The organism is Kitasatospora sp. NPDC059146 (genome assembly GCF_042786665.1).
GTDB lineage: Bacteria > Actinomycetota > Actinomycetes > Streptomycetales > Streptomycetaceae > Kitasatospora.
Map to the genome: position 1 here is coordinate 1 of NZ_JBHZCY010000063.1, position 51,967 is coordinate 51,967.

The 51,967-nt window shown below is 73.5% G+C and carries 42 protein-coding genes, 2 tRNA genes and 1 pseudogene; 12 read left to right on the forward strand and 33 right to left on the reverse strand.

The features are described from left to right. Nucleotides 1-768: pseudogene (locus ACFXPX_RS24910) on the reverse strand (hypothetical protein); the annotation flags it as partial. 63 nt (nt 769-831) lie between these two features. Then, nucleotides 832-1,833, reverse strand: coding sequence for an SMI1/KNR4 family protein (locus ACFXPX_RS24915; protein ID WP_375892692.1), 1,002 nt, complete (start codon nt 1,831-1,833; stop codon nt 832-834). A 527-nt stretch (nt 1,834-2,360) separates the two neighbouring features. Here ACFXPX_RS24915 and ACFXPX_RS24920 point away from each other — a divergent pair. Both ACFXPX_RS24920 and ACFXPX_RS24925 read left to right on the forward strand, forming a co-directional pair. After that, nucleotides 2,361-2,822 carry a YwqJ-related putative deaminase gene (locus ACFXPX_RS24920; protein ID WP_375892694.1) on the forward strand — a complete coding sequence of 154 codons (462 nt, stop codon included), beginning with the start codon at nt 2,361-2,363 and terminating at the stop codon, nt 2,820-2,822. Between the two features lie 83 nt (nt 2,823-2,905). After that, the gene (locus tag ACFXPX_RS24925; protein WP_375892820.1) at nt 2,906-3,508 is read left to right on the forward strand and encodes an SUKH-3 domain-containing protein; all 603 of its coding nucleotides are present in this window, start codon (nt 2,906-2,908) and stop codon (nt 3,506-3,508) included. A gap of 15 nt (nt 3,509-3,523) precedes the next feature. Here the strand turns inward: ACFXPX_RS24925 and ACFXPX_RS24930 are convergent, their stop codons facing one another. Further along, nucleotides 3,524-4,819, reverse strand: a complete 1,296-nt coding sequence (locus ACFXPX_RS24930) for a sensor histidine kinase (RefSeq protein ID WP_380643361.1) — start codon at nt 4,817-4,819, stop codon at nt 3,524-3,526. A 260-nt stretch (nt 4,820-5,079) separates the two neighbouring features. On the opposite strand from ACFXPX_RS24930, the gene ppc reads away from it, so the two are divergent. Continuing rightward, nucleotides 5,080-7,890 carry a phosphoenolpyruvate carboxylase gene (gene ppc / locus ACFXPX_RS24935; protein WP_380643363.1) on the forward strand — a complete coding sequence of 937 codons (2,811 nt, stop codon included), beginning with the start codon at nt 5,080-5,082 and terminating at the stop codon, nt 7,888-7,890. 67 nt (nt 7,891-7,957) lie between these two features. Here ppc and ACFXPX_RS24940 read toward each other — a convergent pair whose 3' ends face one another. The 6 genes from ACFXPX_RS24940 to ACFXPX_RS24965 form a co-directional block, all read right to left on the reverse strand. Next, nucleotides 7,958-8,281 (reverse strand): hypothetical protein, encoded by a 324-nt coding sequence (locus ACFXPX_RS24940; RefSeq protein WP_380531671.1) that lies wholly within the window; start codon nt 8,279-8,281, stop codon nt 7,958-7,960. A gap of 154 nt (nt 8,282-8,435) precedes the next feature. Continuing rightward, the gene (gene pth / locus ACFXPX_RS24945) at nt 8,436-9,014 is read right to left on the reverse strand and encodes an aminoacyl-tRNA hydrolase (protein WP_375892700.1); all 579 of its coding nucleotides are present in this window, start codon (nt 9,012-9,014) and stop codon (nt 8,436-8,438) included. A gap of 142 nt (nt 9,015-9,156) precedes the next feature. Beyond that, complete coding sequence (locus ACFXPX_RS24950) at nt 9,157-9,750, reverse strand: 50S ribosomal protein L25/general stress protein Ctc (RefSeq protein WP_375892701.1); 594 nt, start codon at nt 9,748-9,750, stop codon at nt 9,157-9,159. A 327-nt stretch (nt 9,751-10,077) separates the two neighbouring features. Beyond that, nucleotides 10,078-11,055: a ribose-phosphate diphosphokinase gene (locus tag ACFXPX_RS24955; protein ID WP_375892703.1), complete on the reverse strand. Its 978-nt coding sequence runs from the start codon at nt 11,053-11,055 to the stop codon at nt 10,078-10,080. A 202-nt stretch (nt 11,056-11,257) separates the two neighbouring features. Further along, nucleotides 11,258-12,712, reverse strand: coding sequence for a bifunctional UDP-N-acetylglucosamine diphosphorylase/glucosamine-1-phosphate N-acetyltransferase GlmU (gene glmU, locus ACFXPX_RS24960; protein ID WP_375892705.1), 1,455 nt, complete (start codon nt 12,710-12,712; stop codon nt 11,258-11,260). Between the two features lie 153 nt (nt 12,713-12,865). After that, nucleotides 12,866-12,936: transfer RNA gene (locus ACFXPX_RS24965), tRNA-Gln, on the reverse strand. Between the two features lie 267 nt (nt 12,937-13,203). On the opposite strand from ACFXPX_RS24965, the gene ACFXPX_RS24970 reads away from it, so the two are divergent. Then, nucleotides 13,204-14,196: an acyl-CoA desaturase gene (locus tag ACFXPX_RS24970; protein ID WP_375892707.1), complete on the forward strand. Its 993-nt coding sequence runs from the start codon at nt 13,204-13,206 to the stop codon at nt 14,194-14,196. Nucleotides 14,197-14,423: 227 nt separating this feature from the next. Beyond that, entirely contained in the window at nt 14,424-15,026 is a 603-nt protein-coding gene (locus tag ACFXPX_RS24975; RefSeq protein WP_375892821.1) for a TetR/AcrR family transcriptional regulator, read from the forward strand. Nucleotides 15,027-15,077: 51 nt separating this feature from the next. Here the strand turns inward: ACFXPX_RS24975 and ACFXPX_RS24980 are convergent, their stop codons facing one another. Then, a complete protein-coding gene (locus ACFXPX_RS24980) occupies nt 15,078-15,869 on the reverse strand; it encodes a methyltransferase domain-containing protein (RefSeq protein WP_380523994.1) in 792 nt (263 codons plus the stop codon). A gap of 111 nt (nt 15,870-15,980) precedes the next feature. On the opposite strand from ACFXPX_RS24980, the gene ACFXPX_RS24985 reads away from it, so the two are divergent. Then, nucleotides 15,981-16,478 carry a MarR family transcriptional regulator gene (locus tag ACFXPX_RS24985; RefSeq protein WP_360231165.1) on the forward strand — a complete coding sequence of 166 codons (498 nt, stop codon included), beginning with the start codon at nt 15,981-15,983 and terminating at the stop codon, nt 16,476-16,478. Nucleotides 16,479-16,526: 48 nt separating this feature from the next. On the opposite strand, the gene ACFXPX_RS24990 is transcribed toward ACFXPX_RS24985, so the two are convergent. The 5 genes from ACFXPX_RS24990 to ACFXPX_RS25010 form a co-directional block, all read right to left on the reverse strand. Continuing rightward, nucleotides 16,527-17,426: a LuxR C-terminal-related transcriptional regulator gene (locus ACFXPX_RS24990; protein ID WP_380523996.1), complete on the reverse strand. Its 900-nt coding sequence runs from the start codon at nt 17,424-17,426 to the stop codon at nt 16,527-16,529. Between the two features lie 365 nt (nt 17,427-17,791). Continuing rightward, nucleotides 17,792-18,754: a UDP-glucose 4-epimerase GalE gene (gene galE, locus ACFXPX_RS24995; protein ID WP_375892711.1), complete on the reverse strand. Its 963-nt coding sequence runs from the start codon at nt 18,752-18,754 to the stop codon at nt 17,792-17,794. 206 nt (nt 18,755-18,960) lie between these two features. After that, nucleotides 18,961-19,647, reverse strand: coding sequence for a LuxR C-terminal-related transcriptional regulator (locus ACFXPX_RS25000; protein ID WP_380643365.1), 687 nt, complete (start codon nt 19,645-19,647; stop codon nt 18,961-18,963). A 188-nt stretch (nt 19,648-19,835) separates the two neighbouring features. Further along, nucleotides 19,836-19,911: transfer RNA gene (locus ACFXPX_RS25005), tRNA-Thr, on the reverse strand. A 98-nt stretch (nt 19,912-20,009) separates the two neighbouring features. Next, the gene (locus tag ACFXPX_RS25010; protein ID WP_380643367.1) at nt 20,010-20,525 is read right to left on the reverse strand and encodes a winged helix-turn-helix transcriptional regulator; all 516 of its coding nucleotides are present in this window, start codon (nt 20,523-20,525) and stop codon (nt 20,010-20,012) included. A 133-nt stretch (nt 20,526-20,658) separates the two neighbouring features. Between ACFXPX_RS25010 and ACFXPX_RS25015 the strand changes: the two genes are divergently transcribed. Then, the gene (locus ACFXPX_RS25015; RefSeq protein ID WP_360231180.1) at nt 20,659-21,255 is read left to right on the forward strand and encodes a flavodoxin family protein; all 597 of its coding nucleotides are present in this window, start codon (nt 20,659-20,661) and stop codon (nt 21,253-21,255) included. 80 nt (nt 21,256-21,335) lie between these two features. Here ACFXPX_RS25015 and ACFXPX_RS25020 read toward each other — a convergent pair whose 3' ends face one another. From ACFXPX_RS25020 to ACFXPX_RS25035, 4 genes are all read right to left on the reverse strand, one after another. Beyond that, the gene (locus ACFXPX_RS25020; protein WP_380643370.1) at nt 21,336-22,670 is read right to left on the reverse strand and encodes an MFS transporter; all 1,335 of its coding nucleotides are present in this window, start codon (nt 22,668-22,670) and stop codon (nt 21,336-21,338) included. A gap of 137 nt (nt 22,671-22,807) precedes the next feature. Further along, a complete protein-coding gene (locus ACFXPX_RS25025; protein ID WP_380643372.1) occupies nt 22,808-24,109 on the reverse strand; it encodes a S8 family serine peptidase in 1,302 nt (433 codons plus the stop codon). Nucleotides 24,110-24,209: 100 nt separating this feature from the next. Further along, nucleotides 24,210-25,880: a WXG100 family type VII secretion target gene (locus ACFXPX_RS25030; RefSeq protein ID WP_380643374.1), complete on the reverse strand. Its 1,671-nt coding sequence runs from the start codon at nt 25,878-25,880 to the stop codon at nt 24,210-24,212. Between the two features lie 43 nt (nt 25,881-25,923). Continuing rightward, nucleotides 25,924-26,517: a hypothetical protein gene (locus tag ACFXPX_RS25035; protein WP_375892723.1), complete on the reverse strand. Its 594-nt coding sequence runs from the start codon at nt 26,515-26,517 to the stop codon at nt 25,924-25,926. Nucleotides 26,518-26,838: 321 nt separating this feature from the next. Here ACFXPX_RS25035 and ACFXPX_RS25040 point away from each other — a divergent pair, with 321 nt between their 5' ends. Further along, complete coding sequence (locus ACFXPX_RS25040; RefSeq protein ID WP_380588731.1) at nt 26,839-28,695, forward strand: FUSC family protein; 1,857 nt, start codon at nt 26,839-26,841, stop codon at nt 28,693-28,695. 115 nt (nt 28,696-28,810) lie between these two features. Here the strand turns inward: ACFXPX_RS25040 and ACFXPX_RS25045 are convergent, their stop codons facing one another. From ACFXPX_RS25045 to rsmI, 8 genes are all read right to left on the reverse strand, one after another. Beyond that, entirely contained in the window at nt 28,811-30,625 is a 1,815-nt protein-coding gene (locus ACFXPX_RS25045; RefSeq protein WP_380643376.1) for an ABC-F family ATP-binding cassette domain-containing protein, read from the reverse strand. Between the two features lie 206 nt (nt 30,626-30,831). Further along, entirely contained in the window at nt 30,832-31,746 is a 915-nt protein-coding gene (locus tag ACFXPX_RS25050) for a 4-(cytidine 5'-diphospho)-2-C-methyl-D-erythritol kinase (protein WP_380643377.1), read from the reverse strand. Further along, on the reverse strand, nt 31,743-32,687 hold the full coding sequence (gene rsmA / locus ACFXPX_RS25055; protein ID WP_380524013.1) for a 16S rRNA (adenine(1518)-N(6)/adenine(1519)-N(6))-dimethyltransferase RsmA: 945 nt from the start codon (nt 32,685-32,687) through the stop codon (nt 31,743-31,745). The genes ACFXPX_RS25050 and rsmA overlap by 4 nt, the downstream gene beginning before the upstream one ends. 28 nt (nt 32,688-32,715) lie before the next feature. Beyond that, a complete protein-coding gene (locus ACFXPX_RS25060; protein ID WP_375892729.1) occupies nt 32,716-33,315 on the reverse strand; it encodes a Uma2 family endonuclease in 600 nt (199 codons plus the stop codon). A gap of 94 nt (nt 33,316-33,409) precedes the next feature. Further along, nucleotides 33,410-34,288, reverse strand: a complete 879-nt coding sequence (locus ACFXPX_RS25065; protein WP_380524016.1) for a TatD family hydrolase — start codon at nt 34,286-34,288, stop codon at nt 33,410-33,412. Next, on the reverse strand, nt 34,288-35,907 hold the full coding sequence (gene metG / locus ACFXPX_RS25070) for a methionine--tRNA ligase (protein ID WP_380643379.1): 1,620 nt from the start codon (nt 35,905-35,907) through the stop codon (nt 34,288-34,290). The genes ACFXPX_RS25065 and metG overlap by 1 nt, the downstream gene beginning before the upstream one ends. A gap of 153 nt (nt 35,908-36,060) precedes the next feature. Beyond that, nucleotides 36,061-36,492, reverse strand: coding sequence for a hypothetical protein (locus tag ACFXPX_RS25075; RefSeq protein ID WP_380524021.1), 432 nt, complete (start codon nt 36,490-36,492; stop codon nt 36,061-36,063). 229 nt (nt 36,493-36,721) lie between these two features. Continuing rightward, a complete protein-coding gene (rsmI, locus tag ACFXPX_RS25080; RefSeq protein WP_375892733.1) occupies nt 36,722-37,591 on the reverse strand; it encodes a 16S rRNA (cytidine(1402)-2'-O)-methyltransferase in 870 nt (289 codons plus the stop codon). A gap of 105 nt (nt 37,592-37,696) precedes the next feature. On the opposite strand from rsmI, the gene ACFXPX_RS25085 reads away from it, so the two are divergent. After that, nucleotides 37,697-39,502, forward strand: a complete 1,806-nt coding sequence (locus tag ACFXPX_RS25085) for a dolichyl-phosphate-mannose--protein mannosyltransferase (RefSeq protein ID WP_380643381.1) — start codon at nt 37,697-37,699, stop codon at nt 39,500-39,502. Between the two features lie 212 nt (nt 39,503-39,714). Next, nucleotides 39,715-41,481 (forward strand): penicillin-binding transpeptidase domain-containing protein, encoded by a 1,767-nt coding sequence (locus tag ACFXPX_RS25090; RefSeq protein ID WP_380588740.1) that lies wholly within the window; start codon nt 39,715-39,717, stop codon nt 41,479-41,481. Between the two features lie 69 nt (nt 41,482-41,550). Here ACFXPX_RS25090 and ACFXPX_RS25095 read toward each other — a convergent pair whose 3' ends face one another. The 6 genes from ACFXPX_RS25095 to ACFXPX_RS25120 all read right to left on the reverse strand — a co-directional run bounded on the left by ACFXPX_RS25095 (nt 41,551) and on the right by ACFXPX_RS25120 (nt 49,462). Next, nucleotides 41,551-42,975 (reverse strand): glycosyltransferase 87 family protein, encoded by a 1,425-nt coding sequence (locus tag ACFXPX_RS25095; RefSeq protein WP_375892736.1) that lies wholly within the window; start codon nt 42,973-42,975, stop codon nt 41,551-41,553. Nucleotides 42,976-43,118: 143 nt separating this feature from the next. Continuing rightward, on the reverse strand, nt 43,119-44,606 hold the full coding sequence (locus ACFXPX_RS25100) for an amino acid permease (RefSeq protein ID WP_380524027.1): 1,488 nt from the start codon (nt 44,604-44,606) through the stop codon (nt 43,119-43,121). A 247-nt stretch (nt 44,607-44,853) separates the two neighbouring features. Next, the gene (locus ACFXPX_RS25105) at nt 44,854-46,362 is read right to left on the reverse strand and encodes a penicillin-binding transpeptidase domain-containing protein (RefSeq protein ID WP_380643383.1); all 1,509 of its coding nucleotides are present in this window, start codon (nt 46,360-46,362) and stop codon (nt 44,854-44,856) included. After that, nucleotides 46,362-47,771, reverse strand: coding sequence for an FtsW/RodA/SpoVE family cell cycle protein (locus ACFXPX_RS25110; protein WP_380643385.1), 1,410 nt, complete (start codon nt 47,769-47,771; stop codon nt 46,362-46,364). The genes ACFXPX_RS25105 and ACFXPX_RS25110 overlap by 1 nt, the downstream gene beginning before the upstream one ends. A 165-nt stretch (nt 47,772-47,936) precedes the next feature. Further along, nucleotides 47,937-48,620 (reverse strand): ABC transporter, encoded by a 684-nt coding sequence (locus tag ACFXPX_RS25115; RefSeq protein WP_380397567.1) that lies wholly within the window; start codon nt 48,618-48,620, stop codon nt 47,937-47,939. Next, nucleotides 48,620-49,462: an ATP-binding cassette domain-containing protein gene (locus tag ACFXPX_RS25120; RefSeq protein WP_380643387.1), complete on the reverse strand. Its 843-nt coding sequence runs from the start codon at nt 49,460-49,462 to the stop codon at nt 48,620-48,622. The genes ACFXPX_RS25115 and ACFXPX_RS25120 overlap by 1 nt, the downstream gene beginning before the upstream one ends. A 173-nt stretch (nt 49,463-49,635) precedes the next feature. Here ACFXPX_RS25120 and ACFXPX_RS25125 point away from each other — a divergent pair, with 173 nt between their 5' ends. Next, nucleotides 49,636-50,958 carry a VWA domain-containing protein gene (locus ACFXPX_RS25125; RefSeq protein WP_380643389.1) on the forward strand — a complete coding sequence of 441 codons (1,323 nt, stop codon included), beginning with the start codon at nt 49,636-49,638 and terminating at the stop codon, nt 50,956-50,958. Nucleotides 50,959-50,960: 2 nt separating this feature from the next. Continuing rightward, entirely contained in the window at nt 50,961-51,830 is an 870-nt protein-coding gene (locus ACFXPX_RS25130) for a peptidase (protein ID WP_375892745.1), read from the forward strand. The last annotated feature ends 137 nt before the right edge of the window (nt 51,831-51,967 follow it).

Here is a 51,967-nt window from a genome sequence, read left to right on the forward strand (position 1 = left end):
CATCAGCATCGTCGCGGCCTCGGCCCCGGCCGGGGCGGGCGCCTCGGGCAGGTCCGAACCGGAGGTACGCAGGCCCTCCGGCATCAGCACGGTCGCCGCCTCGGCCGCGACCGGCGCGGGCGGCGGCGTCGAGGCGCTCGGCGGCAGCGGGGCGGCGAACGGGTCCTCGCCCGGCGGCGGCGCGAGCATGGTCGGCGCGTCCCCGGCGGGCCGCGCGGAGACCGGCGGCTCGGTCAGCACGGCGGGCGCCACCGGTACGGGCGCGGGCGGCAGCGGCGCGGGCGGCACGTCGGCAGGCGCGGGCGCGGCAGCCGGGGCCGGGGTCGGAGCCGGGGCCGCGGCACCGGCCAGCTTCTCGGCCTCCGCCGCGATCGCCGCCGCCCCCGCCTCCTGCAGCCACTGCGGCGGGCTGAGCAGGAAGGAGGTCGCCTCCACCGGCCCCGGTGCGGGCTTCGCCGCCCCGGCCGGGTTGGCCGCGACCGGCCGCCCGTACACCTCCTCGAACTGCCGGACCACCTCGTTGACGGGCAGCGCGGGCCACAGCGTGCTGGCGCCCGAGTCGCGGGCGATCACCAGCCGCGCCCCGCCCGCACCCGCGCCGCCGTCGGCACCGGCACCGGGCCCACCCGCCGTGTCCGCGGACGAGACCGCCCAGCAGACGAAGCCGAGGTCGAACTCCCGGACCCGCACCTCGCGCTGCTGCCCGTGCGGCACCCCGCCGTTGACCCACTCCTCGGCGAGCTCCTGCGCCTGCGCGTACGTCACCACGCCCGGTTCACCCCTGTCCCCGTCGTCCCCACTCGTTCCCTCAACGCCGTTCCCGCGCTCACGTCAGTCCACCGGGACGGCCCGGGCGAACCCGCCGTCCACCATCAGCTCCGCGACCGTCTCCAGCTCCGGCGGGCTGCCGGCCAGCCGCAGCAGGAAGGCGTCGAAGTCGTCCCCGCAGGGCAGCAGCAGCCGGGCGCAGCGCTCCTCGGGGGCCTCCGGCCCGCCGGAGTCCCGGGCGTCGTCGTACAGGTGGAACCAGACCGAGCCGATCCGGTCGCCGCGCACCTTGAGCGCGATCAGGCCGCCCTGCGCGTAGGCGATGCCCAGGTAGTCCTTGGTGAGGTGGTCGCGCAGGCACTTGTTGGCGTAGACGACGTCCTCGGTGCCGTACTCCTCGGTGAGGGTGAGGAACGGCTGGTCGAGCAGCATGCCGAGCTCGGTGTCCAGCGCGACGCCGACCGGGCCGCGGCCGCCGCCGAGCTTGAGGAAGGTGCGGTAGGCACCGGGCAGCTGGTAGCCGAGGCGCTCCTCGGCGCGCTGCACCAGGTCCTCGGGGACGCCGATCGGGTCGCCGCCGTCCTTGGCCAGCGAGAAGTGGACGGGCCGGCGCTCCTGCAGCGGGCGGGTGCCCCGGCGGGTGTGGTCGGCGGGCGAGGTGGCCAGGCCGCCGTGGTGGCGCAGCAGGGACTTGACCTCGACCGGGACGAGCTCCATCCGGCGCCAGCCGGGGGCGGCCCGGCCGACCGCGTGGTGCCAGGTCCAGCCGGGCGGGGTGGCCACCGCGGTCTCCAGGTCGGCCCAGAGCGGGTGGCCCTGGGTGAACAGGGCGGCGTTGGCCGAGACGTAGTCGGTCAGCCGCAGTTCGTCCACGCCGAAGCCCTGCGGCGGGTCGGCGACCTCGGCCGCCGCGGCGGCGTACGGACCGAAGTCCGGGTAGCCGGCCTCGTCCACCCGGACCCCGGCCGGGTGCCGCTCGGCACGGACCGGGTCCGGGAACTGCACCACCTGACCTGCGTACGCCGCGTTCGGTGCGGCGGTGACGCCGGGCCGACCTGTCGTCATCTGGGAGCCCCCACTGGCTGCTGCAAAATGCTCGGTGCGCTTGCTGGGCACCAGCCTATTGGGTCACCCGCCCGGCCGACCCCTCGCACCCGGGGCCCGCCGCAACACCTCCACGACCCCTACCTGCCGGGCCCGTGTGACTCGTCGCGGGCGCCGTGGCCGCCGATCGGCCGTACGGGGGCGGCGAGTTCGTCGTCGTCGGTGAGCACCGCCCCGGCGTCGCCGTTGCCACCGGGGCCCGCCCGGGGCCCTCCCGGGGCTCGCTGCCGGAACCGTACCGGGCGGGGTCCGGACCGGGGGCGGTTTCGGTAAATCGACGGACAAGTCATGACGATGCTGTGCGGGTCCGGCCGGTGGGCGGCCAGGATGCGGGTGGGACGGGTGCCCGGCCGGCCGGTGGCCGTACGGGTGTTCGGTCCGCCCCGCACCCCGGTTGTGCGGTTGTCGGTACCGAATGACAGGCTTGCCCCGGGACCGACCGGAGCCAACGGGAACCGGACCGCCAGGAACGAGGAGGAGGACACCGCATGACCACCGGTGAGCCGGCGGGCCCGCCCGTGCTGCGCCACCACCGCGACAGCCTGCTGCCCGCCGTCGCCGCCGCGCTGTCGCCCAAGGGCGGCGAGGTGCACACCCTGGCGGGCGACAAGGACGACCGGCGCCCGGTCCTGCACCCGCTGGTCGGCGAGTTCCTGGACACCCTGCCGGTCGAGGCCCGCGAACGGTTCACCGGCCGCTGCCCGGAGGCCGTCCTGCTCTCCCAGTACCTGACCACGGTCGACGGGAAGCGCTCCAAGCGCGCCGCCCGCAAGCCGATGAGCCTGCAGGAAGCCCGCAAGGCGCTCAAGGGCTCCCGGATGACGACGCTCCGGATCCGCGAGGAAGGCGACCCGGCACACGGCACCCACGCCCCGCCGTGCCGCTCCTGCGCACCGATGCTGGAGCACTTCACGGTGCAGAGCGTCGCCGTCGGACCGCCGGCGCGCTGAGCGTCCGCACGCCGGACGCCCACGCCCGCCCGCCTCCCGTACGCCTCTCGTACGCCCCCTGTCCCCGAGCCCCGGAGCACGCCCTGAACCCGCCCAGCCCGCCCCCGCCCCCGCCGGCCACCCTCGCCCCGGGCACCCCGCCCCCGGCCGGCCCCACCGGGCGGACCCGCCCGCGCTTCCCCGCCGACGTCGCCGCCGAGCTCAAGGCGGCCGGCTGGCACCCCGGCCGCTGGCAGATCCGGCAGGCCGAGGAGTGGGCCGACGCCCTGGTCGGGCACGGCGGTCCCGGCGGCGTCCCGCACGCGGTGTTCCCGGCGGCCGTCGAGGCCTGGGCGGAGTTCGGCGGCCTCGCCTTCGACCTCTCCGGCCCCGGCCGCCAGTTGGCCCGCACCCCGTTCCTGATCGACCCGATGTGCGGGCTGCACCAGCCGCGCACCCTGTTCGACCTCGGCCGGGCCCTGGGCAGCCGGCTCGCCCCGCTCGGCGAGGAGGCCTACGGGCAGGCGCTGCTGGCCGTCGACGAGGAGGCCCGGGTCTACAGCCTGGACCACACCGGCGAGTGGTTCCTCGGCCACGGCATCGACCAGGCGATCAGCACCCTGGTCCTGGGCACCGCCCCGGAACGGCTGCGCACCGCCGAGGAGTACGGCCGCGCGTACGGCCAGGGCCCGTCCACGCCGGGCTGAGGCGCCTCCCGTGGATCAGGCCGGACCCGCGGCGCCCGGCCGGCCGAGCCGGTCCGCGCGGACGGCCAGCCGGGACGGCAGCACCGCCTCGACCCGGAAGCCGCCGTCCGCCTCCGGCCCGGAGGAGAAGGTGCCGCCCAGCGCGATCACCCGCTCCCGCATCCCGACCAGCCCGTTGCCCCCGCTGGGCAGCTGCGCCGCCCCCCGCTCCCCGCCCGGGCAGGCGTTCACCACGCTCACCCGCACCCCGTTCGGCGCGTACGCCAGCAGCACCGACACCTGCGCCCCGCCCGCGTGCTTGTGGGCGTTGGTCAGCCCCTCCTGGACGACCCGGTAGGCGGTCTGCTCGGCCTCGCCGGTGAACTCCTGCCGGCTGCCGCTGACGGTCAGCGTCACGGCCATCCCGGCCGCCCGGGACTGGTCGACCAGCCGGGGCAGCACGGCCAGCGAGTCCGGCTCCTGCGGCCGTTCGTCGTCCATCCGCAGCACGCCGAGGATCTCGCGCAGCTCGTTCAGCGCCTGCCGGCCCACCTCGCCCATCAGCCTGGCGCTCTGCGCGGCCTTCTCCGGGTCCTTGGCGGCTATTCGCTCCAGCGCCCCGGAGTGCACCACCATCAGCGAGACCCGGTGGGCGACCACGTCGTGCATCTCCCGGGCGATCCGGGTGCGCTCCTCCAACCGGGCCCGGCGGGCACGCTCCTGGGCCTGCTCGGCGAGCAGGTCCAGTTCGGTCTCCAGGCCGTGCGCACGGTCCTTGAGCGACTCGATCAGCCGCCGCCGCGCCCCCACGTACAGTCCGGTCACCACCGGGGCGACGGTCAGTCCGACCGCGACCAGCAGCGACAGCACGACCAGGCCCCACAGCGGGGTCCGCTCCGCCGCGACCGAGTCGTCCGGGGTCATCAACTGGAGCGCCATCACGGCGCCGGCCTCGGCGAAGGCCAGCCCGGACAGCGCCACCACCCGGCGGCGCCGGGACGGCCACTCCCAGGTCTCCGCCAGCGTGTACAGCGACACCACCAGCAGCAGCACGCCCAGCATCCCGGGCAGCACCAGCAGGGTCGCCACCACCGGCACGGCCGGCCACCGCCGGCGCACCACCAGCGAACCGCCGGCCAGCGTGCCGAGCAGGGCGATCCCGGCCATGCCGAGGACGCTCACGTGCATCCGGGCGGAGAGGAAGGCGATCGTGCTGGCCGAGCACTCGACCGCGGCGAGCAGCGCCAGCCCGACGTCGAGGAGGGCGCTGCGCCGCCGCTTCCACCACCAGAACGACCGGACCGGCACGCGCTCCCCAGGCGACTTGCTCATGCGTGACAGGTTAAGCGGCAACCCCCGCCCTTCCCCACCCGGATTGCCCGGCACACCCCCTACCCCCCTCAAGTGGTCCAGACCACAGGTGGTTTTCGGCAGCCCTGTCCGCCATCCGGCCACCTCGCGGACAGCGACCGCCCCGACACCTATGCTGGTCGCGTCGGACAGCGCGGTCCGCACGCGTCACACCCGCCACACTGCGCGTGGACCTGTGACGATGAGCCGTTGCCGAACCCCACCACCAGAGGGAGCCAGCCGTGACCGCTCCGGTCCCCACCCCGGCGGACAGCCCCACCGTCCTCGCCGCCGGCGCAGCCGAGGACAACTCGGCCCTGCGCGCGGACATCCGCCGCCTCGGCGACCTGCTCGGCGAGACGCTGGTCCGCCAGGAGGGCCCCCAGCTGCTGGGCCTGGTCGAACAGGTCCGCCTGCTCAGCCGCACCGACGGCGAGGCCACCGCCGAACTCCTCTCCGACATCGACCTGGACACGGCCGCCAAGCTGGTCCGGGCCTTCTCCACCTACTTCCACCTCGCCAACGTCACCGAACAGGTGCACCGCGGCCGGGAGTTCGCCACCCGCCGCGCCCGCGAGGGCTCGCTGCTGGCCCAGACCGCCGACCAGCTCGCCGAGGCCGACCCCAAGCACCTCCAGGACACCCTGGCCAACCTCGCGGTCCGCCCGGTCTTCACCGCCCACCCCACCGAGGCCGCCCGCCGCAGCGTGCTCAACAAGCTGCGCCGGATCGGCGAACTCCTCGACCGGATCCACCGCGAGGAGCTCAGCAACGGCCTGGCCGCCGCCGACCCGGCCCGCACCAGCAGCGCCAAGCGCTCCGCCGACCGCCGCCTCGCCGAGGTCATCGACCTGCTCTGGCAGACCGACGAACTGCGCATCGCCCGCCCCGAGCCCACCGACGAGGCCCGCAACGCCGTCTACTACCTGGACGAGCTCTACCGCGAGGCCGTCCCCGAGGTGCTGGAGGAACTGCACGAGGAGCTCGCCCGGGTCGGCCTCAACCTGCCCGACGGCGTGCGCCCGCTGACCTTCGGCACCTGGATCGGCGGCGACCGCGACGGCAACCCCAACGTCACCCCGCAGGTCACCTGGGACGTCCTCAACCTCCAGCACGAGTACGGCATCCAGGACGCCCTCGCCGCCATCGACGACCTGCGCAACACCCTCTCCACCTCCGAGCGGCTGGCCGGCGCCTCGGTCGACCTGCTCGCCTCGCTCAACACCGACCTGCACCGGCTCCCCGAACTCAGCCCCCGCTACAAGCGGATGAACGCCGAGGAGCCCTACCGCCTCAAGGCCACCTGCATCCGGCTCAAGCTGGAGAACACCCGCGAGCGGCTGGCCGGCGGCACCCCGCACGTCGAGGGCCGCGACTACCTCGGCACCCGCGAACTCGTCGCCGACCTGCGGCTGATCCAGGAATCGCTGCGCGCCCACCGCGGCGAGCTGATCGCCGACGGCCGGCTGGCCCGCGCCATCCGCACCATCGAGGCCTTCGGCCTCCAGCTCGCCACCATGGACGTCCGCGAGCACGCCGAGGCCCACCACCACGCCCTCGGCCAGCTCTTCGACCGGCTCGGCGAGGAGGCCTGGCGCTACGCCGACATGCCCCGCGAGTACCGGCAGAAGCTGCTCGCCAAGGAGCTCCGCTCGCGCCGCCCGCTGGCCCCCACCCCGGCCCCGCTGGACGAGGCCGGCACCAAGACCCTCGGCGTCTTCAACACCATCCGCCAGGGCTTCGAGCGCTTCGGCGACGAGATCGTCGAGAGCTACATCATCTCGATGTGCCAGGGCGCCGACGACGTCTTCGCCGCCACCGTGCTGGCCCGCGAGGCCGGCCTGATCGACCTGCACGCCGGGATCGCCAAGATCGGCATCGTGCCGCTGCTGGAGACCACCGACGAACTCCAGCAGGCCGACCGCATCCTCGACGAGATGCTCTCCGACCCCTCCTACCGGCTGCTCGTCTCGCTGCGCGGCGACATCCAGGAGGTCATGCTCGGCTACTCCGACTCCTCCAAGTTCGGCGGCATCACCACCTCCCAGTGGGAGATCCACCGCGCCCAGCGCCGACTGCGCGACGTCGCCCACCGCTACGGCATCCGGCTGCGCCTCTTCCACGGCCGCGGCGGCACCGTCGGCCGCGGCGGCGGCCCGTCCCACGAAGCCATCCTGGCCCAGCCCTGGGGCACCCTGGAGGGCGAGATCAAGGTCACCGAGCAGGGCGAGGTCATCTCCGACAAGTACCTGCTCCCCTCCCTCGCCCGGGAGAACCTGGAGCTGACCATCTCCGCCACCCTCGCCGCCTCCGCGCTGCACACCGCCCCGCGCCAGGCCCCCGAGGAACTGGCCCGCTGGGACGCCGCGATGGACCGGGTCTCCGAGGCCGCCCACACCTCCTACCGCGCCCTGGTCGACCAGGAGGACCTGCCGAAGTACTTCTTCGCCTCCACCCCGGTCGACCAGCTCGCCTCGCTGCACCTGGGCTCCCGCCCGTCCCGCCGCCCCGACTCCGGCGCCGGCCTGGACGGCCTGCGGGCCATCCCGTGGGTGTTCGGCTGGACCCAGTCCCGCCAGGTCGTCCCCGGCTGGTACGGCGTCGGCTCCGGCCTCGCCGCCGCCCGCGCGGCCGGCCTCGGCGACGTGCTGGACGAGATGCACGGCCAGTGGCACTTCTTCCGCAACTTCCTGTCCAACGTCGCCATGACGCTGGCCAAGACCGACCTGCGGATCGCCCGCCACTACGTCGAGCAGCTGGTGCCCGGCGAGCTGCGGCACATCTTCGACCAGATCGTCGCCGAGCACGACCTCACCCTGCGCGAGGTGCTGCGGCTCACCGGCGAGAACGAACTGCTGGAGCACAACCCGGTGTTGAAGCAGACCTTCACCGTCCGGGACGCCTACCTCGACCCGATCTCCTACCTCCAGGTCGCGCTGCTGCGCCGCCAGCGCGAGGAGGTCGCGACCGGCCGCCCGGAGGACCCGCTGCGCGCCCGCGCGCTGCTGCTCACCGTGAACGGCATCGCCGCCGGCCTGCGCAACACCGGCTGACGCCCGGCCGAACGCCCCAGGGCCGGTGTCCACGTCCCGTGGACACCGGCCCTGCGTACGTACGTTCCTACTCCGCGGGCTCGCCCGCGCGCCGGCGCTTGAGCCACAGGGCCGCCCCGCCGGCCACGACCACCAGGCCGCCGCCGACCGCCAGCAGCCCCGCGTCGGGGCCGACCGACTCGCCCAGCAGCGGGGCGAACTGCGCCGCCGCGGGCTCCGGCGTGATCGCCGGATCGGGCTCGGCCACCGGATCGGCGTGCGCCACCGCGCCGCTGGACAGCAGCATCCCGGCCGCCCCCAGGGCACCGGCGGTGCCGACCCGTCGTCCGAGCTGCTTGAGCCGGACCACCCGGAGCCGCCGGAGTCGGCGGACCGGACGCAATCTGCGCATCGAGAACTCCCCAGGACCCGTTCGCGTACCGGGCCGACGGTATCCGATCCCGCACAGGGTTCTCACACGGATTCAGGTTTACCGGGCAAGCGTTGTACGACTGTTGTGTACCCGGCACACCGTGCGCATGACGTCACGTCAGACGCCGCCCGTTTCAGGAGTTGTACGTGCCCTGCGCCCGCTCCAGCCCCTCGGACAGCAGCGCCTCCACCGCGTCGGCCGAGCGGTCCACGAACCACTCCAGCTCCTTGCGCTCGGTCGAGGAGAAGTCCTTCAGCACGAAGTCGGCGACCTCCATCCGGCCCGGCGGCCGGCCGATCCCGCAGCGCACCCGGTGGTAGTCCGGGCCCAGCGACTTGGTGATCGACTTCAGCCCGTTGTGGCCGTTGTCCCCGCCGCCCAGCTTGAGCCGCAGCGCCGCGTAGTCGATGTCCAGCTCGTCGTGGACGGCGATCAGCGCCGAGGCGGGCACCTTGTAGAAGTCCCGCAGCGCCGTCACCGGCCCGCCGGAGAGGTTCATGAAGGACATCGGCTTGGCGAGCACCACCCGCTTGCCCGCCAACCGCCCCTCGGCCACCTGGGCCCGGCTCTTGTGCGCCTTGAACCTGGCACCCATCCGCTGCGCCAGCAGGTCGACCACCATGAAACCGATGTTGTGCCGGTTCCGGGCGTACTGCTCGCCCGGGTTGCCCAGCCCCACCACGAGCCAGGGCCCGTCGTACTCCTCCGCCATGTTTCCCTTCTCCCTCGCGCTCGACTCCGCGCTCGACGCCGCGCCCGACGCCGTCATCCCGATCATCCTGGACGCACCGCTGCCCCGGCCGCTCCAGGGGAGCGACCGGGGCAGCGGTCGAAAGCTACGGGGTACCGGAGGCTCAGGCCTCGGTGCCCTCGGCCTCGGCGGCCTCGGCGTCGGCGTCGGCCTGCGAGGCCTGGGCGCCGATGACCTGCAGCACGACGGCGTCGGCGTCGACGGCCAGGGTGACGCCGGCCGGCAGGGCGATGTCCTTGGCGTGGATGGAGGCGCCGGCCTCCAGGCCCTCGACCGAGACGGTGACGGACTCGGGCAGGTGGGTGGCCTCGGCCTCGACCGGCAGCGCGTTGAGGACGTGCTCCAGCAGGTTGCCGCCCGGGGCCAGCTCGCCCTCGGTGTGGACCGGGATCTCGACGGTGACCTTCTCGCCGCGCTTGACCAGCAGCAGGTCGACGTGCTCGATGGTGCGCTTGATGGCCTCGCGCTGGACGGCCTTCGGCAGGACGTACTCGTCCTTGCCCTCGATCGGAACGACCAGCAGGGCGTTCGGGGTCTTGAGGGCCATCATCAGGTCGTGGCCGGGCAGGTTCAGGTGAACCGGGGCGTGGCCGTGGCCGTAGACGACACCGGGGACGAAGCCGGCGCGGCGGGCGCGACGGGCGGCACCCTTGCCGAACTCGGAACGGGTCTCAGCGGCAATGCGGATCTCGGACACGACTGCACTCCTCGTGAAGAATGGCGCGGGGGTGCAGGCAACGCGAAAAACCGCCGGGACCACACCCTCAGTACGTTCGGGGGTCACTCGGCGGCAACGACTTCTGCCGGCGGACGGAATCCGTTACGGCAGCGCGTCGATCACGGAGTCGGTGTCCGTCGAGCGGGCACACGACATCCCTCGCCGAGCAGTTTCACGAGTCTAACCGCACCGGCCCGCTGCGACGAAATCGGGCCCCCGGCCGACGCCCCCGCCGAACCGGCAGCGGCCCCGAACCGGCGGCGGCCCCGGACCGAGGTGGTCCGGGGCCGCCTGCGCGGGGCTTCGTCAGTGCACGCCCTCGAAGAGGCTGGTGACCGAGCCCTCCTCGAAGACCTCGCGGATCGCGGCGGCGATCGACGGGGCGATGGACAGCGTGGTGATCTTGTCCAGCTGGAGCTCGGCCGGGGTGGGCAGCGTGTTGGTGAACACGAACTCGCTGACCCGGGAGTTCTTGAGCCGGTCCGCGGCCGGGCCGGAGAGCACGCCGTGGGTGGCGGCCACCAGGACGTCCGCGGCGCCGTTCTCGAACAGCGCGTCGGCGGCGGCGCAGATGGTGCCGGCGGTGTCGATCATGTCGTCGACCAGGACGCAGACCCGGCCGTCGACGTCACCGACCACGTCGGCCGACAGGATGGTGTTGGCCTGGGTGATGTCGCGGCGCTTGTGGATGATCGCCAGCGGGGCGTCCAGCCGGTCGCACCACTGGTCGGCCACCTTGACCCGGCCGGCGTCCGGCGAGACGACGGTCAGCTTGGAGCGGTCCACCTTCTCGCCGATGTAGTCGGCCAGCAGCGGCAGCGCGAACAGGTGGTCCACCGGGCCGTCGAAGAAGCCCTGGATCTGCGCGGTGTGCAGGTCGACGGCCATCAGGCGGTCGGCACCGGCCTGGCGGAGCAGGTCGGCGACCAGACGGGCCGAGATGGGCTCGCGGCCGAGGTGCTTCTTGTCCTGGCGGGCGTACCCGTAGAACGGCAGGATCGCGGTGATGCTCTTGGCGGAGGCCCGCTTGAGAGCATCGATCATGATCAGCTGTTCCATGATCCACTGGTTGATGGGAGCCGTGTGGCTCTGCATCACGAAGCAGTCCGCGCCACGCGCCGACTCCAGGAAGCGGACGTAGATCTCGCCGTTGGCGAAGTCCAGGGCCTTGGTCGGGACCAGCTCGGTCCCCAGCGCCTCGGCAACCTCCCTCGCCAGCTCCGGGTGGGCACGGCCGGAGAAGAGCTTGAGCTTCTTCTCACCCGACGTCGTGATCCCGCTCACTGCACCGTCTCCTCGTGTTGCGGACGCTGAACCCCGCTCCCGAGGAGGGCAGGCGCAGCCCGCACTCACGAGGGGATCGGGGAATGTCGGTACGCCTGGACACGGGCGGTAAGCCCAGTGGCGCACGTATGTCCCCCAGGTTACGCGCCCGCGCAGAAACCGTCCGCCCCGGGGACCGGCCGACCGGTCCCCGGCGGGCGCGTCAGACCTCGGCCGCGCCGTCGGTCGCGGCCCGCGCGGCCTGCGCGGACACCGTGCCCGGGCGCTTGCGCTCCACCCAGCCCTCGATGTTGCGCTGCTGCGCGCGGTTCACGCCGAGTGCGCCGGGCGGAACGTCGGTGGTGATCACCGAGCCCGCGCCGGTGTAAGCGCCGTCACCGACGGTCACCGGGGCGATGAACATGTTGTCCGAGCCGGTGCGGCAGTGCGCCCCGATGACGGTGCGGTGCTTCTTCACCCCGTCGTAGTTCACGGTGACCGAGGCCGCGCCGACGTTGGTGCCCTCGCCGATCGTGGCGTCGCCGATGTAGGAGAGGTGCGGCACCTTGGCGCCCTCGCCCAGCTCGGAGTTCTTGACCTCGACGTAGGTGCCGACCTTCGCCTTGCGGGCCAGCTTCGCCCCCGGCCGCAGGTAGGCGTACGGGCCGGTGGAGGCGAGCTCGCCGATCTCGGCGCGGTCGGCCGTGGTGTTGCTCACACGGGCGCCGGCGCCGACCAGGGTGTCCCGGAGGGTGGAGTTCGGGCCCACCTCGCAGTCCTCGCCCAGGTGGGTCGCGCCCTGCAGCTGGGTGTTCGGCAGCACCACGGCGTCCGGCTCGTACGTCACCTGGACGTCCATCCAGGTGCTGGCCGGGTCGACCACGGTGACGCCCGCGCGCATCGCCCGCTCCAGCAGGCGGTCGTTCAGCAGCCGGCGGGCCTGCGCGAGCTGGACCCGGTCGTTGATGCCCAGGATGTCCCGGTGGTCCTCGGCGACCACGGCGCCGACCCGGTGCCCGGCCTCGCGCAGGATCTCCAGGGTGTCGGTCAGGTACTCCTCGCCCTGCGAGTTGTCGGTGGTCAGCTCGGCCAGCGCCTCGGTGAGCAGCTTGGCGTCGAAGGCGAACACGCCCGAGTTGATCTCGGCGATGGCGCGCTGGGTGTCGCTGGCGTCCCGCTCCTCGACGATCGCGGCGACGGTGCCGTCCTCGTCGCGCAGGATGCGGCCGTAGCCGAAGGGCTCGGGGACGACGGCGGTCAGCACGGTGACGCCGTTCTGCTGGGCCTCGTGCGAGCGGGCCAGCCGGCGCAGGGTGTCCCCGGTGAGCAGCGGCGAGTCCCCGGCGGTGACGATCACGGTGCCGTCCAGCGTCACGCCGTCGGCGGCCAGCGACTCCAGCGCGGTGCGGACCGCGTGGCCGGTGCCGTTCTGCTCCTCCTGCACGACCGGGCGCACGGCCGGGTAGTGCGTCGCCAGGTGCTCCTCGACCTGCTCGCGCTGGTGGCCGACCACCACGACGAGCTGCCCCGGCGTCAGTTCCCCGGCCGCCGAAACCGCGTGACCCACCAGCGAGCGCCCGCACACCTCGTGCAGCACCTTGGGCACCTTGTTCGACTTCATCCGGGTCCCACCACCGGCGGCGAGCACGACAACGGCGGCAAGCGAATTGGCACCCATGCGGGGAGGCTCCTCATTAGGTTCAAAGAGAGGGCAGAGCAGGCCAGAACGCGGTCCGCACATGTGCTCTGGCAGTTCGAGGATAGTGCGGGGCGGCGAGCCGAAACGCCAGACGCCCGGCCCGCGCATGCCCGCCCGCGGCCGTACTCAGTGCTCCCGGAGGAGGATTCGAACCCCCATAAGCTGGACCAAAACCAGCTGTCCTGCCCTTAGACGATCCGGGACCGGAGCTCCACCGCCGGAGGCCCGGCGGCGCGCTGGGCCAAGACTACGGGGTAGCGCGCCTCACATCTACCACCAATGCCGACCCTCCTGGCCCGTCCGATCCGGGCACGGGAGGGGTTCCGGGTTCATCCATCCAGTCGGGTGAATTCACTCAAGCGCCGCGCGGGGGTGTGTTCCCCTGGACACGGAGCGCAACCTACGATGCCGTAGGTTACGCCAACGTAGGTCCGCTCTGTCCCGTTCCGGGACGCCGCGAAGGGACGCCCATGACCATCCAGGCCGACGAGGCGCACGCGGGGGCCACCGCCCTCCCCGACCCCTCCCCCGATCCCTCCGCCGACGCCGCGACCCGGCTGTCCGCCACCCGCGGCGGCGAGAAGCAGGGGGCCGCCGAGCGGATCGCGCTCGGCCTCTTCATCCTCGTCCCGTTCGCCGCGCTGGTCGCCGCCGTACCGGTGGCCTGGGGCCGGGGGCTCGGCTGGACCGACGTCGCGGTCACCGTCGCCATGTACTTCCTCACCTGTCACGGCATCACCGTCGGCTACCACCGCTACTTCACCCACGGCTCCTTCAAGGCCCCCCGCCCGATGCGGCTGGCCCTCGCCGTCGTCGGCAGCCTCGCCGTCGAGGGACCGCTGGTGCGCTGGGTGGCCGACCACCGCAAGCACCACCGGTTCAGCGACAAGGACGGCGACCCGCACTCGCCGTGGCGCTACGGGGAGAGCGTCCCGGCCCTGGTCAAGGGCCTGTGGTGGGCCCACATGGGCTGGATGTTCGACGAGGAGCAGACCCCGCAGCTCAAGTACGCCCCGGACCTGGTCGGCGACCCGGCGCTGCGGCGGATCTCCCGGCTGTTCTGGCTCTGGACCACCATCTCGCTGCTGCTGCCCGCGCTGGTCGGCGGCCTGGTGAGCCTGTCCTGGGAGGGCGCGCTGTCCGCCTTCTTCTGGGGCTCGCTGGTGCGGGTCGCCCTGCTGCACCACGTCACCTGGTCGATCAACTCGATCTGCCACGCCATCGGCCGGCGCCCGTTCCGCTCCCGGGACCGCTCCGGCAACGTCTGGTGGCTCGCGGTGCTCTCCTGCGGCGAGTCCTGGCACAACCTGCACCACGCCGACCCGACCTCGGCCCGGCACGGCGTCCTGCGCGGACAGATCGACTCCTCGGCCCGGCTGATCCGCTGGTTCGAGCTGGCCGGCTGGGTCCGGGACGTCCGCTGGCCGGACGCGGAGCGGATCGCCGCCCGCCGCGCCGCATGAGGCGGCGCTTCCAGCATGATGTAGGGGTGAACGGGAGCAGCGCAGACAGCACAGGCGGTCACCACAGCACGCGGACGGACCCGGCGCCCGGAACGGCGCCGGCCCGTCCGCGGGCCGCTGCGGCGCCGGGCGCGGCTCCCGACGGCGGTGCCGACCGGACCGCGGACGGCGCCGCCGACCGGTCCGCGGCCGCCCCGGCCCCGCGCCGCCGGGGCGGCCGGGTCCGGATGACCGGCAAGCAGCGCCGGGAACAGCTGCTGGAGATCGGCCGGACGGTCTTCGCGGAGCGCGGCTACGACGGCACCTCGGTGGAGGAGATCGCCGAGCGCGCCGGGGTGTCGAAGCCCGTGGTGTACGAGCACTTCGGGGGCAAGGAAGGGCTCTACGCGGTGGTGGTGGACCGCGAGATGCAGCTGCTGCTGGACATGGTGACCGGGGCGCTGACCGGCGGGCACTCGCGCGAGCTGCTGGAACAGGCCGCCTTCGCGCTGATGGACTACATCGACACCTCGACGGACGGCTTCCGGATCCTGGTCCGGGACTCCCCGGTGGCCCAGTCGACCGGCACCTTCGCCTCGCTGATCAGCGACATCGCGACCCAGGTCGAGGACATCCTGGGCCTGGAGTTCAAGTCCCGGGGCTTCGACGCCCGGCTGGCCCCGATGTACTCGCAGATGCTGGTCGGGATGGTCGCGCTGACCGGCCAGTGGTGGCTGGAGGTCCGCAAGCCGGACAAGGCCACGGTGGCGGCGCACCTGGTGAACCTCGCCTGGCACGGGCTGGAGGGCCTGGAGCGGCACCCGAGGCTGGTCGGCGACCGCCTGACCTGACCGTCCGCCCGTCCACCCGTCCGCCCGCCCGTCGTCACGCCGGGCGACGGGCTACCGCCTGACCCCGACCGCGAAGATCCGCCGGAACGGGAAGACCGTCCCGTGCGGCCCGGCCGGGTAGGCCTCGCGCAGCAGCCGCCCGTACTCGGCGAGGAAGGCGGCCCGGTCGGCCGGGTCGGCGAGCCGGCCGAGGACGGGCCGCAGCGCGGTCCCCTTGACCCACTCCAGCACCGGGTCCGGCCCGGGCAGCAGGGTGCTGTAGGTGGTCTCCCAGACGTCGGCGGCGCAGCCGGCCCCGGCGAGGACGTCCAGGTACCGCCCGGGCGGGTGGACACCGCCCCGGACGGCGTCGGCGCCGAGGGCGTCGCGCCAGCGGGCGCTGCGGCGCAGTTCGGCGAGCAGGGTGTGGCTGGGGGCCTCGAAGTTGCCGGGCACCTGGACGGCGACCACCCCGCCGGGCTCCAGGGCGTCCGCCCAGCGCGCCAGCACCGCCAGGTGGCCGTCCACCCACTGGAGGGTCGCGTTCGAGGCGATCAGGTCGGGCGCGGCCGGGGCCGGGTCGTAGTCGCGGGCGTCGGCGAGCAGGTAGTCGGCGGTGGGCTCGCCGTCGGTGCGGGCGGCCTCCAGCATCGGGGCGGAGCTGTCGAGGCCGGTGAGCCGGGCCTTCGGCCAGCGTTCGCGCAGGACGGCGGTGGAGTTGCCGGGGCCGCAGCCGATGTCGAGGACCGTCGGGGCGGGCTCGTTCGGCAGGGCGGGGACGCGGGCGAGCAGGTCGCGCAGCGGGCGGGTGCGTTCGTCGGCGAAGCGCAGGTACTGCGCCGGGTCCCAGACGGGGCTGGTCATGGTTCACCTCGCAGGTATCTCGACATCAAGATATCGCCGAAAAGCCTCGCTGGCACATTTCTCGATGTCAAGAGACTTCACATCGACACATCCACCGATACACTGATCGTCATGGAGGACGAGGTCGACAGGCTGGTCGCGGCGTGGCGCCGGGAGCGCCCCGACCTCGACGTGGAGCCGCTGGAGGTGCTCAGCCGGGTCAGCCGGCTCGCCCGCCACCTCGACCGCGCCCGCCGCACCGCCTTCGCCGAGCACGGGCTGGAGCCCTGGGAGTTCGACGTCCTGACCGCCCTGCGGCGGGCCGGCTCCCCGTACCAGCTCTCCCCCGGCCAGCTGCTCACCCAGACCCTGGTCACCTCCGGCACCATGACCAACCGGATCGACCGCCTCACCGGCAAGGGCCTGGTCAAGCGCCTGCCCGACCCCGACGACCGGCGCGGCGTGCTCGTCCGGCTCACCGACGACGGCCGCGACCGCGCCGACCAGGCCCTGGCCGGCCTGCTCGCCCACGAGCGCGAACTGCTGGCCCAGCTCAGCTCCGGCCAGCAGGGCGAACTCGCCGGCCTGCTGCGGCTGCTGGTCGCCCCGTTCGACAACATCCCGGGCTGACGACCACCGCTGCGGCGTCCGGCCCCGACGCTCCGCTACGGCTTCCCGCTACGGCGTGGAGGCGATCGACGGCGGCGCGGCCGGCTCCGCCGGACTGACCCCGGCCCGGCGGGCCACCGCGACGGCGGCCAGCGTGGAGTGCACCCCCAACTTCCCCAGCACGTTCTGCATGTGGGTGCGGACGGTGTGCGGCGACAGGTACAGCCGCTCCGCCACCGCCTGCCGACCCAGGCCCGCCACCATGCAGCGCAGGATCTGCTTCTCCCGCGGGGTCAGGGTGTCCACCAGGCGCTCGCTCTCGGTGCGGTCCCGCCGGGCCGTCGTGAGCTCGCGGATCACCCCGGTGAGCAGCGCCGGCGGCAGGTGGGTCTCGTCCCGCAGCACCCCCCGGACCACCGCGAGCAACCGGGCCAGCGAACTCTCCTTCGCCACCCAGCCGGTGGCACCCGCGTGCAGCGCCCGGGCGGCGCGGTGCGGATCGTCCGCGGTGGCCAGCACCACCCCGCGCAGCCCCGGATGCGCCCGGCGGAGCCGGCCCAGCAGGGTGATGCCGTCCGGCGGCGGGGCCGTGGGCCGCAGCTGCTCGGCGCGGAGCTGGTCCGGGGGACGGGCGGCGGCGGTCGCCGGGACGGGCGGGGCGAGCGGGGCGGCACCCGGCCTGCGGGCGGCGGGCACCCCCGGGGCCGGGCGGCGCCGGGCCTCCTCGGCCGCCTCCGGACCGGGCCGGGCCCGGGCCGCCGGACCGCCCGCTTCACCCCCCAGGTCGGCGTCGATCAGCGCCACGTCGTAGGCCCGCCCCTCGGCCGCGGCCCGCTCCAGCGCCCGCTCGGCGGCGGCCGCGCTACCGGCCGCGCCCACCTCCACATCGGGCTCGGCGGCGAGCGCCGCGGCCAGTGCCTCGGCGAAGATCCGGTGGTCGTCGACCACCAGGACCCGGATCCGCCCCATCGTCACTACCCCCTGCTCAGAGCGCCCGAGCCCGGGGACGGGGGCCGGTCCGGCGTCCGCGTTCCGGACCCGCCGTTCCGCCCGCCCACCGGTGGCCGGTGAAGCCGAAAGGACGCCGGCCCCCACCGGTACCGCACTCAGCGTACGGGCCGGGAAACGCTCCCGTGGCGGTTCGGTGAAGTTTCGTCAGGTGGTGCGCGAGGGGCCGGACTTGACCGGGCGGACGACCCCCGGGGGTGCGCTCGCGGTGGAGCGCGCCCCGGGAGCCGTCCCGTTCCGGCCCGGCCGGCGGGGCCGTCGCCGGACTGCCCGCCGGTCTGCTCGCCGACCTACTCGTCGGACTGCTCGCCCGACTACTCGCCGGACTACTCGCCGGTCTGCTCCAGGGTGAACTTCCAGGCGTCGGCGACGATGTCGTCCAGGTTGGGGCGGCGCGGCGTCCAGCCCAGCTCCTGGTGGGCCCGCTCGGCCGAGGCCACCAGCACGGCCGGGTCGCCCGCGCGGCGGCCGACGACCTGCACCGGGATCTCCCGGCCGGTGACGCGCTTGACCGACTCGATCACCTCGCGCACCGAGAAGCCGCTGCCGTTGCCCAGGTTGCAGATCAGGTGCTCGCCCGGCTTGGCGGCGTCCAGCGCCAGCAGGTGCGCGTCGGCCAGGTCCGCGACGTGGATGTAGTCGCGGATGCAGGTGCCGTCCGGGGTCGGGTAGTCGTCGCCGAACACCGCGATGTGCGGGCGCCGGCCGAGCGCGGCCTGGAAGACCAGCGGGATCAGGTGCGACTCGGGGTCGTGCCGCTCGCCGTAGGCGCCGTACGCGCCGGCCACGTTGAAGTAGCGCAGCGAGACGGCGGCCAGGCCGTGCGCGACGGCCTCGCTGGTGATCATGTGGTCCATGGCGAGCTTGCTGGCGCCGTAGGTGTTGGTCGGCGAGGTCCGGGCGGTCTCGGCGATCGGCACGACCTCCGGCTCGCCGTAGACGGCCGCGGTCGAGGAGAACACCAGCTTGCGCACGCCCGCGGCGCGCATCGCCGTGATCAGCTCCAGCGAGCCCGCCACGTTGTTGCGCCAGTACTTCTCCGGGTCCACGACCGACTCGCCGACCTGCGAGGAGGCGGCGAAGTGCAGCACGCCGTCGAAGGAGCCGTCCAGCACCCGGCCAGCCTCCTGGATCCGGCCCTCGACGAACTCGGCGCCGGCCGGGACGCCCTCGCGGAAGCCGGTGGAGAGGTCGTCCAGGACGGTCACCTGGTGACCCGCCTCCAGCAGGTGCGCGGCCACCACGCTGCCGACGTAGCCGGCGCCACCCGTGACCAGGTACTTACTCATGATGAGACCTCCAGCGGGCGATGGTCCGCGCGGTCGGCGGCGCCATCGACGGAATGCGTACGACTGCGCTCAATTGTCCCTGCCCGCCGGGGTGCTCCGGACCACCGGGGCGGTCGCTCCCCGGCATTCTCACCCACTCCTCAGCCGACCTCCACGGCGCTGCCGCGCCGCCGCCCCGCGGGCAACCCGGCAACCCGGCAGCCCGCTCAGCCGTCGGCGGTCCGCCGGCCGTCGGCCATCCGCTCCAGCAGGCCGGTGCGCGCGGCCACCGCGGCCGCCTCCAGCCGGGTGCGCGCCCCCAGCTTCATCAGCACCCGCTGCACGTGGGTGCGGGCGGTGCTCGCGGCGATCCGCATCCCGGCCGCGATCGCCGCGGTGTCCTCGCCGTCCGCGATCCGGGCCAGCACCTGCACCTCACGGCGGGTCAGCAGCCGCAGCAGCCGGACCGCCTCGTCGTCCGGCTCGGCCACCGGGCGCAGCAACTGGTCGAAGGCCCCGCGCAGGACGTCCACCGTCACCGCGGCCTCGCCCGCCCGGGCCCGCCCGATCGCCCGCTCGACCACCTCGATCCGCTCGTCGCTGGGCACGAACCCCGCCGCCCCGGCCGCGAACGCGCAGGCCACACCCCGGAGTTCACCCACCGGCCCGAGCACGATCACGGCCACCTCGGGCCGCTCCCGGCGGATCCGGCGCAGCCCGTCGAAAGCCCCCGGCTCGCCCGGCGCGGACACCCCCAGCAGACACACCTCGGGCCGCCGCCCGGCCACCAGATCGGCCGCCACACCGGCCGGCGAGCCGACCGCGAGCACCCGGTGCCCGCGCAGTTGCAGCGCGGTGGCCAGCGCCTCGGCCAGCAGCCGGTGGTCGTCGACCACCACGAGTCGAACACCCATGACGCCCTCCCGGTCGGGGTCCGGCTCGCGCCCGCACCCCGCGGGCGGGCGGCCGATGACGCACCATCACAACGCATTCCGTACCCGACCCGCTAGGCCACCGAGGATCGCGGGACCAGCGGCGGAACGGGGCGGAGCCCGGTGCACAGAACGCGAAAGACCCCCGCCGCGAGGCGAGGGTCTTTCAGTGGAGCCCCCATGCGGAATCGAACCGCAGACCTTCTCCTTACCATGGAGACGCTCTACCGACTGAGCTATAGGGGCTTGGCCTTGCGTTTCCGCCTGGCCGGTCGAACAAGGAAGACATTACACGGCCGTCGGCCCGGAAGGGAAATCGGCTCCACCCCGGGCCCCGTGGGCCGTCAGCCCCCGGCGTGCGCCGCGTCGAACTCCTCGCGGGCCGCGAGCATCTGCCCGGCACGGCGCTCCGTCCAGCGCCCGAGCGGGGCGACCAGCGCGGCCAGCTCGCGGCCGAGCGGCAGCAGGTCGTAGACCACCCGCGGCGGCGTCTCCGGGAAAACCGTGCGGAGCACCAGCCCGCTGCGCTCCAGGCTCCGCAGCGACTGGGTGAGCATCTTGCGGCTGACCCCGCCGACCCCGCGCTGGAGCTCGGAGAAGCGCTGCGGCCCACAGGCGGACAGGCTCATCAGGATCAGCATCGACCACTTGTCGGCGAGCTCGGCGAACAGCTCGCGACTGGGGCAGAGCTGGGCGAAGACGTCCAGCTCCGGTCCCGGCTCCGGCTCCGGTCCCGGCCCCGGCTCCGGCACCCGGCCTTCGCCTGCCGGCTGCCGGCCTCCGCCTTCCGGCTCCCGCCCGACCCCGGCGTCTTCCGCCCGTCGCTCGACCTCGACCCGGGCCGCTTCCTCCGTCGTCATACGCCCAGGGTAGACCTGCGGTCTCCGATCCGCACCTGGTCTATATTGGAGACCGTTCGACGGAGCGGGCCCGCCCCGCTCCGTCCTCCTTGCCCTCCCCTGCTCACGCCGTCCCGTCCCCAGGAGTGCCCGCATGACCGCCATCCGCCCGACCGTCGCCCTCGCCTACCACTCCGGCTACGGCCACACCGCCGTGATCGCCGAGGCCGTCGCCCGAGGCGCCGCCGCAGCGGGCGCCGAGGTCGTCACGATCGCCGTCGACACCATCACCGAGGAGCAGTGGGCCCAGCTGGACGCCGCCGACGCGATCGTCTTCGGCTCCCCCACCTACATGGGCACCGCCTCCGGCGCCTTCCACGTCTTCGCCGAGGCCAGCAGCAAGCGCTGGTTCGCCGACGCCTGGAAGGACAAGCTCGCGGCCGGCTTCACCAACTCCGCCTCCAAGAGCGGCGACAAGGCCGGCACCCTCGGCTTCTTCCAGACCCTCGCCGCCCAGCACGGCATGAACTGGGTCAACCTCGGCCTCAAGCCCGGCTGGAACGCCACCACCGCCTCCGAGGACGACCTCAACCGCCTCGGCTTCTTCACCGGCGCCGCCGCCTCCTCGCCCGCCGACGCCGGCCCCGAGGCCGTCCACAAGGCCGACATCGCCACCGCCGAGCACCTGGGCGAGCGCGTCGCCCGGCACACCGCCGTCGTGCTGGCCGGCCGCGCCGCCCTGGCCGGCTGAGCCCTGGCCGACTGCTGGGCCCTGGCCGACCGAGGCCGCACCGCCGCACCGCCGCACCGCCTCGCCGCCGCACCGCACGGCTACGCCGCCGGATCCGCCCCCAACACGGGCGCCCGGCGGCGTCCGCCGTCCACCGCCGCCAACTCCGCACCCGTGGTGTCCGGCAGCAACCACAGGCAGCCCAGCGCCACCAGCCCCAGCACCCCCAGGTACCAGCCGACCGGCTGCGCCGTCCCGTACACCCCGGTCAGCCGCGTCGCCACCAACGGCGTCAGCGCCCCGCCGACCACCCCGCCCAGGTTGTACGTCAACGCGGCACCCGTGTAGCGCACCCGGGTCGGGAACAGCTCCGGCAGGAACGCCGCCACCGGGCCCATCAGGCACCCCAGCACCACCATCGCCCCGGCCAACGCCAGGAACATCAACGGCCGGCGCACCGTCTCCAGCAGCGGGAACAGCACCAGCGACCAGCCCGCCGCCAGGCCCGCCGCCCAGCGCAGCGTCCGCCGCCGCCCCCACCGGTCACTGTGCGCCGCGCTCAGCCACACCGTCACGGCCCCGCCCACCGCACCGACCAGCAGCATCGCCAGCACCACCGTGCTCGCCACCCCCAGGCCGGACGTCGCGTACGCCAGCGCGTACGTGGTGGTCAGGTAGAACAACGCGTACCCGAGCGTGATCGCCCCACCCCCCGCCAGCACCGGCCGCCAGTGCTCCCGCAGCACCTCCACCACCGGCGGGCGGTCCCGCCGCTCGTCCGCCCGGAACAACGGCGTCTCCGCCAGCCGCAGCCGCACGAACAGCCCCACCGCCACCAGCACCAACGAGGCCAGGAAGGGCACCCGCCAGCCCCACGCCCGGAACGACCCCTCGTCCAGGGTGAGTTGGAGCACCAGGAACGCCCCGTTCGCCAACACGAACCCGCCCGACGGCCCCAACTGCAGGAACCCGCCGTACCGCCCGCGCCGCCCGGCCGGCGCGTTATCCGCGATCAGCAGCGCCGCCCCGCCCCACTCCCCGCCCAACCCGACGCCCTGGCACACCCGCAGCACCACCAGCAGCACTGGCGACCACCACCCCCACACCGCGAACCCCGGCAACAACCCCACCGCCACCGTCGCCAGACCCATCAGCAACAGCGACACCACCAACGTCGCCTTCCGCCCCACCCGGTCCCCGAAGTGCCCGAACACCACCGCCCCCAACGGCCGGGCCAGGAACGCCACCGCGTACACCGAGAACGCCGCCAACAACGCCCCGGCCCCACCCAGCCCGGGAAAAAACACCGGCCCGAACACCAGGGCCGCCGCCGTCCCGTACAGGAAGAAGTCGTAGAACTCGATCGCCGTCCCGATCAACGCCGCAGCCGCGGCCCGCCTCAACTGCCCGGCCCGCCGGGCACCCTCCGCATCCATACCACCACCCTCGCCACCCCCACCCCACCCCCGCCAGCACCCACCCGAGTGACCCCGGCGCACACCCCACCCCCAGCGCCCACCAAAAAGCCCGAGCGCCGCCACCGCGACACCCGGGCCCACCTGCCCCAACCCGCCTACTGCGCGTACGGATTGCCCCCCGGAGGCACCGGCGGCACGGCAGCCCTCCGCCGACGCACCACCGCGAACACCACACCCGCCACCACCAGCAGACCGGCCACCACCCCACCCACGACCGGCAGCACACCACCCGACCCGGACGACGCCCCAGCCTTCGGCTCCGCAGTCGGCGCACCGGCCGCAGCCCCGGCCGGACTCGGCGCCGACGACGCGGACACGGACGCACTCGCCGACGGCGAAGGCGCAGCCGAAGGCGTCACCGCATCAGCCGGAAGCGGCGACACATCCGCCGGCCCGGGGTCGCCGGGGTCCGTCAACGCGACCCTCGGCCGCACAACCCCATAGCCGACTCCGTCATTGCGAACAGAACCATCAGTGGGCTTCCCTGCCGTATTGATGAGCACCCGAAGGACCTGATCTGCCGTCCAGTCCCTGTGGACCGCCCAGACCAACGCCGCCGACGCCGACACCAGGGCGGCCGCGTCCGACGTGCCGTGACTCTTGCAATACCCGGTGTTTCCCGTACAAGCCTCAATCATGTCCATACCGGGCGCAACAAGTGTCACCTGCGGCCCCTGCTGGGATTCCGTAGTCGCCAGGACATCACGACCGACGGCACCCACTCCAACGACATTGGGCAGTGCACTGGGGTACTCGGCAAGATTTCCGGACTGAGCCGAGTTACCGACACTGGATACGACCAGCGCCCCCTTCCCTCGGGCCCACGCCAAGGTCTTACTCAATTTGTCCACATCGTCAGGCGAGGTGGACACAGCAGGAATTCCTTGCGAGATGTTGATGACCTTCGCGCCTTTGTCGACCGCGTATCTGACCGCCTGCCCGACCTGGTCAAGGAAGTCGGTCGAAACCACCGGCCCAACAGTCCCATTGTTGATCTTCAACGGCAGGATCTTGGCACCTGGCGCGAGCCCATAAGCACCCGTACCGCCGTTGGCCTTACCAGTCCCAGCGATAAGACTGGCCATCTGCGTACCATGCCCGTCAGCGTATGAACCGGCACCACCGGAACCACCGCTGTAGTCCTGCCCGGGCAGGAACTGGCCCACCAAGTCCGGATGATCCAGCTTGAAACCACCGTCGATCACCGCAACGGTGATTCCGTCCCCCTTCGAGGTCTTCCACATCTCCGGGGCGTGCATGGCATCCAGATGCCACTGATCGGGCCGAATCGGACCATCAGCAATCGCAGAGGTCGCGACTGGGCCGACAACGATTCCGAGCGCGATCAGTGCCGCTGAGAGCGCTCGCAGACCTGCTCGCGTTTCCGTCCGCCCCATCACCACTCCTCGTCTGCCTCCCCACAGGCCGGGAAAGCGTGCCCCGAACAGATCTGCCCGGCCACTGGGCAGGCCCAGTGGCCGGGCAGACGATGCCGTCCTACTCAATCACGTCCGGGTTGCTGTGCGGCGTACCGCTGGTCCACGTCTCTTCGTCCTCGTGGAGGTAATCCGCGCGGTTGCGGCGGTCGCGGTCCTTCTTGCCACCGTGGCCGCCCGCACCCGGGGCCATCATGCCGTTCTGCCCGGACCGGGCACCGCCCTCGGCAACTTCCGCCGCCGCCGCGCGGTTGCGCAGGCCCGTGCCACCAGGGGTGAACTCCCCAGCGGCAGCAGGGCCCTTGCGGCCGCCGACCGTGCCGCCCGGGGTCGAGGTCAGGCCCCGGCCGCGCGCACCACCGGCACCGCCGACGACGCCGTGGCCGCCGCCCATGCCCGGGTGCATGCCACCCATTCCGCCACCCATGGCCGAACCGCCGACCCGGCCACCGCCCGGCGCGCCCTCACGGCCGAAGACCGTTCCGCTCGGAAGTCCCGGGGTACCAGCCTTGCCGGGGACCGAACCGCCGCTGAACGGGCCGGTACGGAGGGGAACCGAGCCGCCGCCCTTGCCGGGGATGCCGCCGATGCCCTTGGTCGGAACGGACCCGCCGCCGATGCCCGCCGGGAAGCCTGAGATGGGGCCGCTGCCCGGCGTGCCGGGCAGCCCGCCCCGGCCATCGGGACCGCCGGGGTAGCCGGGAGTTCCACCCGGACCGCTCGGCAGCACCGGGCCGCCCCCGGGACCGACCGGAGTGGTCTGGTCCGGCAGGGTCGGGATGCTGTCGAGACCGGTGCCGGGACGGGTGACCGGGTCCGACGGGTGGGACGGCGGGGTCGGGGTGCCCGGGTCCTGCGGCGGGGGCGGCAGCTGACCACCACCGTGCGGAGGGACCGGTCCAGTGTGGCCAGGGTAAGTCGACTCCTGCCAGCCCGCCTCGGGGTTACGCGGCACCATGGAGACGCCACCGTAGTTGCCGCCAGGCGAGTTGTAGCTCCCCTTGGCGCTTCCCCCGGAAGATCGTGGGCCGGGCAGGGTTCCGCGATAACTCCCGCCGGTAGTGCCGCCACCCGAATAGTCGGATGCCGTATCCCGGCTCGTCTCTGGCGTCCCCGGCAGCACCACGTTGTCGCCCAGCCCGTTCAGCGTCGTCGTCGCAGCGGCGTAGGCCTCGCCCAGCTTCTCCATCTGGCGGATGGCTTCCTGGTGTGCGTCGTAGACTTCCTTCGTTCCGGCCATCGCCTGCGTCTCGGAGACCCAGTTCGGGTTCTTCCGCTTCATGGCTGCGTCGATGTCCCCGGTGGAAGGGCCGTTCGGGTTCCAACCGACTGTATTCAGCTGCCTGATCACATCGGGGTCGGGGTTCCCCTGGTTCCTCCGCCCGCTCACCCAGCCGAGGGCTTCCGTCGGCACCTTGGGCATCGCGGCCTTGGCCGTGCTGAGCGCCTCACCGGCCTGGTTCATGGCATCGCCCGCGCCCACCGAGTAGGTTCCCAGCTTCTCGGCGGACTGCTGCAGATTCCCGGCCCACGTCTTGAAGTTCTCCGCGGCTTGGCCTTCCCAGGTGACCTTGGAGAGGTGCGACTTGAGTGCCTCACTCAACTCCTTGAGGACGCCGCCGGCCTGTTGCAGCTTCCCGCCGCGGCTCAGGACCGTCGCGGGATCGGTTCCCCCGACCATGTCCGCGAGGACTTGATGATCCATGCCTTCGAACTTCGACTGGACTGCCACTACTCTCTCCCCGTTCCCCGTGAACCGTCTTCGTCGACCGCCATCAGAAGTCCTTGGCGCCGGTCCGCTTCGACCCCGGGCCACTCGTTCCCGTCAGACCCGCACTCTGCGCGACCGCGTTCTGATCGGCTGTCGCGTTGTCCTCGTTGGTCGAGTAGTTGTGCGCCGTGGACGCGACCGCGCTCTGCATCGCCTTGATCTGGGACGTGAAGTCCTTGTGCAGCTTGACGAGCTGGGTGTGGACCTTCTCATAGGTCGAGGACAGCGCGACCGCTTCCACGAACTGGTGAGCCTGGCCCCCGCTGACGAAGCTCTTCTGGGACACCTTCTGCGCCTCGAGCTTGTACGACGCGGCCTCCGAGCCCTCCATCGCCGCGAGCAGGGCCTCGACCTTCTTGGCGAACTCAGTGAGGGTGTTGATCTCGACCTGGACGTCGTGCTTGCCGAAGGCCGCGACCAGGTCGCCGGCGCTGACGTTGGTCTGCACGGTGCTGACCACGGGGGCGATCTTGATCCCGTGCCCCCACGGCAGCGGGATCGTCGGCCCGTCCAGCATGAACGGCGTCGCGTCCGGTGCCCCCGGTGTCCCCGGTGCCGGCGTCGTTCCCGCGCTCGGCGTGGTCGTCGGCTCTCCCACAGCAATCCACCTCTCCCCCGTACGGCCCGCGCGTCCCGGGCGTGTCCCGGGCCCCGTCGCGCCGCAACGCACCGTCAACTTCCAAGACGTACCGTCCTGGTCGGTTCGGCCGCCCGCCCTGGGGGCGGCCCCCGCCTCTGTCATGGTAGCCACCGCCTCTGTCGGCCCGGCAGGGCCCTTGGTCCGCGCGGGCGCGATCGGTACGAACTTGACACGTCCAGTCCGGGGTCGGGCCGCTGGGTAGACTGCCCCGGTACGCCCCATCTGCCGTGCAATGTCGCTCAGCAGCGAGCCGTGGCCGCAGAACGGACGTGTGACGACATGCCTGAGCAGAGGACGCCCTGGTGGGCCCGGGCGGTGCGGCCGGAGCGGCCGCCGCTGCCGGTGGTGTTGATGGTGCGGGCCGCGGTGGGGATGGCGGTGCCGCTGGTGCTGGGGTTGTGGGCGCACCGGCTGGACCTGGGGGTGTTCGCCGGGCTGGGGGCGATGCACGCGACGATGAACGACCGGGTCGAGCCCGCGGGGCTGCGGACGGCGCGGATCGGGTCGGCGGTGGCGGCTTCGGCGGCGGGGATGCTGATCGGCACGGCCTTGCAGCACGTCCACGCGGGTGTGGTGGTGCTCGGTGCCGGGCTGACGCTGACGGCGTTCGTGTCGGGTGCGTTGAGTGCGACGGGTCCGCGCGGGTCGGCGGCGGGGATGCTGCTGCTGGTGTCGGCGGCGTTGGGCAGCGGGATGCCGTTGCCGGGGCCGTGGTGGGCGGCGGCGCCGATGATGCTGGCGGGTGCGGCGTTCGTGGTGCTGCTGGGTCTGCCCGGTCGTGCGGCCGACCCGCGCGTCCGGGCGCTGGCGGCGGCGTACGAGGCGCTCGGCCGGACGCTCGGCGATCTGGGGACGCCGCGGGGCGCGGGTTCCCGCCGGGTGTTGACGGCCCGCCTGAACCAGGTGCAGGACCTGTTCCCCGGGCACGGCCGGACGGCCCTGCGCCCGGTGTACGAGGCGGCGCTGGCGGCGACCGAGGCGGCGACGGGCCTGCTGTGGGCGTGGCGGCCGGTGCCGGCGGAGGTGGCGGCGGTGCCCGGGCAGCTGGCGGCCGCGGTGCGGCGGGGCGGCGGCGAGGTGGTGGTGCCGCGGTGGCGGCCGGACACCCCGGCCCGGCAGGCCCTGGACGTGGCGCTGCGGGCCGCCGCGGACGCGGTCGCGGGGCGGCCGGCCCGGATCGACGCGGTTCCCGCGCCGCCGCCCGACCCGTGGCGGCTCCGGGGGCGGCTGTGGTCCGCCGCGTCGGCGCGGTACGGGCTGCGGGTGGCGCTGTGCATCGCGGCGGGTTCGGCGGTCACGGCCAACTACCCGCTGAGCAAGAGCTACTGGGTGCCGATGACGATCGCGTTCGTGGTGAAGCCGGATCTGGGTTCGGTGTTCCTGCGGGCGGTGAGCCGGGCGGTCGGCACGGTGCTGGGCGTGGTGGTGACGGCGGCGCTGCTGGCGTCGACCACCGAGGAGTGGGTGCTGACGGCGGTGGCGGCGCTGTGCGTGGCGCTGCTGCCGTACGCGACGGCGGCGCACTACGGGCTGACCACGGTGGCGATGACGCCGATGGCGCTGGTGCTGCTCCAACTCGGCGGGCAGAGCAGCGCGGCCGAGTTCTGGCCGCGGGTGCTGGACACGGTCCTGGCGAGCGCGATCGTGCTGCTCTTCGGCTACCTGCTGTGGCCGGAGCGCCCGCGGCACCGGATCGAGCCGCGGCTGGTGACCGCGACGACCGCCCTGCGCTCCTACCTGGACGCGGTGACGGAGCACCGGACCGGAGAGGTGTGGCTGCGCCGGACGGCCTACCGGTCGTTGGCGGACGCCCGGCAGGAGGTCCGGCAGGGGCTGGCCGAGCCGCCGCCCACGGGCCGGCTGGCCGAGCAGTGGCTGCCGGCCACGGCGGCGCTGGAGCGGCTGGGCGGGGCGGTGGCGGCGTTCGCCGCGCAGATCCGGTACGGGGGCCGGGTGCCGGATCCGGGGGAGACCGAGCGGGTCCGGCGGGCCCTGGACGAGCTGACGGCCGCCGCCCGGGAGCACCGTCCGCCGGTCGGTCCGGCGGCCCGGCCGGACGCACCGCACGACCCGGCGCTCAGTGCGCTGGGCCGTGCGGCGGACGAGTTGGAGCTCCTGCTCAGGCAGCGGTCGTGACGAGTGGGAGCTCCTGCTCAAGCGGCGGTCGTGACGAGTGGGAGCTCCTGCTCAAGCGGCGGTCGTGACGAGTGGGAACTCCTGCTCAAGCGGCGGTAGTCGAGAAGGCGGGCGGTCAGACCTGCTCGGCCAGCTCCAGCCAGGTCAGCTCCAGCTCCTCCTTCTCCTCCCGGACGGTGCGCAGCTGCCCGTCCAGTTCGGCGACCTTGGAGAAGTCCGCGGCGTGCTCGGCGAGTTGGGCGTGCAGCTTGGACTCCTTCTGGTCCAGCTTGGAGATCTGGCGCTCGATCCGCTGCATCTCCTTCTTGGCCGCCCGGAGGTCCCCGCCGGAGAGCCCGGCGGCGGGGTCGGCGGCCGGGGCCGCGGCGACGGGGGCGACCTGCGCCGCGGCGGCGGCCATCCGGGCCCGCCGCTCCAGGTACTCGTCGACGCCGCCCGGCAGCATCCGCATCTTCTGGTCGCCGAGCAGCGCGTGGACGACGTCGGTGGTCCGCTCGATGAAGAACCGGTCGTGGCTGATGACGACCATCGAGCCGGGCCAGCCGTCGAGCAGGTCCTCCAGCTGGTTGAGGGTCTCGATGTCCAGGTCGTTGGTCGGCTCGTCGAGGAACAGCACGTTGGGCTCGTCCATCAGCAGCCGCAGCAGCTGGAGCCGGCGCCGCTCGCCGCCGGAGAGGTCGCCGACCGGCGTCCACTGCTTGTCCTTGCCGAAGCCGAACTGCTCGCACAGCTGGCCGGCGCTCATCTCCCGGCCCTTGCCGAGGTCGACCCGGGAGCGGACCTGCTCGACGGCCTGCAGCACCCGGGTCGTCGGCTCCAGTTCGGCGACCTCCTGGGACAGGTAGGCCAGCCGCACGGTCTTGCCGACCTTGATCACGCCGGAGGTGGGCTGGACGTCGCCCTCGCTGGCGTAGGCGTCGCGCATGGCGCGCAGCAGCGAGGTCTTGCCGGCGCCGTTGACGCCGAGCAGGCCGATCCGGTCACCGGGGCCGAGCTGCCAGGTGAGGTTCTCCAGCAGCAGCTTGGGGCCGGCCTTGACGGTGACGCCTTCCAGGTCGAAGACGGTGCGGCCGAGCCGGGCGTTGGCGAACTTCATCAGCTCGCTCTTGTCCCGGGGGTCCGGCACGTCGGCGATCAGGGCGTTGGCCGCCTCGATCCGGTAGCGCGGCTTGGAGGTGCGGGCGGGGGCGCCGCGGCGCAGCCAGGCCAGCTCCTTGCGGGCGAGGTTCTGGCGCTTCTGCTCCTCGACGGCCTCGATCCGGGAGCGCTCGGCGCGGGAGAAGACGTAGTCGGAGTAGCCGCCCTCGTACTCGTGCACCTCGCCGTGCTGGACGTCCCACATCCGGGTGCAGACCTGGTCGAGGAACCAGCGGTCGTGGGTGACGCAGACCAGCGCGGAGCGGCGCTTCTGAAGGTGCTGGGCGAGCCAGTTGATGCCCTCGACGTCGAGGTGGTTGGTGGGCTCGTCGAGGATGATCAGCTCGGGGGAGCCGAGCAGCAGCTTGGCGAGGGCGATCCGGCGGCGCTCGCCGCCGGAGAGCGGGCCGATGACGGTGTCGAGGCCGTCGGCGAAGCCGGGCAGGTCGAGGCCGCCGAAGAGGCCTTCGATGATGTCGCGGATCCGGGCGTCGCCGAGCCACTCGTGGTCGGCGCGGTCGGCGATGACCTCGTGCCGGATGGTGGCCTTCGGGTCGAGCGAGTCGTGCTGGGTGAGGACGGCCGGTTCGAGGTTGCCGCTCCAGGTGATCCGGCCGCCGTCGGGCTCCTCCAGCTTGGCGAGCATCCGGATCAGGGTGGTCTTGCCGTCGCCGTTGCGGCCGACGACGCCGATCCGGTCGCCGTCGCTCACGCCCAGGCTGACCGCGTCCAGCAGGGTGCGGGTGCCGTAGACCTTCGTGACGGACTCGATGGTGGCGAGGTTGACGGCCACGTGTGCTGCGCTCCTGGGTTCGGCGGTCGGGGGCGGGCCCAGCCCGCCCCTCTCTCGGGGACGACCCGATCACCCCAGCCTAATGGGCGGGCCGCGACGCCCTCACCGCGTCGAGCGCCCCCACCACGCCGCCCGAGCGACGCCCCCGGCACACCGGAGGACCGACGCCCCCACCGCACCGGACGCGCCACCCCACCCCGTCGGAGTCAGACGACCGAGGCCCCCGGCACCGGCCCGTAGGTGGCGTGCGCGGCCCGGCAGGTGCCGGAGGCCAGCAGCGCCCGGGCGACGGTGGCCGCCGCCTCGGCGTCCTTGGCCAGGAAGGCGCAGGTCGGTCCGGAGCCGGAGACCAGGGCGCCGAGCGCACCGGCCTCGGTGCCGGCCCGCAGGGTGGCGGCCAGCGCGGGGCGCAGGGAGAGCGCGGCGGCCTGGAGGTCGTTGGTGAGCGCGCCGGCCAGGGCGACGGCGTCGCCGTCGGCGAGGGCGGCGAGCAGGGCCCGGTCGGCGTCGGGGGTGGGCACCTGGAGGTCGTTGGAGCCGGTGCCGGCCTCCTCGCGGAGCCGGTCGCACTCGCGGAAGACGGCGGGGGTGGACAGGCCGCCGTCGGCGACCGCGAAGACCCAGTGGAAGGTGCCGTCGACCGGCAGCGGTTCCAGGATCTCGCCCCGGCCGCGGCCCAGCGCGACACCGCCGAGCAGGGCGAAGGGCACGTCGGAGCCCAGTTCGGCGGCGAGGTCCAGCAGCACCGGGAGCGGGGTGTCGAGCTGCCACAGCGCGTCGCAGGCGACCAGCGCGGCGGCGCCGTCGGCGCTGCCGCCGGCCATGCCGCCGGCGACCGGGATGGCCTTGGCGATGTGCAGGTGGACGCCCGGGTCGGCGATCCCGTGGTGGGCGGCGAGCAGCCGGGCGGCGCGGGCGGCGAGGTTGCTGTCGTCGAGCGGGACGGCGTCGGCGTCGGGGCCCGAGCAGGACAGCGTCACGCCGTCCGCCGGGGTGGCCGTGACCTCGTCACCGAGCGCGACCGCGAAGAAGACGTTGGCCAGGTCGTGGAAGCCGTCGGCGCGCAGTCCGCCGACCCCGAGCTGGGCGTTGACCTTGGCCGGTACCCGTACGGTGATCACTCGCCGTCCTCAGCAGGCTCGTGTCCGGCGGGCTTGTGCTCCACCGGCTTCTGCTCCACCGGCGGCTTCTGCTCCACCGGCTTGTGCTCGGCGATCGCGGCGAACTGCTCCACCGTCAGCATCTCGCCGCGCAGCTTGTGGTCGATCCCGGCGGCCGCGAGCGCCTGCTCGGCCCCGGCGGCGGAGCCGGCCCAGCCGGCCAGCGCGGCGCGCAGGGTCTTGCGGCGCTGGGCGAACGCGGCGTCGACCACCGCGAACACCTGCTCGCGGGTGGCGGTGGTCCTCGGCGGCTCGCGGCGGATCAGCGAGACCAGCCCGGAGTCGACGTTGGGGGCGGGCCAGAACACGTTCCGCCCGATCGCGCCGGCCCGCTTCACGTCGGCGTACCAGTTGGCCTTGACCGAGGGAACGCCGTAGACCTTGTTGCCGGGCTTGGCGGCGAGCCGGTCGGCGACCTCGCTCTGCACCATCACCAGGGTCCGCTCGATGCTGGGGAAGGTCGCCAGCATGTGCAGCAGGACGGGCACGGCCACGTTGTACGGCAGGTTGGCGACCAGCGCGGTGGGCGCCGGCCCGGGCAACTCGGTGACCTCCATGGCGTCGCTGAGGACCAGCGCGAAGGCGTCCGCCTTGCGGGGCATCCGGCCCGCGACGGTGTCCGGCAGGTGCCGGGCGAGCACCGGGTCGATCTCGACCGCGGTGACGTGCCGGGCGACGTCCAGCAGCGCCAGCGTGAGGGAGCCGAGCCCCGGCCCGACCTCCACCACCGCGTCCTGCTCCGTCACCTCGGCGGCGCGGACGATCCGCCGCACGGTGTTGCCGTCGATGACGAAGTTCTGCCCGCGCTGCTTGGTCGGCTTCACGCCGAACGCGGCCGCCAGTTCGCGGATGTCGGCGGCGCCCAGCAGGTGGCTGTCAGGGGTGGGGTCGGTGCTGCTCACGCGCCAAGGATACGGGCGCGGGCGGCACTCAGAGTTCGACCACCGCGGCGAGGTCGATCTCCACGGGGTACGGGACCGAGGTACGGAGCACCCCTTCGTGCTGGGCGACGGGCAAGTAGACGCCCTTCTCCTCGTCCCGGTGGAACTCGTGGACGATGGGCAGGTCGTCGATGCCGCGCTCGACCCGCCAGTAGTGGGGGATGCCCTTCTCGGCGAACTGCCCGGGCTTGCCGAAGCGGTCCCTGGCCCGGGTCCCGGGCGACACCACCTCGACGGCCAGAACCACGGACTCGACCGGCAGACAGTCCAGCTCGAAGACGTCGAGACCGGTCTTGTCGAACACCACCACATCGGGCTTGGCCGTGTTGCTCTCGTCCAGCAGCATGCACCGCTCCGGCAGGACCGCACAGGGCTCGACGCGCGCAGCGAACAGCCCTCGCTCCAGCCCCGAACGCACCAGGTCATGCCAGAAGTTCGTCTGCCCCCGGACCACAATGACTCCGTCCACCAGATCCCACTCGAACGGCAGGTCGAAATCCTGAGCCTGCTCGTACGTCCAGCCCTGGGCTGGCGGAAGGAACCATTCGACGCGATCGTCCACGGGTTCGCTGATCGGCTCGGCGGTCATTGCCACCTCCCTCACTGCACTCATGCTAACCAGCCTAGGAAGAAGCCGGGAGTGCCGAATCGTTCCTTCGAAACCCGAAACCCGTTCGACCCGCTCAGTACCCGAAGGCCCGTGCCGTGTTCGCCGCGATCGCCGTCGACAGCTCGTCCTCGTGCAGCCCCAGGGTCGCCGCCATCGACCGCACCGTGACCGGGATGAGGTACGGCGCGTTCGGCCGCCCCCGGTACGGGTGCGGGGTGAGGAAGGGGGCGTCGGTCTCGACCAGGATCCGGTCGAGCGGGGTGGCGAGCAGGGCGTCGCGCAGCGGCTGGTTGGCCTTGAAGGTGACCGGGCCGGCGAAGGAGAGGTACCAGCCGTGCTCGGCGCAGACCTTCGCCATCCCGGCGTCGCCGGAGTAGCAGTGGAAGACGGTCCGTTCCGGGGCGCCCTCGGCCAGCAGGACGGCGATGACGTCCTCGTGGGCGTCGCGGTCGTGGATGACCAGGGCCTTGCCGTGCCGCTTGGCCATCTCGATGTGGCGGCGGAACGACTCCTTCTGGATCTCCACGCCCTCCGGCCCGGTGCGGAAGTAGTCCAGCCCGGTCTCGCCGACGGCGCGGACCTGCGGCAGCGCGGCCAGCGCGTCGATCTCGGCGAGCGCCTCGTCCAGCGCCGCCTGCCCGCCCGCGAGCCGCTGCTGCCCGGACCACCCGTCGGCGTCGCCGAGGAAGATCCGCGGCGCCTCGTTGGGGTGCAGGGCGACGGCCGCGTGCACCTGCTCGTACTGCGCCGCCAGCTCGGCGGCCCAGCGCGAGCCGGGCACGTCGCAGCCCACCTGGACGACCGTGGCGACCCCGACCGAGGCGGCCCGGGCGAGCCCCTCGGCCGGGGTGCCGGCCTGCATGTCGAGGTGGGTGTGCGAGTCGGCCACCGCCACGGCCAGGGGTTGCGGCAGCGGCGGCGGGGTCGACCGGTCGTCGTCCTTGCCGGCCATCAGGAGGCCGGCTTCTCTTCGAGGCGCGGGAACAGGATCTCGCCCTTGGTGACGGTGGCGCCGACGGGCAGCCGGCCCCAGTCACCGGTGGTGGCGATGCGCTGGTCGGCGAGCGCGCCGAGGCCCTCGGTGGCGCCCAGCGAGGCCCACAGCTTCTCGGCGGTGGACGGCATCACCGGGTTGAGCAGCACGGCGGTGCCGCGCAGCGCCTCGGCGGCGGTGTAGAGGATGGTGGCGAGGCGGGCCTGGCCCTCCTCGGACTCGTCCTTGGCGACCTTCCACGGCTCCTGCGTGGTGAGGTAGCCGTTGACCTGCTTGACGAACTCGAAGATCGCCGCGAGGCCGCCGGCGAAGTCCAGCTCCTCGCCGATCTTGGCGTCGGCGGCGGCGACGGCGGCGGCCAGCCCGTCCGCGACGGCCTGCTCGGCCTCGCCCGCGGCGGTGGCGACCGGCAGCGTCCCGCCGAAGTACTTGCCGACCATCGCGGCGACCCGGGAGGCCAGGTTGCCGAAGTCGTTGGCGAGCTCGGAGGTGTAGCGGGCGGTGAAGTCCTCCCAGGAGAACGAGCCGTCCGTGCCGAACGGGATCGCCCGCAGGAAGTAGTAGCGGTACGCGTCGACGCCGAAGTGCGAGGTGAGGTCGGTGGGCGCGATGCCGGTCAGGTTGGACTTGGACATCTTCTCGCCGCCGACCATCAGCCAGCCGTTGGCGACGACCCGCTTGGGCAGCGGCAGGCCCGCGGCCATCAGCATGGCCGGCCAGATCACCGCGTGGAAGCGCAGGATGTCCTTGCCGACCAGGTGGACGGAGGCCGGCCAGAGCTCGGCGAAGCGCTCCGGGTCGCTGCCGTAGCCGGCCGCGGTGATGTAGTTCTGCAGCGCGTCGACCCAGACGTAGAGGACGTGCTTCTCGTCCCAGGGCAGCGGCACGCCCCAGTTGAAGGTGGAGCGGGAGATCGAGAGGTCCTTGAGGTCCTGCTCGACGAAGCGCAGCACCTCGTTGCGAGCCGAGGCCGGCTGGATGAAGCCGGGGTTGGCGGCGTAGAACTCCAGCAGCCGCTCGGCGTAGGCGGAGAGGCGGAAGAAGTAGTTCTCCTCCTCCAGCCACTCGACCGGCTTCTTGTGGACGGAGCAGAGCTTCTCGTCCTCGGTGGCGCCGTCGAGCAGTTCGGCGGGGAGCTTGAACTCCTCGCAGCCGACGCAGTAAGGGCCGGAGTAGCCGCCCTTGTAGATCTCGCCCTTGTCGAACAGGTCCTGGACGAACTCCTGCACCCGGGCGGTGTGCCGCTCCTCGGTGGTGCGGATGAAGTCGTCGTTGGCGATCTCCAGGTGCTGCCAGAGCGGCTTCCAGGCCTCCTCGACCAGCTTGTCGCACCACTCCTGCGGGCTGACGCCGTTGGCCTCGGCGGTCCGCATGATCTTCTGACCGTGCTCGTCGGTGCCGGTCAGGTACCACACCTTCTCGCCGCGCTGGCGGTGCCAGCGGGTGAGGACGTCGCCCGCCACGGTGGTGTACGCGTGGCCCAGGTGGGGACGGTCGTTGACGTAGTAGATCGGAGTGGAAACGTAGTACGCCGGGGCGCTCGTCCCGGTGGTGCTGTGGTCTGAAGTGGCCGCCATGGTCGGAAAGCTTAGTCGGGCCCGAACGCACCCCTCGACCGGATATCGCCCGGGCGTACCGCGGGGCCGCCCGCCGCACTGCTCGCGGCGGGCGGCCCCGGCCGCGCTCCCCCGGACCCGTCGGCCCGGTCGGCTCAGGACCCGTCGGCCCGGTCAGCCCAGGAGCCGCGACCAGAACCGGGCCCAGCGCCCCTGCGGCCGGGCGGGCCCGGTGGCCGGGGCCGGCCGGGCCGGCTCGGCGTGCGCGGGGTAGCCGGGGGCGTGCTGCCAGGGCTGGTCGGCGCCGGCCACCCGGCCCTCGCGCATGATCCGGACGGTGTGTCCACCGCAGCCCGGGCAGGTCGGCTTGAGCAGCGGGGACGGCACCCGGACACCGTTGGCGTGGTACTCGAACACGATGTGACCGTCCCGGGCCACGTGGTGCTCGATGTCGTACGCCTGCTCCCAGCCGTACCCGCAGCGCAGGCAGGCGAAGGAGTAGGCCTCCCGGACGGTCTCGACGGGAGTGTGCGCCCGCCCCGCCAGGCCGGGGGCGTTCAGCGCGTTGCCACTGCGGGGGCTACCGATCGTGTCGCTCATAGCCAACTCCCAGTGCCCGTCGGGCGCTCGCCCGGCTGGGTCTTTCCGTTCAAGGAAATGCCCGTACCGCCCTGGCTGACGCCCTTCTTGTGAAGACTTGGATGCGGGTTGGCGAGCCCTATACAAAGGGCGCGTCGGGAACCGGAATCCGGGGTCGAACCTTCATCGCAGCGGGCGTTTAGCCGGGCCTTCCCTCCAAGGTACGACTCCCCGCCCGCCACGCAACCCCCGGAATTCACCCCTTTTTCAAAGCCCCTTCCACGGCTTCCCGCTTCGCCGCGACGACCGCGTCGAAGACCTCCCGCTTGGGCACGGACAGTTCGACCGCGACCGCCGCGATGGCCTCCTTGCGCCGCTCCCCGGCCTCCTCCCGGACGGCCACCAGCCGGGCCAGTTCGGCCGGGGTCAGCTCCTGGGGCGCGGCCGGCGGGGCGCCCGCGACCACGACGGTGATCTCGCCCCTGACGCCGTCCGCGGCCCAGGCCGCCAGCTCGCCGATCGGCCCGCGCTTGACCTCCTCGTAGGTCTTGGTGAGCTCGCGGCACACGGCGGCCGGGCGCTGCGGCCCGAAGGCCTCCGCCATCGCGGCCAGCGCCTCGGCGATCCGGTGCGGCGCCTCGAAGAAGACCATGGTGCGCGGTTCGGCGGCGACGGTGGCCAGCTGCCGGGCCCGGTCGCCGGTCTTGCGCGGCAGGAAGCCCTCGAAGGTGAAGCGGTCGACCGGCAGGCCGGACAGCGCGAGCGCGGTGAGCACCGCGGACGGCCCGGGCACCGCGGTGACCTTGACGTCGGCCTCGACGGCGGCGGCCACCAGCCGGTAGCCGGGGTCGGAGACGGACGGCATCCCGGCGTCGGTGACCAGCAGCACCCGGGCGCCGCCGAGGAGCGCCTCGACCAGCTCGGGGGTGCGGCCGACCTCGTTGCCCTCGAAGTAGGAGACGACCCGCCCGGCCGGGGTCACCCCGAGGGCCTGGGTGAGCCGGCGCAGCCGCCGGGTGTCCTCCGCCGCGATGACGTCCGCCGTGGCCAGCTCGGTGAGCAGCCGGGGCGGGGCGTCCGAGACGTCGCCGATGGGGGTGCCTGCGAGAACGAGTACTCCTGTCACGGGCCCCATCCTCGCAGCTCCGGGCCGCCGGGGCGTTTGGTGACGATTCGGTCAGCTTCCGAGGGACCGGTCACACGTACGAGGAGCGCCCCTACGATGTGGCGGATGAACGGCGACACGGCGGCGCAGACGCCCACGGGTACGGACCACTCCGCGCGGGGCGGTGTCGGCCTGCCGTCCCCCCGCTCACCGGAGTCACCCCTGACACCGGAGCCACCCCTGACACCCGCGCCCTGGCGGGAGCGCCTGGCCGGGTTCGGCTACCGGGCCCGCCCGACCGGCACGCTCACCGAGCGCCTCGTCCCGCCGATGCCGGACGGCCCCGGGGTGACCCGGCCCGACGTCGCGCAGTCCCCGCTGCTGCTGCGGCTGGGCCTGCGGCTGCCGCAGGGCCTCTGGTACTTCCTGTGCCGCTGGTCCGGCTGGCTGGGCCCGGTCGCGGTCGCGGTGTTCGCCGGGCTGCTGCGGTTCACCGGCCTCGGCCAGCCGCACGCGATCATCTTCGACGAGACGTACTACGCCAAGGACGCCTACGCGCTCTGGCACGGCGGCTACGAGATCAACTGGCCGGAGGACGCCAACACGACGATCATGACGCCGGGCGCGGCCGTGCCGTACCGCTCGACGCCGTCGTACGTGGTGCACCCGCCGGTGGGCAAGTGGATCATCGGCGCGGGCGAGCAGCTGTTCGGCATGAACCCCTTCGGCTGGCGGTTCGCGGTGGCCCTGCTCGGCACCCTGTCGGTGCTGATGCTGGCCCGGATCGCCCGCCGGATGTTCCGCTCCACCCTGCTGGGCTGCGTGGCCGGCCTGCTGCTCTCGGTGGACGGCCTGCACCTGGTGCTCAGCCGCACCGCCCTGCTCGACCTGGTGGTGATGTTCTGGATCCTCGCCGCCTTCGGCTTCCTGGTCCTGGACCGGGACCGCACCCGGGCCCGGCTCGCGGCCAGGCTCGGCGGGGTCGAGGACGCGGTGCTCGCCCAGCGGCTCCACCTGGGCTGGCGCCCGTACCGGATCGCGGCCGGCGTCTGCGTCGGCCTGACCTGCGCCACCAAGTGGAGCGGCCTGTACGTCGCGGCCGCGTTCGGCCTGATGACCGTGCTGTGGGACGTCGGCGCCCGCCGGCTGGCCGGCGCCCCGCGCCCGTACCTGGCCGTGCTGGCCCGGGACGTGGTGCCCGCCTTCGTGTCGGTCGTCGTGGTCTCGGTCGCGGTCTACGTGGCGTCCTGGTGGGGCTGGTTCGCCAGCAGCAACGCGCCCGGCCAGGGCGGCTGGGGCCGGGACTGGGCGGTCGGCCGCTCCACCGACTACCCGTGGATACCCGAGGGCCTGCGGGCCCTGTGGCACTACCACTCGACGGTCTACGAGTTCCACACCCACCTGACCGACCCGCACACCTACCAGTCGAACCCGTGGTCCTGGCTGGTGCTGGGCCGCCCGGTGTCCTTCTACTACGAGTCCCCCAAGCTCGGCCAGAGCGGCTGCACCGTCGCCGACTGCGCCCGCGAGGTGCTGGGCATCGGCACCCCGCTGCTCTGGTGGACGGCCCTGCTGGCGCTGGTCTACTGCCTGTGGCTCTGGGCCTTCCGCCGGGACTGGCGGGCCGGCGCGCTGCTGTGCGGCCTGGCCGCCGGCTACCTGCCGTGGTTCCTCTACCAGCAGCGGACGATCTTCCTCTTCTACGCGGTGGTCTTCGTCCCGTTCCTGGTGCTCGCCGTGACGATGCTGATCGGCGCGCTGATCGGGCCGGCCGGCGCCTCCCGGGACCGCCGGATCATCGGCTCGGCCGCGGCCGGGCTGCTGGTGCTGCTGATCATCTGGAACTTCCTGTACTTCTACCCGCTGTTCACCGGGCAGACCATCCCGCTGAGCGACTGGCGCGCCCGGATGTGGTTCAACAGCTGGATCTGAGACCCCCGTGACCAGCGGCGGAAGCGTCCGGGGAGGGCGCGCACACGGTCCCCCTCCAACCGTCCGAACCCGTCCACAACACGTACCAGATCCGTCACAAGTCCCCGGCGTTTCGTCGGCGCACCGATCCGCCCTGCCTAGGGTGGGGGGAGTACCGCGTTTCCGGCCCCGCCGGTTGCGCCCGGCCGCGAGACCCCTGGGGGATTTGCACCATGCGCAGTGGCGCGAAGATCGGCATCATCACCGGCGTGTCCATCGCCGTCCTCGCGGGCGGTGGCTACGGGGCCTACAGCCTGATGGGCGGGTCGGACTCCTCGTCCGGCGACAAGAAGCCCCGCACGGTGGTCGCCGAGCCGCCCACGGCCGACCAGGCGGCGAGCGGTGCGAAGGACTTCCTGGCGGCCTGGACCTCCGGCGACATCGCCAAGGCGGCCTCGCTGACCGACGACCCGGCCGCGGCCACCACGGCGCTGACGGCCTTCAGGGACCAGGTGAAGCCGAGCGCGCTGACCCTGTCCCCGGCCGGCCCGGCCACGCCGCAGGCCTTCGCCTCGGCGACCGGCACCCCGGCCCCGGCCAAGCCGACCGGCGCGGCCTCGGCGACCCCGTCCGCGGGTGCCACCGCCGGCGCCACCGACTCGCCGTCCGCCGCCCCCTCCCCCTCCGGGCCCACCGGCGTGCTGATGGGCTTCAAGGCCCGCGCCGAGTTCGCCGGCACCAGCCGGGTCTGGGACTACAACGGCTTCCTCGGCGTCGTGAAGATGAGCGACAACACCCCGGCCGTGCACTGGGCGCCCTCGGTGATCCACCCGCACCTGTCCGGCAACGAGACCATCGCCACCCAGCAGGTCTTCGCCCCGCCGTCCACCGTGGTGGACCGCAACGGCAAGGCGCTGCAGGGCGCCTCGCTCACCCCGGCGCTGATGGCCACCCTCCAGGACAACGCCCACAAGCTGCTGCCGCCGGACCCGAACAAGGACCAGGACGCGGGCAGCGCGGTGGTGATCACCGACCCGGCCGGCAAGACCGCCGCGGACAAGCTGTTCACCATCGTCGAGCCCAAGCCCGGCAAGCCGTTCAAGGTGACCATCGACAACACCCTCCAGGCCGCCGCCGAGAAGGCGATGACCGACCTGGGCGGCAAGCAGGGCTCCATCGTGGCCGTCGAGCCCAGCACCGGCCAGGTGCTGGCCTTCGCCAACGCCCCGGCCACCGGCCAGAACCGGGCCTTCACCGGCCTGCTCGCCCCCGGTTCGACGATGAAGATCGTCACCTCGACGGCCCTGCTGGAGTCCGGGCTCACCCCGGACAGCAACGTGGCCTGCCCGGAGAAGAGCAGCAACCCGGTGGCGATCCCGAACGACTTCCCCGGCGCCTTCCCGGACTACTCGCTCCAGAAGGACTTCATGGTGTCCTGCAACACCGCCTTCATCAACCAGGGCCTGACCAGCCTCAAGCCGGAGACGCTGTCCGGCACCGCCAAGGACGTGTACGGCATCGGCCTGGAGTGGAAGACCGGCCTGCCGAACGCCGACGGCAAGATCCCGGCGACCCCGGGCAGCAAGGACGAGCAGGCGATGAACTACATCGGCCAGGGCAAGGTCCAGATGAACCCGCTGGCCATCGCCTCGATCACGGCGACCGTCCAGAGCGGCGCGTTCAAGCAGCCGATCCTGGTCGCCGGCCTGCCCCAGCAGCAGGCGGCCCGGCAGATCTCGCCGGACGTCGCCGCCAAGCTGCGCGCGATGATGAACGCCACCGCCGTCGGCGGCACGGCCAGCCAGGTGATGGCCGGGATCACCGACAACGCGGGGGCCAAGACCGGCTCCGCCGAGGTCCAGGGCGCGTCCACCACCAACAGCTGGTTCACCGCCTTCCGCGGCAACCTCGCGGTCGCCGCCGAGGTCCAGGGCGGCGGCCACGGCGTGGACGCGGCCGGCCCGGCCGTGGCCTCGCTGCTCAAGTCCGGCAACAAGTGAGCACCTGAGTCCGGTACGCGAGGAGCCCGCCACGGACGACGTGGCGGGCTCCCGTGCGTGCGGGCCCGGTCAGCTCCTCGGCAGGGCGGGCCGCGGTACCTCCGGCGCGGGCCTGGGCGCCGCCGGGCGCCGGCTGCTCCAGCGCCGGGCCGCCAGCCGGGGCCAGATCACCAGGACGGCGGGCAGCGCCAGGTACCCGAACCGTCCGGCCGGGGCGAGCGTGAAGGCGATCGCCAGCCCGGCGGCCAGCAGGTCGGCGGCGGCGATCGCGGAGACCGGAGGCCGGGCCACCAGCCAGATCGCCACCCCGACCAGGGCCAGGGTCATCAGCGCGAGGGAGACGGTGTGCCCGGTCGGCCCGAAGCCGGCCAGCACCTTGCCGGGCAGCGGGCTGCCCGCCGGGGTGCGGATCGCGGTCATCCCGAGCGGGAAGCGCACCACCTGGTCGCGCAGCGCCTGCGGCTGGGTCAGGACGGACGGCAGCAGCACCGCCGCGCTCACCCCGGCCCCGATCAGCGCGGTACGGGCGGCGGGCCGCCGGCCGTACAGCCGCCACAGCAGCAGGACGGCCACCGGCAGGGCGGGCCAGGCGGTCCACTTGAGGCTGCAGGCGAGGGCGAGCACCAGCCCGGCGGCGACGGTGCGGTCCCGCTCGGCGAGCGCCATGGCCAGGCAGCAGACCCCGATCAGCGGCAGGTCGACGCCGCCGACCACCAGGGCCAGCGCTATCAGCGGCGAGGCGGTGAGGACGGCCAGCGGCAGCAGCGGGGCGCGATGGCCGTCGGTGCCGGGCCGGGTGGGCCGGAGCAGCCGCCAGGCGGCCAGCAGGCAGACCACGAAGGTGAGGGCGAACCAGATCCGGGCGTCCCCGGCGACCCGGGCGAAGGCGGTGGAGCTGCCGAGCAGCTGGCGCGGCAGTCCGAACAGGGACATCGCCGGGAGGTAGGGGTTGTAGTCGGTGACCACCACCGGGTGCGGGAGGTAGACGTCGCCGGTGGTGAGCATCAGGTGGGCCGAGCGTTCGACCACCATCACCTCGGACTGGTGGCGGCCGGTCACCGCGAGCAGCCCGAGCGGCGCCAGCACGGCCCCGAGCAGGGCGACCACGGCGGCGGCCTCGGCCGCGAAGCGGCGCGGCAGGGTGAGGCAGAGCAGCCCGGCCACCACGTAGGCGGGGGCCGCGACCAGGCCCCACAGCCGCTGGTTGGCCAGGTCGGAGACGAGCGGGAAGGCCGCGGCCCAGCCGGCCGCGATCAGACAGCCGAGCAGCTGCACCCAGCGCAGCGAGGCGAGCCGGGCGGGATTCCACCGAACGGGCGTGGGCGGGAAGGTGCTCTCACCACGCTGGCGGGGGAACGGGCGGCCGGTGGAGCCCGTCGGCGGCCGTCCGGGTCTGGGCGGCGGTTCGGCGTCGATGGTCGGGGCCGGCGTTCTGGAACGGCCGGTGAAGCGGCCGCGCGGGCGGGAGAAGCCGGGCGTGCGGGTGCTCACCATGGTGGAAGGTTATGGCGGCGAACCGGGCGCTGTCGCCACCGCCTCGGGCCCCGGTCGGGACGCTACGCGCGTAGGGCCGCCGGGTGTCGTACCACGCGGCGGCCCTTCACGATTGGATAACGGCCCGGCGGCCGACGCCCTGGTCAGCCGGTGCCGGTCCCGCTCGGGACGGCCGGCCGCTCGGCGCGCTCCAGGCGGGAGTGCTTGACGCTGTAGCCGAAGTAGACGACCAGGGCGACGGCGAGGGCGATCGCCCCGGCCCGGAAGGTGTCGGCGTGCAGGCCGGTGATCAGGTAGACGCAGAAGCCGACGCTGAGCAGCGGGACGACCGGGTAGCCGGGGACCTTGAAGCCGCGCGGCAGGTCGGGCTGGGTGCGGCGCAGCACGATCACGCCGATCGAGACCACCGAGAAGGCGATCAGGGTGCCCAGGCTGGTGATGTCGGCCAGCACGTTCAGCGGGATGAACGCGGCCAGCGCGCCCACGCCGAGCCCGACCACCAGGGTGTTCCAGACCGGGGTGCCGGTGCGCGGGGAGAGCTCGGCGAAGCGCCTGGGCAGCAGGCCGTCGCGGCCCATCGAGTAGAGGATGCGGGTCTGCCCGTAGATCACCACCAGCGTGATGCTGAAGATCGAGACGATCGCGCCGACCGCGAAGATCATCGCGGGCCAGCTCTGGCCGGTGATGTCCTGGAGGATCTGGGCGAGCCCGGCCTCCTGGCCGTCGAACTTCTGCCACGGCTGGGCGCCGATGCCGGCCAGCGCGACCAGGATGTAGAGCAGGGTCACCACGACCAGCGAGATGATGATCGCCATCGGCATGGTCCGGCGCGGGTTCTTGACCTCCTCACCGGCGGTGGACACGGCGTCCAGGCCGATGAAGGAGAAGAAGATGCTGGACGCGGCGACCTGCACGCCGCCGATGCCGAGCGGCATGAACGGGGTCAGGTTGCCGGAGTGGAAGCCGGTGAGCGCGACGCCGATGAACAGCAGCAGGATCACGATCTTGACCGCGACCATGGCGGCGTTGACCTTCACCGACTCGCTGACCCCGCGGATCAGCAGGAAGCAGACCATGGCGACCAGCAGCAGCGCCGGCAGGTTGAACCAGTGGGTGCTGTCCGGCGCGCCGGACAGCTGCTCGGGGATCTTGAACCCGAAGGCCAGGTCGAAGAACTTGTTCAAGTACTCGGCCCAGGTCACCGCGATGGCCGAGGCGGAGACGCCGTACTCCATCAGCAGGCAGATCCCGACGCCGAAGGCGACGCCCTCGCCGAGGGTCGCGTAGGCGTAGGAGTACGAGGAGCCGGAGACCGGGATCGCGGAGGCCATCTCGGCGTAGCAGAGCGCCGTGAGCCCGGCGGTGACCGCGGCGATCACGAAGGACAGGATGACCGCCGGACCGGCCGACGGCACCGCCGTGTTGAGCACGAAGAAGATGCCGGTGCCGATGGTGGCGCCGATGCCGATCGCGGACAGCTGCCAGAGCCCGATCGAGCGGCGCAGGTGGATGCCAGAGCGGCCGCCCTCCTCGGGTGCGCCGGCCGGAAGGCCGTGGCCCTCGCTCTCGGCGAGCAGGGTCGAGACGGGCTTGCGGCGCAGCAGACGCGCACCGAGGGTGTTGCTGGCCAAAACTGCTGTCCTTCTGGGCGGGGGAGGGTGTCCTGGTGGCCGGTCACTCCGAGTACTGGGGGGTGACTTCGGGGACCAACCGAACAAACATGGGACAGTACCCGGCAAAGGCGCCAGTGTCGCAAACAAACAATACCGATCCGCGCATTGTACGAATCGGCGCACCAGAGCTCACAAACCGGACACTTCGTACGCGGCGGATCTTCCGGGCATCGGATAAAAGACCAGGTCAGCACCCCTGTCCGAGTCAGCGGCCGAGTACCGCCCGCATCACCGAGCGGGCGATCGGGGCGGCCAGCGCGCCACCCGTGACGTCCGTGGCGTCACTGTCCGCGACCACCACCGCCACGGCGACCGGCGCCACGGCGGCCGAACCGGCCGGCGCGGCCCAGGAGATGAACCAGGCGTACGGCGTCCCGCTGTTGTCCACCCCGTGCTGGGCGGTACCGGTCTTGCCGCCGACCACCGCCCCGGGGATCCGGGCGTTGCCGCCGGTGCCGTTCTCCACCACGTCCGTCATCAGCTTCCGCAGCTGCCCGGCCACCGCCGGGGTCAGCGCCTGCCGGTACACGGCCGGCCCGCGCACCTCGACCACGGTGCCGTCGCCCCTGGTCAGCCGGTCCACCAGCCGCGGCCGCATCACCGTCCCGTCGTTGGCGACCCCGGCCGCGACCATCGCCATCACCAGCGGGGTGGCCGCGGTGTCGAACTGCCCGATCGAGGAGAGCGCCAGCTGCGCCGGGTCCATCGCGGTGTCGACGTTCGACCGGGCCGGGCGCACCGGCACGTCCAGCTTCGGGTCGTTGAAGCCGAAGCCCTCGGCCGTCGCCACCAGCCTCTCCACCCCCGTCCGCACCCCCAGGTGGCCCAGCACGCTGTTGCAGCTGGCGGTCATCGCCGCGTCCAGCGACAGCCCGGGCCGGTCGCAGGCCGCGCTGTCGTTCACCAGCGGCGTGGTCGTCCCCGGCAGCACGTACGGGAAGGGCGCGTCGGTCGGCGCGTCCGGGTCGGTCACCACCCCGGCCGCCAGCGCCGCGGCGGCGGTGACCACCTTGAAGGCCGAGCCCGGCGGGTAGGTCTGGCGCAGCGCCCGGTTGAGCATCGGCTGGTCGGGGTCGGCCTGCAGCCGGTTCCAGGCCGTCTGGTCGGCCCCCGCCGAGCCGGCGAAGTCGCCCGGGTCGTAGGAGGGGGTGCTGGCCAGCGCCAGGATCCGCCCGGTGGCCGGCTCGATCGCGACCACCGCGCCCTTCTGGTCGCCGAGCCCGCGCACCGCGGCCTGCTGGGCGGCCCGGTCGATCGTGGTGAGGACGTTCCCGCCGGGGCTGCGCCGGCGGGTGAGCGCGTCCCGGAGCGACCAGCCGGTCAGCCGGCCGTCGGTGCCGTTCAGCAGGCCGTCCTCGGTGCCCTCCAGCTGGCTGTTGCCGTACGCCTGGGAGGAGAAGCCGGTGACGGCGGCGTACGTCGTCCCGTCGGCGTAGGTGCGCTTGTAGGCGTACCGGCCGCCGGTGGGCCGGGAGCCGGTCACCGGCTGCCCGTCGACCAGGACGTCCCCTCGCGGCCGGGCGTAGCGCTCGACGACCAGCCGCTGGTTGGCGCTGTTGCGGTCCAGGTCCCGGGCCTCGAAGACCTGCACCCGGGTGGCCTGCACGCACAGCGCCCCGACCAGCAGCAGGCAGAAGGTGGCCGCCCGGCGCCCGGTGACCGAGATCCCGGGCAGCCCCTGCGGCCCGTTGCCCCGCGGCCCGAGGCCGGCCATCACCGCGCCTCCGGCCCGGCGCCGGGCCCCGGCTCCGGACCGGTCACGGGCGCGGTCCCGGGCGCGGTCACGGGGAGCGGCGCGGGCGCGGGGACCGGCCGCCGGGCGTCGTCGCTCATCCGCACCAGCAGCGCCACGATGATCCAGTTGGTCACCACCGACGACCCCCCCTGGGCGATGTACGGCATCGTCATCCCGGTCAGCGGGATCAGCGCCAGCACCCCGCCCGCCACCACGAACACCTGGAGGCCGACGATCGCGGCCAGTCCGATCGCCAGCAGCCGCCCGAACGGGTCGCGCAGCGCGATGCCGGTCCGGAAGCCGCGCGAGACCAGCACCGCGTACAGCAGGAACACCGCGAACAGCCCGGTCAGGCCGAGCTCCTCGCCGATGGTGGCGAGGATGAAGTCCGACTTGGCGGCGAAACCGATCAGCACCGAGTGCCCGTCGCCCAGTCCGGTGCCCAGCTCTCCGCCCCAGGCGAAGGCGAACAGCGACTGGGCGATCTGGTTGGCGCCCTTGCCCGCCGCGATCGAGCCCAGCGGGTCCAGCCAGTCCACCACCCGGCTGTGCACGTGCGGCGAGAGCCAGCCCACCGTCACCGCGCCGACCGCCGCCAGGCCCAGCCCGATCGCGATCCAGCCGGTGCGCGCGGTGGCCACGTAGAGCATCACCACGAACAGCCCGAAGTACAGCAGGGCCGTCCCGAGGTCGGTCTCCAGCACCAGCACCCCGACGAAGGCCGCCCAGATCAGCAGCACCGGCCCGAGCACCCGCCCGCGCGGCAGCTGCCAGCGCCAGACCCGGCGGCCGGTGAGCGCCAGCGCGTCCCGGTGCACCGCGAGGTAGGCGGCGAAGAAGACCGCCAGCAGGATCTTGGCGAACTCCCCCGGCTGGAAGGACAGCGGCCCGACCACGATCCAGATCCGCGAGCCGTACACCGGCGGGAAGAGGATCGGCAGCACCAGCAGGACCAGCGCCAGCAGCGCCCCGACGTGGGCGTAGCGGCGCAGCCGCCGGTGGTCGCGCACCAGCAGCAGCACGGCGGTGGACAGCCCCACCCCCAGGGCCGACCAGAGCAGCTGGGTGGAGGCGGCCTCCCGGCCGGGGGTGGCCCGGTCCAGGCGGTAGATCACCACCAGGCCGATCCCGTTCAGCAGCACCGCGATCGGCAGCAGCAGCGGGTCCGCGTACCGGGCCCGCAGGCGGACCGCGCCGTGCGCCGCCAGGGCGAGCACGCCGAGCGCCGCCCCGTACTGGGCGGCGTCGGCGGGCGCCCGCCCGTCGAGGTTCACCCCGACCTCGACGTAGCCGAACACGGCGATCAGGACGGCGGCCAGCACCAGCACCAGCTCGGTGGTGCGCCGGGGCCGCACCGGCCGGACCGGCCGGGCCGCGGATCTCGTCACGGCGGAGGGTGTCGCCACGGACCGTCCTGGGGGAGGCGGGAGTCGAAGGGGCCGACCGGGTCCGGACACCGGTGCCCCGGTTCGTCACCCTAACGAGCACTATCCATATATATCGACTCTTTGCCACGGTGTGTCCGCCTTTGCCACGACCGCGCCCGCCGCCCCTCACTCCGGCCGCCGCCCGGCCAGCACCGCCGCCCCCGCCCCGAACACGGCCAACAGCACGACGGAGAAAAGCAGTTCACCCCAGGGCACGGCCACCCGCCCGGTCCGGGCCGCCGTCACCACCCCGCGCACCGCCGCGTTGGCCGGCGAACCCGGCAGCACCAGCGCCGCCGCGGCCGACCCCAGCGCCGCCAGGATCCCGTACGGCGAGCGGACCAGCACCGGACGGTTGCCCAGCACCCCGGCCGACGCCCCCAGCAGCACGCAGACCACCGAGGCCACCAGCCCGGCCAGCAGCGCCCGGCCGACACCCGGCTCCCGCCCCGCCCCCGGGTCGGCCACCGCGCCGCCGACCCACCACAGCGCCGCCACCTCGCCCACCGCCAGCAGCAGCCCCGCCGTCACCGCCGCCAGCAGCGCCCCCAGGTGCACCCGCACCGGGCCCGCCACCGCCACCAGGCAGGCCCGCGAGGCCGGCGGCTCGGCCGTCAGCACACCGCGCACGCACCAGGCGCTCACCGGCACCAGCAGCCCCGCCCCGAACCCGAGCCCGCCCAGCAGCGGATCACCCGGCGTCACCCCGACCACCAGCACCAGCGCGAACGCCAGGAACGGCGGCAGCCAGGCGTGCGAGCGCACCAGCAGCTCCAGGTGGTACCGGGTCAGCGCCCCGACCTGCCCCATCACTCCTCCCCCCGCCGGCGCACCGCCAGCACCCGCAGCGCCGGGCGGCTCAGCAGCAGGCCGCGCAGCAGGGCGTCCGAGTGCCCGGCCGGCACCTCCAGCCGCACCGCCGTACCGTCCAGCGCGGTCACCACCGGCGCGCCGGGCAGCCGCCGCGGCAGCGGGGCACCGTCCGCGAGGTCCACCTCGACCTCCACCACCGGCCCCCCGTCCAGCACCGGCACCGCCTCCCCGACCGGCCGCAGCCCGCCGTCCGCGCCCACCCGGTAGGCGGCGCTGGTCCGCCCGGCCAGCCGGGCCGGGTCGTGGTCCACGAACAGCACCGCGCCACCCGCCGCCGCCCGCTCGGCGGCCGCGTCGTCCAGCACCGCCCGCGCCCGCGGGTCCAGCCCGGTCCAGGCCTCGTCCAGCAGCAGCACCCGAGGCTCGGCGATCAACGCCTGCACCACCGCCACCTTCTGACAGGTGCCCTTGGACAGCCGGCTCAACGGGGTGCCCGCCCGGTCCGCGATGCCGAACCGGTCCAGCCACTGCCCCGACCGCCGCCGCGCCTCCCCCGCCGACAGCCCGTGCACCCGGCCCACCCGCACCAGGTACGAGGCCGCGTCGAACGGCAGCGCCGGCGGGAACCGCTCCGGCACGTACGCCGCCGACCCGGGCCGCACCACCCGGCCGGTGCTCGGCCGCTCGATCCCGGCCGCCAGCCGCAGCAGCGTCGACTTGCCGCTCCCGTTCGCCCCGGAGATCCGCACCAACTCCCCCGGCCCCACGACCAGTCCGACGTCCCGCAGGACCCACCGCCCGCCCCGCCCGTACCGCTTGCCGACCGCGGTCAGCTCCATCCGCACCCTGCCTCCATCCGGTCCCCCGAAGGCTATCCAGCGCGGGTAAGGCCGACGTCAGCACCGCGTCCGGCAAACCCTGCCCCGCACGCCGGAGTTCACGCCGGGGCGGGCGGGTGCACCGTCCGGTCTCGTTTGGCCTTGACGAACTGATGATCCCTAGGATCGGCCGGGTGAATACCGGACGACGACCGAAGACCAGGCTCGGCAGCCTGCTGGCCGCCCTGGCGATAACGGGCGCCTCGCTGCTCCTCGGCCTGCCCGCCCACGCCGACGAACCATCAGCCGGCGCCTCCCCCGCACCGAAGGAGGCCCCCAAGGTCGACCTGATCCTGGACGTCAGCGGCTCCATGAACACCGCCGACATCCAGGGCAAGAGCCGCATCTCGGTGGCCCAGAACTCGCTGAACGAGGTGATCGACGCCCTGCCCGCGGAGACCGAGTTCGGCATCCGCACCCTCGGCGCCACCTACCCCGGCAACGACAAGAACATCGGCTGCCAGGACACCAAGCAGCTCTTCCCGGTCGGAAAGACCAACAAGGTCGAGGCCAAGACCGCGGTCGCCACCCTGCGCCCCACCGGCTGGACCCCGATGGGCCTCGCCCTGCGCGGCGCGGCCCAGGACCTCGGCAAGGGCGACGCCACCCGCCGGATCGTCCTGATCACCGACGGCGAGGACACCTGCACCCCGCCCGACCCGTGCGACGTCGCCCGCGAACTCGCCTCCCAGGGCATCCACCTGGTGGTCGACACCCTCGGCCTGGCGCACGACGACAAGACCCGTCAGCAGCTGCTCTGCATCGCCAACGCGACCGGCGGCACCTACACCGACGTCCGCACCCCCCAGCAGCTCACCGACAAGGTGAAGCAGCTGGTCGACCGCTCCAACGACACCTACACGGTGACCCCGTCCAAGACCGCCGGCACCGACAGGTGCGAGAGCGCCCCGGTGCTCACCCCCGGCGTCTACAGCGACCGGGAGAAGTTCTCCGAGCACCGCGTCTACAAGGTCCCGGTCAAGTCCGGCCAGGAACTGCGCGCCTCGGTCAGCGTCGGCCTCGACCGCGCGGTGGCCCGGGACTACGGCGTCCTGCTCCAGGCCACCAGCGCCGCCGGCCAGGAACTGGTCCGCGGCACCGACGCCGGCAGCGCCCGCGCCGACGTGATCTCCACCGGCCTGCGCTGGTCCACCAACGACTCCAAGGGCTACGTCACCGCGAGCCCCACCACCTCCGCGAAGGACAAGCCGGACACCACCGTCTGCCTGGTGGTCAGCAACTCGCTGGCCCCGCAGTCCGGCGTCCAGGCCGACCCCGGCATGCCGCTGGAGCTGACCGTGGACCTCGCCTCCGCCTCGCCCGCCCCCGAGGGCGCCGCCATGGGCCTCGGCCGCGGCTGGATCCTGCTGCTCACCCTCACCCTGGCCGGCCTGGTCCTCGGCCTGCTCGCCGGCTGGATCGCACGCTGGCGGATCGCCGTCTGGCGGGAGAACTGATCATGCGTACGACGATCCGCGGCGCCCTCGCCGCCCTCGCCCTGCTGCCCGCCCTCGCGCTGGGCGCCCCGGCCGCCTCCGCCGCCTCGCCGTCCCCGACGGCGACCGCGAGCGGCACCCCGGCCCCGGCCACCAAGGCCGGCACCTCCTTCCTGACCGCGGTCAACCTCTCCCCCGGCCAGGACGCCGATGTCGCCGTCTCCACCGGCGACTACCTCTACTGGGCGTTCGGCGCCTCCGAGGGCCAGACCCCGACGGTCAGCCTGACCGTCAACCTGGCCCCGGCCGCCGACCGGCACGGCCCGCAGACCTGGAGCGTCGAGGTCTTCGACGGGCTGCGCCGCCGCCAGGCCTGCACCGCCGGCACCCAGAACGCCACCGGCGACCAGAACACCACCTCGCTGGCGCTGAACTGCACCCTGCGCGAGGTCCGCACCTGGGCCGAGCCGTGGTCCGGCGACCCGCTGCCCGGCACCTACTACGTCCGGCTCTCGGTCACCGACGCCCCGCAGCCCGACCTCGGCCTGGCCGCCACCACCCAGCTGCACGTCGCCGCCAAGGGCAACGCCGACAACGCCCAGCCCGAGGGCGGCGCGCTCAAGGCGCCGCTGGTCCCGCCGGTCGGCGGCGGCGCGAGCACGGCCCGGGCCGCGGCCCCGGTCGCGGAGCAGGACCACTGGTACACCGGCTGGTTCTCCGGCTGGAACAGCCGCTGGTACTGGACCATCGGCGGCGGCTTCCTGGCCGCCCTGGCCGGCATCCTCGGCTACCACCTGACCCGGCACCCGCGCGGCCACCGCCCCGGCCACCACGGCGCCGTCCCGCCCCAGGGCTCGCACCACCAGCACGGCCACTACGCCGAGCGCCCGTAGTCCCGGCCCCACCCGTCGAGGGGCGGGCCGGCCCCATACCGCCGGCCCCCCACCCCGGCGGACATCGCAGGGGGGCGCCCCCCCGCCGGGAGGGTGTGGGCGGGGGCGGCGGCCCCCCCCCCCCCCCGGGGCCCCCC

What these genes read in the sequence shown, in the direction of transcription:
- ACFXPX_RS25020 (WP_380643370.1), bottom strand. Translation starts at nt 22,670, where the DNA reads ATGGATGCGGAGGGTGCCCGGCGGGCCGGGCAGTTGAGGCGGGCCGCG.
- ACFXPX_RS24920 (WP_375892694.1), top strand. Translation starts at nt 2,361, where the DNA reads ATGACCACCGGTGAGCCGGCGGGCCCGCCCGTGCTGCGCCACCACCGC.
- pth (WP_375892700.1), bottom strand. Translation starts at nt 9,014, where the DNA reads ATGGCGGAGGAGTACGACGGGCCCTGGCTCGTGGTGGGGCTGGGCAAC.
- ACFXPX_RS25090 (WP_380588740.1), top strand. Translation starts at nt 39,715, where the DNA reads ATGCGCAGTGGCGCGAAGATCGGCATCATCACCGGCGTGTCCATCGCC.
- ACFXPX_RS24985 (WP_360231165.1), top strand. Translation starts at nt 15,981, where the DNA reads ATGGAGGACGAGGTCGACAGGCTGGTCGCGGCGTGGCGCCGGGAGCGC.
- ACFXPX_RS25010 (WP_380643367.1), bottom strand. Translation starts at nt 20,525, where the DNA reads ATGACGACGGAGGAAGCGGCCCGGGTCGAGGTCGAGCGACGGGCGGAA.
- ACFXPX_RS25040 (WP_380588731.1), top strand. Translation starts at nt 26,839, where the DNA reads ATGCCTGAGCAGAGGACGCCCTGGTGGGCCCGGGCGGTGCGGCCGGAG.
- glmU (WP_375892705.1), bottom strand. Translation starts at nt 12,712, where the DNA reads ATGGGTGCCAATTCGCTTGCCGCCGTTGTCGTGCTCGCCGCCGGTGGT.
- ACFXPX_RS25060 (WP_375892729.1), bottom strand. Translation starts at nt 33,315, where the DNA reads ATGACCGCCGAGCCGATCAGCGAACCCGTGGACGATCGCGTCGAATGG.
- ACFXPX_RS25025 (WP_380643372.1), bottom strand. Translation starts at nt 24,109, where the DNA reads ATGGGGCGGACGGAAACGCGAGCAGGTCTGCGAGCGCTCTCAGCGGCA.
- ACFXPX_RS25085 (WP_380643381.1), top strand. Translation starts at nt 37,697, where the DNA reads ATGAACGGCGACACGGCGGCGCAGACGCCCACGGGTACGGACCACTCC.
- ACFXPX_RS24975 (WP_375892821.1), top strand. Translation starts at nt 14,424, where the DNA reads ATGACCGGCAAGCAGCGCCGGGAACAGCTGCTGGAGATCGGCCGGACG.
- ACFXPX_RS25115 (WP_380397567.1), bottom strand. Translation starts at nt 48,620, where the DNA reads ATGGGGCAGGTCGGGGCGCTGACCCGGTACCACCTGGAGCTGCTGGTG.
- ACFXPX_RS25095 (WP_375892736.1), bottom strand. Translation starts at nt 42,975, where the DNA reads ATGGTGAGCACCCGCACGCCCGGCTTCTCCCGCCCGCGCGGCCGCTTC.
- ACFXPX_RS25120 (WP_380643387.1), bottom strand. Translation starts at nt 49,462, where the DNA reads ATGGAGCTGACCGCGGTCGGCAAGCGGTACGGGCGGGGCGGGCGGTGG.
- ACFXPX_RS25000 (WP_380643365.1), bottom strand. Translation starts at nt 19,647, where the DNA reads ATGGGTGTTCGACTCGTGGTGGTCGACGACCACCGGCTGCTGGCCGAG.
- ACFXPX_RS25105 (WP_380643383.1), bottom strand. Translation starts at nt 46,362, where the DNA reads ATGGCCGGCCTCGGGCCGCGGGGCAACGGGCCGCAGGGGCTGCCCGGG.
- ACFXPX_RS24940 (WP_380531671.1), bottom strand. Translation starts at nt 8,281, where the DNA reads ATGCGCAGATTGCGTCCGGTCCGCCGACTCCGGCGGCTCCGGGTGGTC.
- metG (WP_380643379.1), bottom strand. Translation starts at nt 35,907, where the DNA reads ATGGCGGCCACTTCAGACCACAGCACCACCGGGACGAGCGCCCCGGCG.
- ACFXPX_RS24970 (WP_375892707.1), top strand. Translation starts at nt 13,204, where the DNA reads ATGACCATCCAGGCCGACGAGGCGCACGCGGGGGCCACCGCCCTCCCC.
- ACFXPX_RS25130 (WP_375892745.1), top strand. Translation starts at nt 50,961, where the DNA reads ATGCGTACGACGATCCGCGGCGCCCTCGCCGCCCTCGCCCTGCTGCCC.
- ACFXPX_RS24990 (WP_380523996.1), bottom strand. Translation starts at nt 17,426, where the DNA reads ATGGGGCGGATCCGGGTCCTGGTGGTCGACGACCACCGGATCTTCGCC.
- galE (WP_375892711.1), bottom strand. Translation starts at nt 18,754, where the DNA reads ATGAGTAAGTACCTGGTCACGGGTGGCGCCGGCTACGTCGGCAGCGTG.
- ACFXPX_RS25015 (WP_360231180.1), top strand. Translation starts at nt 20,659, where the DNA reads ATGACCGCCATCCGCCCGACCGTCGCCCTCGCCTACCACTCCGGCTAC.
- ACFXPX_RS24980 (WP_380523994.1), bottom strand. Translation starts at nt 15,869, where the DNA reads ATGACCAGCCCCGTCTGGGACCCGGCGCAGTACCTGCGCTTCGCCGAC.
- ACFXPX_RS25065 (WP_380524016.1), bottom strand. Translation starts at nt 34,288, where the DNA reads ATGGCCGGCAAGGACGACGACCGGTCGACCCCGCCGCCGCTGCCGCAA.
- ACFXPX_RS24930 (WP_380643361.1), bottom strand. Translation starts at nt 4,819, where the DNA reads ATGAGCAAGTCGCCTGGGGAGCGCGTGCCGGTCCGGTCGTTCTGGTGG.
- ACFXPX_RS24915 (WP_375892692.1), bottom strand. Translation starts at nt 1,833, where the DNA reads ATGACGACAGGTCGGCCCGGCGTCACCGCCGCACCGAACGCGGCGTAC.